The sequence below is a fragment of the Streptomyces sp. NPDC104106 genome (assembly GCF_055584345.1).
The window spans coordinates 416,205-472,813 of the sequence record NZ_JBVJMF010000005.1; the positions used below are offsets into that span (position 1 = coordinate 416,205).

At 72.1% G+C, this 56,609-nt stretch carries 51 protein-coding genes (1 of these 51 only partly in view); 20 read left to right on the top strand and 31 right to left on the bottom strand.

Annotated elements, in window-relative coordinates; translation table 11 throughout:
* From ACZ60X_RS15495 to ACZ60X_RS15535, 9 genes are all read right to left on the bottom strand, one after another.
* Positions 1–965 carry the 5' portion of a sensor histidine kinase gene (locus ACZ60X_RS15495; RefSeq protein ID WP_469598274.1) on the bottom strand. 478 nt of this gene lie to the left of the window's left edge, so the window shows 965 of its 1,443 coding nt (coding positions 1–965); it begins with the start codon at positions 963–965; its stop codon lies beyond the left edge, outside the window.
* A 7-nt stretch (positions 966–972) separates the two neighbouring features.
* A complete protein-coding gene (locus ACZ60X_RS15500; RefSeq protein ID WP_469598441.1) occupies positions 973–1,860 on the bottom strand; it encodes a DUF5936 domain-containing protein in 888 nt (295 codons plus the stop codon).
* A gap of 31 nt (positions 1,861–1,891) precedes the next feature.
* On the bottom strand, positions 1,892–2,836 hold the full coding sequence (locus ACZ60X_RS15505) for a type II secretion system F family protein (RefSeq protein WP_469598276.1): 945 nt from the start codon (positions 2,834–2,836) through the stop codon (positions 1,892–1,894).
* A 10-nt stretch (positions 2,837–2,846) separates the two neighbouring features.
* Positions 2,847–4,184 (bottom strand): CpaF family protein, encoded by a 1,338-nt coding sequence (locus ACZ60X_RS15510; protein WP_469598278.1) that lies wholly within the window; start codon positions 4,182–4,184, stop codon positions 2,847–2,849.
* An 18-nt stretch (positions 4,185–4,202) separates the two neighbouring features.
* Positions 4,203–4,553: a TadE/TadG family type IV pilus assembly protein gene (locus ACZ60X_RS15515; protein ID WP_469598280.1), complete on the bottom strand. Its 351-nt coding sequence runs from the start codon at positions 4,551–4,553 to the stop codon at positions 4,203–4,205.
* Position 4,554: 1 nt separating this feature from the next.
* Positions 4,555–4,884: a pilus assembly protein gene (locus tag ACZ60X_RS15520; protein ID WP_469598443.1), complete on the bottom strand. Its 330-nt coding sequence runs from the start codon at positions 4,882–4,884 to the stop codon at positions 4,555–4,557.
* A gap of 161 nt (positions 4,885–5,045) precedes the next feature.
* On the bottom strand, positions 5,046–6,293 hold the full coding sequence (locus tag ACZ60X_RS15525; protein ID WP_469598282.1) for an AAA family ATPase: 1,248 nt from the start codon (positions 6,291–6,293) through the stop codon (positions 5,046–5,048).
* A gap of 12 nt (positions 6,294–6,305) precedes the next feature.
* Positions 6,306–7,034, bottom strand: coding sequence for a Flp pilus assembly protein CpaB (gene cpaB, locus ACZ60X_RS15530; protein WP_469598284.1), 729 nt, complete (start codon positions 7,032–7,034; stop codon positions 6,306–6,308).
* A gap of 58 nt (positions 7,035–7,092) precedes the next feature.
* Complete coding sequence (locus ACZ60X_RS15535; RefSeq protein ID WP_469598286.1) at positions 7,093–7,953, bottom strand: hypothetical protein; 861 nt, start codon at positions 7,951–7,953, stop codon at positions 7,093–7,095.
* A gap of 293 nt (positions 7,954–8,246) precedes the next feature.
* Here ACZ60X_RS15535 and ACZ60X_RS15540 point away from each other — a divergent pair, with 293 nt between their 5' ends.
* Positions 8,247–10,004: a chitinase gene (locus ACZ60X_RS15540; protein ID WP_469598288.1), complete on the top strand. Its 1,758-nt coding sequence runs from the start codon at positions 8,247–8,249 to the stop codon at positions 10,002–10,004.
* A gap of 119 nt (positions 10,005–10,123) precedes the next feature.
* Here ACZ60X_RS15540 and ACZ60X_RS15545 read toward each other — a convergent pair whose 3' ends face one another.
* Complete coding sequence (locus tag ACZ60X_RS15545; protein WP_469598290.1) at positions 10,124–10,528, bottom strand: ATP-binding protein; 405 nt, start codon at positions 10,526–10,528, stop codon at positions 10,124–10,126.
* A gap of 166 nt (positions 10,529–10,694) precedes the next feature.
* Between ACZ60X_RS15545 and ACZ60X_RS15550 the strand changes: the two genes are divergently transcribed.
* Both ACZ60X_RS15550 and ACZ60X_RS15555 read left to right on the top strand, forming a co-directional pair.
* A complete protein-coding gene (locus ACZ60X_RS15550) occupies positions 10,695–11,546 on the top strand; it encodes a helix-turn-helix domain-containing protein (protein ID WP_469598292.1) in 852 nt (283 codons plus the stop codon).
* A 2-nt stretch (positions 11,547–11,548) separates the two neighbouring features.
* The gene (locus tag ACZ60X_RS15555; RefSeq protein WP_469598294.1) at positions 11,549–11,743 is read left to right on the top strand and encodes a DUF397 domain-containing protein; all 195 of its coding nucleotides are present in this window, start codon (positions 11,549–11,551) and stop codon (positions 11,741–11,743) included.
* Positions 11,744–11,751: 8 nt separating this feature from the next.
* Here the strand turns inward: ACZ60X_RS15555 and ACZ60X_RS15560 are convergent, their stop codons facing one another.
* From ACZ60X_RS15560 to ACZ60X_RS15580, 5 genes are all read right to left on the bottom strand, one after another.
* On the bottom strand, positions 11,752–12,303 hold the full coding sequence (locus ACZ60X_RS15560; protein WP_469598296.1) for a hypothetical protein: 552 nt from the start codon (positions 12,301–12,303) through the stop codon (positions 11,752–11,754).
* A 73-nt stretch (positions 12,304–12,376) separates the two neighbouring features.
* Positions 12,377–13,858 carry a GntP family permease gene (locus ACZ60X_RS15565; RefSeq protein ID WP_469598298.1) on the bottom strand — a complete coding sequence of 494 codons (1,482 nt, stop codon included), beginning with the start codon at positions 13,856–13,858 and terminating at the stop codon, positions 12,377–12,379.
* Between the two features lie 122 nt (positions 13,859–13,980).
* Entirely contained in the window at positions 13,981–14,391 is a 411-nt protein-coding gene (locus tag ACZ60X_RS15570) for a RidA family protein (RefSeq protein ID WP_469598300.1), read from the bottom strand.
* A 12-nt stretch (positions 14,392–14,403) separates the two neighbouring features.
* Entirely contained in the window at positions 14,404–15,159 is a 756-nt protein-coding gene (locus ACZ60X_RS15575) for an IclR family transcriptional regulator (RefSeq protein ID WP_469598302.1), read from the bottom strand.
* On the bottom strand, positions 15,156–16,337 hold the full coding sequence (locus ACZ60X_RS15580; protein ID WP_469598304.1) for a sugar kinase: 1,182 nt from the start codon (positions 16,335–16,337) through the stop codon (positions 15,156–15,158). The genes ACZ60X_RS15575 and ACZ60X_RS15580 overlap by 4 nt, the downstream gene beginning before the upstream one ends.
* A 177-nt stretch (positions 16,338–16,514) precedes the next feature.
* Here ACZ60X_RS15580 and ACZ60X_RS15585 point away from each other — a divergent pair, with 177 nt between their 5' ends.
* Together ACZ60X_RS15585 and ACZ60X_RS15590 are read left to right on the top strand one after the other, a co-directional pair.
* Positions 16,515–17,786 (top strand): alanine racemase, encoded by a 1,272-nt coding sequence (locus ACZ60X_RS15585; RefSeq protein ID WP_469598306.1) that lies wholly within the window; start codon positions 16,515–16,517, stop codon positions 17,784–17,786.
* Between the two features lie 18 nt (positions 17,787–17,804).
* Entirely contained in the window at positions 17,805–19,421 is a 1,617-nt protein-coding gene (locus ACZ60X_RS15590; protein WP_469598308.1) for an N-acyl-D-amino-acid deacylase family protein, read from the top strand.
* A 3-nt stretch (positions 19,422–19,424) separates the two neighbouring features.
* Here the strand turns inward: ACZ60X_RS15590 and ACZ60X_RS15595 are convergent, their stop codons facing one another.
* Positions 19,425–20,273, bottom strand: a complete 849-nt coding sequence (locus ACZ60X_RS15595) for a trypsin-like peptidase domain-containing protein (protein ID WP_469598310.1) — start codon at positions 20,271–20,273, stop codon at positions 19,425–19,427.
* A 212-nt stretch (positions 20,274–20,485) separates the two neighbouring features.
* Entirely contained in the window at positions 20,486–22,264 is a 1,779-nt protein-coding gene (locus ACZ60X_RS15600) for a P-loop NTPase fold protein (RefSeq protein ID WP_469598312.1), read from the bottom strand.
* Between the two features lie 165 nt (positions 22,265–22,429).
* On the opposite strand from ACZ60X_RS15600, the gene ACZ60X_RS15605 reads away from it, so the two are divergent.
* Positions 22,430–23,641: a pyridoxal phosphate-dependent aminotransferase gene (locus tag ACZ60X_RS15605; RefSeq protein WP_469598314.1), complete on the top strand. Its 1,212-nt coding sequence runs from the start codon at positions 22,430–22,432 to the stop codon at positions 23,639–23,641.
* 88 nt (positions 23,642–23,729) lie between these two features.
* Positions 23,730–24,146 carry an SCO4983 family protein gene (locus tag ACZ60X_RS15610; protein ID WP_469598316.1) on the top strand — a complete coding sequence of 139 codons (417 nt, stop codon included), beginning with the start codon at positions 23,730–23,732 and terminating at the stop codon, positions 24,144–24,146.
* A 129-nt stretch (positions 24,147–24,275) separates the two neighbouring features.
* Here the strand turns inward: ACZ60X_RS15610 and ACZ60X_RS15615 are convergent, their stop codons facing one another.
* A complete protein-coding gene (locus tag ACZ60X_RS15615) occupies positions 24,276–24,467 on the bottom strand; it encodes a hypothetical protein (protein WP_469598318.1) in 192 nt (63 codons plus the stop codon).
* A 193-nt stretch (positions 24,468–24,660) separates the two neighbouring features.
* Positions 24,661–26,481, bottom strand: a complete 1,821-nt coding sequence (locus tag ACZ60X_RS15620; RefSeq protein WP_469598320.1) for a phosphoenolpyruvate carboxykinase (GTP) — start codon at positions 26,479–26,481, stop codon at positions 24,661–24,663.
* A 300-nt stretch (positions 26,482–26,781) separates the two neighbouring features.
* Here ACZ60X_RS15620 and trhA point away from each other — a divergent pair, with 300 nt between their 5' ends.
* From trhA to ACZ60X_RS15640, 4 genes are all read left to right on the top strand, one after another.
* Positions 26,782–27,495 carry a PAQR family membrane homeostasis protein TrhA gene (gene trhA, locus ACZ60X_RS15625; protein ID WP_469598322.1) on the top strand — a complete coding sequence of 238 codons (714 nt, stop codon included), beginning with the start codon at positions 26,782–26,784 and terminating at the stop codon, positions 27,493–27,495.
* 159 nt (positions 27,496–27,654) lie between these two features.
* Positions 27,655–28,290 carry a TetR/AcrR family transcriptional regulator gene (locus ACZ60X_RS15630; protein WP_469598324.1) on the top strand — a complete coding sequence of 212 codons (636 nt, stop codon included), beginning with the start codon at positions 27,655–27,657 and terminating at the stop codon, positions 28,288–28,290.
* Positions 28,291–28,323: 33 nt separating this feature from the next.
* The gene (locus ACZ60X_RS15635; RefSeq protein ID WP_469598326.1) at positions 28,324–29,055 is read left to right on the top strand and encodes a Mut7-C RNAse domain-containing protein; all 732 of its coding nucleotides are present in this window, start codon (positions 28,324–28,326) and stop codon (positions 29,053–29,055) included.
* Between the two features lie 48 nt (positions 29,056–29,103).
* Positions 29,104–29,439, top strand: coding sequence for a hypothetical protein (locus tag ACZ60X_RS15640; protein ID WP_469598329.1), 336 nt, complete (start codon positions 29,104–29,106; stop codon positions 29,437–29,439).
* On the opposite strand, the gene ACZ60X_RS15645 is transcribed toward ACZ60X_RS15640, so the two are convergent.
* The 6 genes from ACZ60X_RS15645 to ACZ60X_RS15670 all read right to left on the bottom strand — a co-directional run bounded on the left by ACZ60X_RS15645 (position 29,426) and on the right by ACZ60X_RS15670 (position 38,814).
* Positions 29,426–31,825 (bottom strand): galactose oxidase-like domain-containing protein, encoded by a 2,400-nt coding sequence (locus tag ACZ60X_RS15645; protein WP_469598331.1) that lies wholly within the window; start codon positions 31,823–31,825, stop codon positions 29,426–29,428. The genes ACZ60X_RS15640 and ACZ60X_RS15645 overlap by 14 nt on opposite strands.
* Entirely contained in the window at positions 31,822–32,985 is a 1,164-nt protein-coding gene (locus tag ACZ60X_RS15650; RefSeq protein ID WP_469598333.1) for a glycosyltransferase, read from the bottom strand. Before ACZ60X_RS15650 ends, ACZ60X_RS15645 begins: the two co-directional genes overlap by 4 nt.
* Positions 32,982–34,628 carry an ArnT family glycosyltransferase gene (locus ACZ60X_RS15655; RefSeq protein WP_469598335.1) on the bottom strand — a complete coding sequence of 549 codons (1,647 nt, stop codon included), beginning with the start codon at positions 34,626–34,628 and terminating at the stop codon, positions 32,982–32,984. Before ACZ60X_RS15655 ends, ACZ60X_RS15650 begins: the two co-directional genes overlap by 4 nt.
* The gene (locus ACZ60X_RS15660) at positions 34,625–35,893 is read right to left on the bottom strand and encodes a glycosyltransferase (RefSeq protein WP_469598337.1); all 1,269 of its coding nucleotides are present in this window, start codon (positions 35,891–35,893) and stop codon (positions 34,625–34,627) included. The genes ACZ60X_RS15655 and ACZ60X_RS15660 overlap by 4 nt, the downstream gene beginning before the upstream one ends.
* A 235-nt stretch (positions 35,894–36,128) precedes the next feature.
* Positions 36,129–38,243, bottom strand: coding sequence for a thioredoxin domain-containing protein (locus tag ACZ60X_RS15665; RefSeq protein ID WP_469598339.1), 2,115 nt, complete (start codon positions 38,241–38,243; stop codon positions 36,129–36,131).
* A complete protein-coding gene (locus ACZ60X_RS15670) occupies positions 38,224–38,814 on the bottom strand; it encodes an ArsR/SmtB family transcription factor (RefSeq protein ID WP_469598341.1) in 591 nt (196 codons plus the stop codon). Before ACZ60X_RS15670 ends, ACZ60X_RS15665 begins: the two co-directional genes overlap by 20 nt.
* Positions 38,815–38,945: 131 nt before the next feature.
* On the opposite strand from ACZ60X_RS15670, the gene ACZ60X_RS15675 reads away from it, so the two are divergent.
* Both ACZ60X_RS15675 and ACZ60X_RS15680 read left to right on the top strand, forming a co-directional pair.
* Positions 38,946–39,428: a hypothetical protein gene (locus tag ACZ60X_RS15675; protein ID WP_469598344.1), complete on the top strand. Its 483-nt coding sequence runs from the start codon at positions 38,946–38,948 to the stop codon at positions 39,426–39,428.
* Between the two features lie 76 nt (positions 39,429–39,504).
* A complete protein-coding gene (locus ACZ60X_RS15680; RefSeq protein ID WP_469598346.1) occupies positions 39,505–42,708 on the top strand; it encodes a tetratricopeptide repeat protein in 3,204 nt (1,067 codons plus the stop codon).
* Positions 42,709–42,715: 7 nt separating this feature from the next.
* Here the strand turns inward: ACZ60X_RS15680 and ACZ60X_RS15685 are convergent, their stop codons facing one another.
* The gene (locus tag ACZ60X_RS15685; RefSeq protein WP_469598348.1) at positions 42,716–42,955 is read right to left on the bottom strand and encodes a hypothetical protein; all 240 of its coding nucleotides are present in this window, start codon (positions 42,953–42,955) and stop codon (positions 42,716–42,718) included.
* A complete protein-coding gene (gene mca / locus ACZ60X_RS15690; RefSeq protein WP_469598350.1) occupies positions 42,948–43,829 on the bottom strand; it encodes a mycothiol conjugate amidase Mca in 882 nt (293 codons plus the stop codon). The genes ACZ60X_RS15685 and mca overlap by 8 nt, the downstream gene beginning before the upstream one ends.
* A gap of 103 nt (positions 43,830–43,932) precedes the next feature.
* Between mca and ACZ60X_RS15695 the strand changes: the two genes are divergently transcribed.
* On the top strand, positions 43,933–44,331 hold the full coding sequence (locus tag ACZ60X_RS15695) for a DUF4307 domain-containing protein (RefSeq protein WP_469598353.1): 399 nt from the start codon (positions 43,933–43,935) through the stop codon (positions 44,329–44,331).
* Positions 44,332–44,501: 170 nt separating this feature from the next.
* A complete protein-coding gene (gene greA, locus ACZ60X_RS15700) occupies positions 44,502–45,002 on the top strand; it encodes a transcription elongation factor GreA (protein ID WP_469598355.1) in 501 nt (166 codons plus the stop codon).
* Positions 45,003–45,138: 136 nt separating this feature from the next.
* On the opposite strand, the gene ilvA is transcribed toward greA, so the two are convergent.
* Complete coding sequence (gene ilvA / locus ACZ60X_RS15705; RefSeq protein ID WP_469598357.1) at positions 45,139–46,368, bottom strand: threonine ammonia-lyase; 1,230 nt, start codon at positions 46,366–46,368, stop codon at positions 45,139–45,141.
* Positions 46,369–46,529: 161 nt separating this feature from the next.
* Here ilvA and ACZ60X_RS15710 point away from each other — a divergent pair, with 161 nt between their 5' ends.
* The 3 genes from ACZ60X_RS15710 (at position 46,530) to ACZ60X_RS15720 (ending at position 48,202) form a co-directional block, all read left to right on the top strand.
* Positions 46,530–47,033, top strand: a complete 504-nt coding sequence (locus ACZ60X_RS15710) for a MarR family winged helix-turn-helix transcriptional regulator (RefSeq protein ID WP_469598445.1) — start codon at positions 46,530–46,532, stop codon at positions 47,031–47,033.
* Between the two features lie 286 nt (positions 47,034–47,319).
* Positions 47,320–47,823, top strand: a complete 504-nt coding sequence (locus ACZ60X_RS15715; RefSeq protein WP_469598359.1) for a sigma factor-like helix-turn-helix DNA-binding protein — start codon at positions 47,320–47,322, stop codon at positions 47,821–47,823.
* 130 nt (positions 47,824–47,953) lie between these two features.
* Positions 47,954–48,202, top strand: a complete 249-nt coding sequence (locus tag ACZ60X_RS15720; RefSeq protein WP_469598361.1) for a hypothetical protein — start codon at positions 47,954–47,956, stop codon at positions 48,200–48,202.
* A 25-nt stretch (positions 48,203–48,227) separates the two neighbouring features.
* Here ACZ60X_RS15720 and ACZ60X_RS15725 read toward each other — a convergent pair whose 3' ends face one another.
* Positions 48,228–49,382: a cystathionine gamma-synthase gene (locus ACZ60X_RS15725; protein ID WP_469598363.1), complete on the bottom strand. Its 1,155-nt coding sequence runs from the start codon at positions 49,380–49,382 to the stop codon at positions 48,228–48,230.
* Between the two features lie 223 nt (positions 49,383–49,605).
* Between ACZ60X_RS15725 and ACZ60X_RS15730 the strand changes: the two genes are divergently transcribed.
* A complete protein-coding gene (locus ACZ60X_RS15730) occupies positions 49,606–50,724 on the top strand; it encodes a hypothetical protein (protein ID WP_469598365.1) in 1,119 nt (372 codons plus the stop codon).
* A gap of 319 nt (positions 50,725–51,043) precedes the next feature.
* Here the strand turns inward: ACZ60X_RS15730 and ACZ60X_RS15735 are convergent, their stop codons facing one another.
* Positions 51,044–52,087 (bottom strand): NAD(P)-dependent alcohol dehydrogenase, encoded by a 1,044-nt coding sequence (locus tag ACZ60X_RS15735; RefSeq protein ID WP_469598367.1) that lies wholly within the window; start codon positions 52,085–52,087, stop codon positions 51,044–51,046.
* 168 nt (positions 52,088–52,255) lie between these two features.
* Between ACZ60X_RS15735 and ACZ60X_RS15740 the strand changes: the two genes are divergently transcribed.
* Positions 52,256–53,194, top strand: a complete 939-nt coding sequence (locus ACZ60X_RS15740; RefSeq protein WP_469598369.1) for an MmyB family transcriptional regulator — start codon at positions 52,256–52,258, stop codon at positions 53,192–53,194.
* Between the two features lies 1 nt (position 53,195).
* Here ACZ60X_RS15740 and ACZ60X_RS15745 read toward each other — a convergent pair whose 3' ends face one another.
* Positions 53,196–56,429 carry a S8 family serine peptidase gene (locus ACZ60X_RS15745; RefSeq protein ID WP_469598447.1) on the bottom strand — a complete coding sequence of 1,078 codons (3,234 nt, stop codon included), beginning with the start codon at positions 56,427–56,429 and terminating at the stop codon, positions 53,196–53,198.
* Positions 56,430–56,609: the final 180 nt, after the last annotated feature.

Sequence of the window (56,609 nt, forward strand, 5' to 3'; positions counted from 1 at the left end):
CGTAGGTCCCTCAGGAGTTCCCTCGACTCCGTCGCCGCCCTGCGGGCCGAGCGGGAGACGAGGCCGGCCTGGGAGCGGATGCGGGCCGGGTCGGGGGAGTCGGCCGAGGCGGTGGCGGCGAGGCCGTCCGCCGCCAGGGCCACGCCGTACAGGGTCTTGGCCACGGAGTCGTGCATCTCGCGTGCCAGCCGGGCCCGTTCCGCGCTCACCGCCTCGGCCGCCGCGAGGCGGGTCTGGGTCTCGGTCAGGGCCTGGGTCGCGGCGCCGAAGCGGAGCATCAGGCCCCGCAGCGTCGAGCCCATGGCGCCGGAGATGACGCAGAGGCCCGGCAGGAGCAGGGCCTCGGCGACGGGGGCGTGCCGGTCGGCCTTCAGGGTGGCGTGGACCAGCAGCAGGATCAGGGACTGCAGGGAGGCGAAGCAGGCCGCGCCCCGCCAGCTGTAGACCAGTCCGGCCAGCAGCGGGGTGCAGACGCTGACGTAGGCGAGCGTGGTGTCCGGCCCGGCCGAGACGAGCAGGAGGGAGCCGATCAGGGTGTCGGCGGCGAGGAGGCTGGGGTGGCCGAGGAGGAGGGGTCCGAAGCGTTCCCAGTCGCGGAAGAGGACGTAGGACGCCATGAAGGTGACGACCACGGCCCCGCCGACCAGGCGCACGCCCAGCCCGGGGGCCGCGTGGAGCAGGGCCGCCGGTGCCGCCAGGGCGATCATCGCCAGCCGGAATCCGAAGACCTGCCGGCACATCGCCTGGAGCGCGCCGACCTGGATCCGTACGGAGGGCTGGGAGGGGGTGGAGGGCGCGGCGGGGACGGTGAGTTCGCCGGGTTCGTCGGCGGCGGACGCTTCCACTGTGCTGTCGGCCCGCCGTCCTGCACGGCGTGCGACACGGCCCCTGACGCCGCCGCCGACCCCCTTCAGCCACACGCCGACAGACCCCCCGCTCCGCCCCGTCACCCCGGCCACCGTCACTTCCGCCTCACTTCCCCGTGAGCGAGCCGAAGTCGACCCCGGAGCCCAGGATCAGGCCCGCGCCGAGCAGGAGCATCGTGGCCGGGACCATGAACGTGGTGATCATCAAGGTGGCCTTGGGCACCGCGCGGGCGGCCTTGCGGCGGGCGTTCTGGGCGTCGGTGCGGCGCATGTCCTTCGCCAGGGAGACGAGCGTGTCGACGATCGGGGCACCCAGTTCCTCCCCCTGCTGCAGTGCCGTCACGAACATCGCCACCTGCTCGGAGTCGTTGCGCCGCCGCAGCTCGGCGAAGGCCTGGCGGCGGCTCATGCCGAGGTCCATCTGGCGCAGGGTGATGCGCAGTTCGTCGGCCCAGGGGCCCTCGTAGTGCGAGGCCACCCGGTCCAGCGCCTGCCGGAAGCCGAGCCCGGCGCTGACCACGACCGCGAGCACGTCGAGGAAGTCCGGCAGGGTGCGCTCGATGACGTCCTTGCGGACCCGGATCGCCGACCAGATCCCGACCTCCGTCCAGAACGCGCCGAACGCCAGCAGCAGCACGGCCACGAACCACTGGCCGCGCAGCAGGAAGACCAGGAAACCGACGGCGCCGAGCGCGCCGTAGACCGCGCGGCGGGCCGCGTAGCGGTCGATGGTCAGGCCGCCGGGGTTGCCCGCGAGGTCGATCCTGCGCCGGTACCTGGCGACCAGGCGCGGGCCCATCAGGCGCAGCACGGCGGGGGCGTAGCGCATGCCCATGCGGTCGATGACCGAGCCGACCGCGCCGGTGCGGGTCGCGCCGACCTCCAGGGCGACGGCGAGGTCGCCGGGGAGCTCGACGTCCGCGCGGTACATGCGGACGCCGGTGAAGGCGCCCCAGACACCGAGGCCCATCAGCAGGGCGAGCAGGATTCCCACCATCGGAGCCACCATCGGGCTGTCGCCCCTCTCAGACGTCGATCCGGCTCAGCCGCCGGATGAGGACGAAGCCGACGGCGTACAGCCCGAACGCGACGATCACGCAGATCTGCCCGGCCGGCGAGCCGGTCATCCGGTCCAGCGCGCCGCTCTTGACGCCGTTCATCAGGAACAGCGCGCCGACGCCGAGCACGGGGACGGCGTACGAGGTCATGGTCACCTGGGAGAGCTGGGTGCGGATCTCGCGCCGGGTCTCCTTGCGTTCCTCCAGGGTCTCGGTGAGGTTCCGCAGGGCGGAGACGACCTGGCCGCCGGCCCGGTTCGACAGGACCAGGGTCGTGACGAGGACGACCAGTTCGCGGGAGGGGAGCCGGTCGGCCAGTTCGCCGAGGGCCTCGTCCAGGGAGTGGCCGATCGCCAACTGGTCGGAGACCTTGCCCAGCTCCTCGCCGGCCGGGGCCTCCAGCTCCTCGGCCGCCATGCCGATCGCGGTGCGCAGGGCGAGGCCGGCCTGGGTGGCGTTGGCCAGGATGCGGGCCAGCTCGGGAAGTTGGCCGATGAACCGCTCGATGCGCTTGCGGCGCTGCCAGTTCAGGAACTGCACGGCCGCCCAGATGCCGCAGAGCCCGGCGAGCGGCCCGAAGAAGGGGGCGAGGGCGGCCTGGCCGATCAGCCAGAGCGCGGCGACCGTGACGAGCATGGCGACGAAGAACTCGCCCGGGGTGACGTCCAGCCCGGTGGCGGCCAGCCGCCTCTCCAGCCAGCGGCCGAAGCGGGTACGGCGCAGTCGCCGGTCGAGGTCGCGGAAGCGGCGCCGGCGGCCGTACGCCGGTGCCGGGCCGGTGTGCGTGAGCCGGTCCACGAGGGCGGCGCGCTGGGCCCGGCCCGAGGCGTAGGCGTGCAGCCCGGCCACCGCGAGGACGCAGGCCAGCAGCGTCACACCGGTGGTGAGCTGGACGAGGGTGTTCAGTTCCATGGTCCGGGTCCTACCTGGCTTCTCGGGTGGCGAGCTGGTCCGTCGTACGGGCGACGCCGAAGGCCTGCGGGACGGGCTGGCTCGCCATGTAGAGGCGGTCGGCGGTGCGGCGCGGGAGCGGGAAGTACGCGAAGGTGCCGTGGACCTGGCCGTCCGGGGTCATCGGCCGGGCCTCGAACCGGGCCACGGTCGCCAGCCGGTACGGCTCTCCGCCGTGGCTGTCGAGCAGGGCGATCTCGGTGATGCGGCGGGCGCCGTCGGCGAACCGGGTGAGCTGGACGATGACGTCGACGGCGCTGTTGATCTGGTCGTGCAGGGCGATGAAGGGGACTTCGACGTCGGACATGGAGGCGAGGGTCTGCAGCCGGGTCAGGGCGTCCTCCGCGCTGTTGGCGTGGACGGTGGCGAGCGAGCCGTCGTGGCCCGTCGACATCGCCTGGAGCATGTCGAGGGACTCGCCGCCGCGCACCTCGCCGACCACGATCCGGTCGGGCCGCATGCGCAGCGAGTTGCGCACGAGGTCGCGGATGGTGACCTGGCCCTGGCCCTCGACGTTCGGCGGGCGGGACTCCAGGCGGACCACGTGCGACTGCTGGAGCTGGAGTTCGGCGGAGTCCTCGATGGTGATGATGCGCTCGTGCGGCGGGATCAGCCCGGACAGGGCGTTGAGCAGGGTCGTCTTCCCGGTGCCCGTCGCCCCCGAGACGATGATGTTGAACTTGGCCTGCACCAGGCCCGCCAGCAGGTACACCATGTGCTCGTCCAACGAGCCGAAGGAGATCAGCTCCTGGAGGGTGAAGGAGCGCGGGAAGCGGCGGATGGTGAGGGTCGGGCCGGTCAGGGACAGCGGCGGGATGATCACGTTGACGCGCTCGCCGGAGGGAAGGCGGGCGTCGACCATCGGGTTCGACTCGTCCACCCGGCGGTTGACCGTCGACACGATCCGCTCGATGGTCTGCATGAGCTGGTCGGCGGAGACGAAACGCAACGGCAGCTGCTCGACCCGGCCGCCGCGCTCCACGAAGATCGCGTCCGGGCCGTTCACCATGATCTCGGTGATCGACGCGTCCTCCAGCAGCGGTTCCAGGATGCCGAGGCCCAGCGCCTCGTCCACGACCCGGCGGATCAGCTGTGAGCGCTCGACGGTCGACAGCACCGGCCCCTCGCGGCTGATGATGTGCCCGAGCACCCGTTCCAGCCGCGCCCGGCGCTCGGCGGCGGCGAGCGAACTCATCTCCGCGAGGTCGATCTCCTCCAGGAGTTTGGCCCGGTAGGAGGCGACCAGATGCCCGTCCTCGCCCCGGCTGGCGTGCTCCTCCGGGGTGCTGATGCGTGCCCGCAGACTCATGGATGCGCTTCTTTCGGCTCAGTGGTCGAGGGGCATGGTGGCGGTCTTGGTGGCGTCGCCGAAGTCCCAGACGATCTTCGGGATGCGGACGGTGGCCGTGACGGTCACGGTGTCGCCGCCGCCCCCGGTCGCACAGCTCACCGTGATCCCGCTGCTCACGGCTCCGGCACAGGCCTGCTGGGCGTCCTGCCGGAGCGAAGCGGCGCGCGCTCCGGCCCGGGCCGCCGTACCGGCCTGTTCGGCGGCGTAGGCGACGGCGCCGATCTGGATGCCGGCCAGCCCGACGATCAGCAGGACCGGGACGAACCCCAGGTACTCGATGGCCACTTGGCCCCTGTCCCTGTCACGACGTGCGCGCCGGTACGGCATCTCAGTGCTTCACCTCCTCCACGGCCCCGGCGTGCCCGTGCACGGTGAGGGGGAAGTCGACGGAGCCGGGGAAGAGGACGGGGACCTTGACGCCCACGTCCACGGTCACATAGCCGCTCTGGTCACACCCGCTCACGCTGGCACCCCCTCGCCACGCCCCCGACAGATGCCGCAACGCGGCCTGCCGGCACACCCCGTACCGCTCCCCCCGGGGCGCCGCCGTCCCCGCCCGCACGCCCTCGTCCGCAGCATTCCCCGCGAGCGTGAGGGCGTACCCCACGAGCACGGCCTGCCACATGAGCACCAGCGTCAGGATGATCAGCGGCATCATCCCGAGAAACTCGACGCTCACCTGCCCCCGATCGCGCCCCGTGCCCACCCCCTGAACCGGCCCTCGCCCCTTCCCCTGCTCCCGGCCCAGCACGCGTCCCCGACCCCGGACCGGGCCCCAGCCGCAACCCCAGCCCTCTCCCGCCCTCCTCATCGCCCCGCTCACTCCTTCCGCCGCCGGAAGCCGACCGTGCCCCGGCCGCCTCCGCGATGGGCGCCCTCGGTGCTCGCCCTGGCCAGACCGAGTTCACCGGCGAGCGTCCACAGCGCCTGCTTCACGGTGCTCCTGCTGTCCAGCTCATGGAGCCGGCCCGCGTCCACGACGGCCTGGAGTTCCTTGAAGTGGGCGGGGACGGCGGTCCGGGCGAGCGCCGTGCCGGTGATGCGCTGGACGAGCGCGGGCTGGATCTCGGCGCTGCGCGTGTGCCGGTTGACGACGGCCGTCGTCTCCTCGGCCTTGCGGATCTGCAGCCGGTCCCACATGCGCACGGTGCGCTTCGCGGCGCGTACGGCGATGACGTCCGGGGTGGTGACCAGCAGGGCGGTGTCGGCCATCTCCACGGCGGCGGCCCCGGCGCCGCCGAGCTGCGCCCCGCAGTCGACGACGACCACCTCGTAGCGGGAGCGCAGGGCGCGCACGATCTGCCGGGCGGCGCGGTCGCCGACCTCCTCGCCGCGCTCGCCCTCGGCCGGGGCCAGGAGCAGCGCGAGACCGGTGTCGTGGCGGAAGACGGCGTCGGCGAGGACGCGCGGGGAGATGTCGGTGATGGCGGCGAGGTCGGCGACGGACCGGCGGAACTGGATGTCCAGGTAGGACGCGACGTCGCCGGCCTGGAGGTCCAGGTCGACCAGCGCGGTGGGCCGGCCGGAGGCCTGCGCCGCGAGGGCCAGTTGAACGGCGGTCAGCGTCGCCCCCACGCCCCCCTTGGCGCCGCTGACCGTGACGACCGTACCGCCGACCCCGCCGCCTGCGCCGAGGACGTCGGAGGTGCCGTGCCCGAGATGCCGCCGTACGCCCGCGGACCACTGGGCGACGGCCTGGACGCGGCCGGCGAGTTCCTCGTACGACAGCGGGAGCGCGACCAGGCCGCGGGCTCCGGAGTCCATGGCGGCGGCGAACAGTCCGGGGCCCGCGTCGGCGGTGACGAGGATGACGCCGACGGCGGGGAAGCGGAGCGCGACCTCGCGGATCAGGTCGAGGGCCGGGACGGGGCCGATCCGCTCGTGTACGACGACCACTTCCGGGAGTTCGTCGAGGGACTCGGCGGCGAGCCGGGCCAGCCCGTCGACGAGCTGGGTGGAGTCGGCGACGGGCGGCTGCGGTTCGGCGTCGGGTAGCTGGCTGAGCAGTGTGACGAGGGAGCGGACGGCGTCCGGGTCCGCGCCGGCCGGGAGGATCCTGGTGGGCATGCGGGCCGCCTCTCACTTGTCCGTCGCGAGTTCGTAGGTGCGGTCCTTGTCCGGGACGCTGGTCTCGCTGCCGGGCGCCACCAGCGCGAGCCGGACGCGCTGGGCGAAGGACTCGGCGTAGGTGATGCGCTGGGCGTCGAGGGTGGACAGCGCGAAGGTGATGGGGACGGCCTCGCTGAGCTGGTTCTGTCCCTGGCTCTGACTCTGGCCCTGGTTCTTGGTGGAGTCGTCGAGGGCGGTGATCCGGCCGACGTCGAGGACGCGGGCGTTGGTGACGATGATCTTCGACTGGTCGGGATCGCCGTTGTTCTTCCCGGCGAAGGTGGCGTAGACGTTGACCCGGGCTCCCGGAGTGATCTTCCCGGCGACCCCGGTCGCCGCGTCGATCATGATGGCGACCTCCTGCTGACCGGGCTGGAGGGCGGGCTGGTCGACGACCATGTCGCTCTGCAGCAGGGAGCCGGCGCGCAGGGTGGTGACGGCGATCTTGCCCTGGATCTGCCGCAGATCGGTGACGGCGTTGTCGGACAGCCACCGCTTGGGCATCCTGATCTTCTCGAACTGGCCGCTGTCCAGGGCGGTGTACGGCTTCACGTCGGACCGGACCCGGTAGGCGCTGACCTCGGGGCCGACCTTCGAATTGACGTCGTGGACGACGGAGATCACGCCGGCGAACGCGCCGAGAGCGCACAGGACCGACAGGATCAGCAGTATCACGCCGCGGCGCTGACGGGAGTTCATGAACCGTGCAACCTCATTGGGGGAATCGGTCGAGCGGGACGGGGACGTACGGGTCGGGTCAGGCGCGCGTGCGCTGTTCCAGTGCGCGGGGTGCGGCGGGTTCGGGAGCGGGCGGGGTGGCGGAGCAGAAGACACAGCGGTCGCCGATGACGTCCAGGCCGCACCAGTGGCAGCTGGTCTGCCGTACGGACGTGACCAGTTGGTACAGAACCGACAGATCGGCGAGATAGCCGCAGAACTCGATCACGCGGCCGGTGCCCCACCAGGCCGCCGACTCGGCGGGCAGCGGGACCTCGCGCAGGCCGTGCACGCTCCACTGCCCGCCGAGCCCGGCGACCCAGTCGCTCTGCAACTGGCCCTTGGCGACGGCCATCCAGGTGCTGAACTCGGGCCCCTTCAGGACGGCACCCGGCGCGACCTTGACGAGCTGCGGCTCCGGATGGGCGAGCACGGCGAACTGGCTGCCCGGCATCCACGACCTGGCGTGCGCCGTGAGGCCGACCGGCACCCGCTCCAGCCGCGCGACCGAGCCCACGACCGCCCCGGCATGGAGGTAGTGGGTGAGCAGCCGGCCGGCGGAGGCGAGGACCCCGGGGCTGAGATCGCAGGAGGCGAGCTGGCGCAGCTGCCGGGCGAGCACGGCGATGCCGAGGGGCGGCAGCTCGGGCCGGAAGAAGGCGACGCGGTCGCTCTCCAGGAGCGAGCGCAGGGTGTGGAGCCGCCGCATGACGGGCTCGGGCGTGGCGGTGGAGCAGACGACCACGAGGTACCCGTACTGCTCGATCAGGGTGTGGAGTTCCAGGACCGCCCGCTCCAGCGGCTGCTGGTCGAGGCCACCCAGCACGACGGCGGGCACGGTCCGTTCGTCCTGAGCCGGCAGCGCCATGTCGGCACTGGTCACGGCGATGGCAGTTGGCACGCGCAGCTCCCCGCTCTTCACACCCGCCGGCCGTCCGGGGTCACTCCCGTGGGCCGGGACGACTTCACTGCGTGACTACCTGAGCACTGTATCCACGGCCGTATGACCGGAGAACAGCGTTTGTGAAGCTCGCGTGGAACTCCTTGGGTGCGAGTACCACGCAAGTCCCGTCAAAACCGGACAGGTTGAACGATGGCGCGCAGGCGAATTTGGTCTGGACCTCTTGACACCCCAATTGGTCTGGACCAACTTGTACGACACTCCCTCGCCAACTCCCTTCCCCGGAGGACCCAGTGGACCGCGTGAACCGCGCGCACCGCGCACCAGACACAGGCATACCCAGATCCGGCGGACGGCGCGCGTCGCTGGCGTGGTCGACGGCCACGGCCCTGGCCCTCTCGGTCGCGGGCCTCACGGCGGCCGCCTCCCCCGCGTCCGCGGCGGACGTGAACAACGTCCAGAACGCGGGCTTCGAGTCCGGCCTGAGCGGCTGGACCTGCACGGCGGGCAGCGGCACGACGGTCTCGTCCCCGGCGCACAGCGGCGCCTCGGCACTGAAGGCGACCCCGGCCGGCCAGGACGACGCCCAGTGCACCCAGTCGGTCGCCGTCCGGCCGAACTCGACGTACACGCTGAGCGCGTGGGTCCAGGGCGGCTACGCCTACCTGGGCGTGACGGGCACGGGCACGACGGACGTCTCGACGTGGACCCCGGACACGACGGCCTGGAAACAGCTGTCGACGACGTTCACGACGGGCACGTCAACGACGTCGGTCACGCTGTACACGCACGGGTGGTACGGCCAGGCGGCGTACTACGCGGACGACGTCTCGGTCTACGGCCCCGACGGCGGGGGCGGCGGAACCCCGACGCCGACCGTCCCCGCGGCCCCGACGGGCCTGACGGTCTCGGGTACGACCTCCTCGTCGGCCTCGCTCTCCTGGTCCCCGGTGTCGGGCGCGACGGGCTACGACGTCTACCAGAACGGCACGAAGGCGACGGCGGTGACGGGGACGTCGGCGACGCTGACGGGCCTGTCGGCCTCGACCTCCTACTCCTTCCAGGTGACGGCGACGAACGCGGCCGGCGAGTCGCCGAGGTCGGCGGCCGTGACGGCCACGACCACGTCCTCCGGCACGGGCGGGGGCGGCGGCACCGGAGGAGGCCTGCCCCAGCACGCGGTGACGGGCTACTGGCAGAACTTCGACAACGGCGCGACGGTCCAGAAGCTGTCGGACGTCCCGTCGTCGTACGACATCATCGCGGTGGCCTTCGCGGACGCGACGACGACACCGGGCGCCGTCACCTTCAACCTGGACTCGGCGGCCCTCGGCGGCTACACGAGCAACCAGTTCAAGGCGGACATCAAGGCGAAGCAGGCGGCCGGGAAGAAGGTCGTCATCTCGATCGGCGGCCAGAACGGCACGGTGTCGGTGACCGACTCGGCCTCGGCGGCGAACTTCGCGAACTCCGTCTACTCCCTGATGCAGACGTACGGCTTCGACGGCGTCGACATCGACCTGGAGAACGGCCTCGACGCGACGTACATGACGCAGGCACTGCGGTCCCTGTCGGCGAAGGCCGGCTCCTCCCTCGTCATCACGATGGCTCCGCAGACGATCGACATGCAGTCGACGTCGGCGTCCTACTTCCAGACGGCCCTGAACATCAAGGACATCCTCACCGTCGTCAACACGCAGTACTACAACAGCGGTTCCATGCTGGGCTGCGACGGCAAGGTCTACAGCCAGGGCACGGTCGACTTCCTCACGGCCCTCGCCTGCATCCAGCTCCAGGGCGGCCTCTCCCCCTCCCAGGTGGGCCTCGGCCTCCCGGCCTCCCCCAGCGCGGCGGGCAGCGGCTACGTGTCACCGACGGTGGTGAACAACGCCCTGGACTGCCTGGCCTCCGGCACCAACTGCGGCACCTTCAAGCCGTCCACGACCTACCCCGGCCTGCGGGGCGCGATGACCTGGTCCACGAACTGGGACGCCTCGGCAGGCAACGCGTGGTCGAACGCGGTGGGGGCGCATGTGCACGGGCTGCCGTAGCCGGTTCCGTCGTTGACCGGCGGCGCCCGGGGCTGTGGCAGGCCCGGGCGCCGTCAGCCGCTCGGGCCATCGGGTCTTCGTGAAGACCCGGCGCAGCGCCTCATGCGACGGGCCCAGCCTCACGCCGCCCCCAGCTCGCACCACACGTACTTCCCCCGGTCCCCGAACCGCGCCGACGGCTGCCAGCCCCACACCTGCGCGCACGCCGAGACCAGGCCCAGGCCCCTGCCGTCCTCCGCTTCCATGACCTGCTCCCGTGGCCGAGGCGGCTCGAGCGGGGCGGGGTCGGTGTCCCAGGCGCCGATCCACACCGCGCCCTCCGGGGTGCGGCGGACCCGCAGCGCCGCCGGGCCCTTGGTGTGCCGCACGGCGTTGGACACCAGTTCCGTCGCCAGGAGTTCCGCGGTGTCGAGCAGGCCGATCAGGCCGTGCAGGGTCAGGATCAGGCGCAGGGTGCGGCGGCACACCGTGACGGCTCTCGGGTCGTTGGCGATGTAGAGCGTGTAGTCCCAGGTTTCGGGCATGCGGCATCGACTCCGTGGCGGTGAGGGGTTTTTGCGCAGGGTGGCAACGCCGCGTACGCGGTGCACTTCCGCTGCGTGTGCGGTACGTCACCGACGGTAGACCTTAGAATTAAGGGTGAGCAAGCCGATCCCAAGATCTGACCCCCAACGAGTCAAGGAGCAGCCGATGGGGACCAAACGCGAACCCACAGCGCGGCAGATGCGGCTGGCCGTCGAACTGCGGCGGCTTCGCGAGGCGGCCGGCCTCAGTTCGCGTGAGGCGGCCGCGATGCTGGGGGTCAACTCGGTCCAGATCAGCCAGATCGAGTCCGGCACCTCTGGGGTGAGTGAGCAGCGGTTGCGCCGCATGGCCGCCAACTACGCCTGCGCAGACGTTGAGTTGATCGAGGCGTTGGTCGCCGTCGCCACCGACCGGACCCAAGGCTGGTGGGAGAAGTACCGAGGTCATCTGCCCACGCCCTTCCTGGACCTGCCCGACCTGGAGCACCACGCCGCCTACCGGTGGGACGTCGAATTCCTGCACATCCCGGGCCTCCTTCAGACGCCTGAGTATGCTCGCCGCCTCTTCTCCTACGTGAACCCCGAGTTCCCAGGCAGTGATGTGGACGTGTGGGTGGAGCACCGGATGCAGCGCAGGGCCGTCATCGAGCGTCCGGATCCGGTCCCCTACGAAGCGGTGATCCATGAGGCGGCACTGCGCATCCGGGTCGGTGACCGGCTCACCGCACGCGGTCAGCTCAACCGTCTTCTGGAGTTGTCCCAGGCCGACCACGTCACCGTGCGAGTCATCCCGTTCGATCTGGACGACTTCGGTGGAGCCGGAAGCGCCATGGTGTACGCGGGCGGCCCCGTTCCCAGGCTGGACACCGTCGTCCGCGACGGCCCGAACGGCCCCGTCTACATCGATGCCGAGGCTCAACTCAGCCGCTACCGAACGCTCTTCCGTAGGGTGGAGGCGGTGTCACTCGACCCCCGCGGTTCGCGTGACTTCATACACCGGCTGGCGAAGGAGCTGTGAGCATGCTGACCCCCGACATCTGGCGGAAGTCCTCCTTCTCCGGTGGTGGCCAAGGCGACGCCTGCGTCGAAGTCGCCGACCGGCGCACCCACATAGCCGTCCGCGACTCCAAAGCCCCCGCCCGCGCGACCCTCACCTTCCCCGGGACCGCCTTCGCCCCCTTCATCGATGCGCTGAAGAGGTCCGGCAGGTTGTGAGAGCCGGGCTACTCGCCTTCCCCGCTCTCCTCGCCGTCCTCGAAGTACGCGTCCAGCACCGCGTCGAGCTGCTCGTCCCACTCCTTGAAGCGGGACCTCGACGCGGCCTCGATCTCGATCGGGTACCAGCGGCGGTCGGGGGTGTGGACGGTGACCGTGTAGCGCTTGCCGAAGCGGGGGTACTCGGTCTCCACCGCCGCGATCTCGTCCCAGCGGAACTCGCAGGACTCCTCGTCCAGGCGCAGGCGCACGCCCTTGCGGTCGGCCACGATCCTGGCGCGGCGGTCAAAGGCCTCGAAGACCGGACCGCCGTCCGGGCCGTCGGCGTCCGCCGCTTCGGGTTCCTCCGTCGTCGCCGACGCCGACGCCGTCGGCTCCGCCGGCTCGGCCGCCGTCTCGGTGTCCTCCGGATCCGGCCCGGTGGCCGTCGACGTGTCCGTCCTGGCCGGAGCCGTGAGCCCCGGGATGAAGGCCGGGTCGAAACCGGCGCCCGGCAGGGGCTCGGTCTTCAACGGCTCGGCCTTCGACGGCTTGCTGCTCGCTCCTGTGCGCTGCTCCACGGCGGCAGTATGGACGACATACCTGTGCCGGAACCAGTCAGACCGCTCATCCCACGGTCAACTCCCGTCACCTTCACACGAACACGCTCACCACCGCCGCCACCGCGAAACCGGCCACCGACAGCACCGACTCCAGGACCGTCCAGGTCCGCAGGGTGTCGCGTTCGCTGATGCCGAAGTACTTCGCCACCATCCAGAAGCCGCCGTCGTTGACGTGCGACGCGAAGATCGAGCCCGCCGAGATCGCCATGATGACCAGGGCCACGAAGGGCTGGGAGTGGTCGCCCCCGGACAGGAGGGGGGCGACGATGCCCGCCGTCGTCACGATCGCCACCGTCGCCGAGCCCTGTGCCACCCGCAGGACCAGGGAGATCAGATAGGCGAGCACGATCACCGGCAGGCCCACGCCGTGGAACGTGTCCGACAGGGCCTGGGCCACCCCGCTCGCCTTCAGCACCGCGCCGAAGATCCCGCCCGCGCCCACGACCAACAGGATGTTGCCGACCGGCTTCAGCGACGACGTGGACACCGCCTCGAGGGACGTGCGGGACCAGCCGCGCCGGATGCCCAGCAGGTAGTAGGCCATGAGCAGGGCGAGCGTCAGGGCCACGAAGGGGCTGCCGAGGAACTGGAGCACCGAGCGGGTGGGCGAGGGGTCGAGGGCGATCGAGGAGAAGGTCGAGGCGAGGATCAGGACCAGTGGGGTGCCGATGATCGTCAGGACGGTGGCCAGCCGGACCGGCGCCTCCCGCGGCGCCACGCCCTGCGCGCGCTGTTCCTCGACCACCGCCCGCTTCGCCTCCTGCGCCGCCTCGACCATGTCCTGCGGTACGGGCACGAAGATCCGCCGGCCGGCCCAGGCGGAGTACGCCCACGCGGCCAGTACGGCGGGCAGGCCGCAGACGATGCCCATGAGGATGACCCAGCCGAGCTGGACGTGGAGGAGGCCGGCCGCCGCGACCGGGCCCGGGTGCGGGGGCAGGAAGGCGTGGGTCATCGACAGGCCCGCCAGCAGCGGGAGGCAGTACAGGAGGATCGACTTGCCGCCGGACTTGGCCGCCGCGTAGACGAGGGGGGCCAGGACGAAGATGCCGACGTCGAAGAAGACCGGGATGCCGAAGATCAGGCCCGTCAGGCCCATGGCCAGCGGGGCTCGTTCCGCGCCGAAGAGCGACAACAGCCGCCCGGCCAGCGCTTCGGCCCCTCCGCTCACCTCCAGGATCGCGCCCAGCATCGTGCCGAGGCCGATGATGATCGCCACGTGGCCGAGGATGCCGCCCATGCCCGACTCGATGGTGGAGACGGCGCTGGAACTCTGGACGGTGCCGAAGAGTTCGGTGACCGAGAGGCCGGCCAGCAGGCCCACGGCGATCGAGACGGCGAGGAGGGCCACGAAGGGCTGGAGCCTGACCTTGATGATCAGGAAGAGGAGCAGGGCTATGCCGATCGCGGCGATCGTGAGGAGCCCGGAGGTGCCGTGCAGCAGGAGGAGCAGGCCTCCGGTGTGCGGTGGCGGCGGTGCGGTGGCGGCGGATGCGGCGAGGGAGTAGGACATTCGGGGGTCCTCTTCGTGAAAGCCGTACGTGCATGGCGCTTCGGGGCAGGGGGGAGCGCGGCACGGCGGCCCGGGGGTGCGGGGCGCCGTGCCGTGCGGGACGTGCGGGCGGGAGGAGGACGTCAGCTCAGTACGGCGAGCGCGTCGATCTCGATGAGGAGGCCGGCCGGGAGACCGACGTAGACGGTCGTACGGGCGGCGGGCGGCTGGGTGAGGCCCTGCTCCCCGAAGTAGGCGTTGTAGATCTCGTTCATCTCCGCGAAGTGGGCCGTGTCCGTGAGGTAGACGCGGATCATCATCACGTCGTCCCAGCCGGCGCCGCCCTCTTCGAGGATCGCCTTGACGTTGGCGAGGGTCTGGAGGGTCTGCTCGCGCAGGGTGGGGCCGGCCGGCGTCGGGGGCTTGCCGTCCTCGGCGGGCAGGAAGCCGACCTGTCCGGCGACCTGGAGGATGTTGCCCTTCCGCACGCCGTGCGAGAACTTCGCGGGCGGGGTGGTGTGGGTCTTCGGGGTGAGCGCGATCTTCTCGGCCATGCGGGCGGGTCCTTACTGTCGGACAGGCGTTCTTCCGGAGTACTCGCCGCTGATCGCATCCGCGGTACGGCGGATCTGCGGGAGCAGGGTGAGGAGTTCCTCGGCGGTGACGACCACGTTCGGCGCGGAGACCGACATCGCGGCGACCACGCGGCCGTCGGCGCCGCGGATGGGGGCGGCGACACAGTTGATGGACTCCTCGTGACCACCGAGGTCGGTGGCCCAGCCCTGTTCGCGCACCTGCTCCAACTCCCTGAGGAAAGCCTGGGCGTTGGGGGTGGAACGGGCCGTGTACAGGGGGTAGTCGAGCCGGTCCGCGAGGGCGCGGCGCTCGGGTTCGGGCAGGTCGGCGAGGAGGAGCTTCGCCACGGCCGCGACCGTGATGGCGACGGGCTTGCCGATCCGGGAGTACATGCGGACCGGGTAGCGGCTCTCCACCTTGTCGATGTAGAGGACCTCGTTCTCCTCGTGGACGGCGAGGTGGACGGTGTGTCCGCAGGCCTCGTTGAGGCGTACGAGGTGGGGGTGGGCGATCTCGCGGACGTCGAGGTTCTCCATCGCCTCCTGCGCGAGGGCGAAGAGGCGGGCGCCGAGGCGGTAGCGCTGGTCGGACTGGCGGTAGACCAGACCGTGCTCGTGCAGGGTGCGCAGGAGGCGCAGTGCCGTGGACTTGTGGACTCCCAGGCGGTCGGCGACCTGCCCGAGGTCGGCGGGGCCCTCGGCGAGCAGCGGCAGGATGCTCAGGGCGCGGTCGACGGTCTGACTCATGGGGTGTTCGTCTCCTCCTCGGCCGCCTCGGCCTGCGTCCAGCCGGGGCCGAGTCGAAGTCTCCCCCATGCGGCGGCGTCGAGGGCGGTCAGCCGGTCGGCGTGGTCCCGGGCGGGGGGTGGGGCCAGGTCGCCGGGGGTGGCGAGGGCCGCGGCGGCGAAGAGGTGGCCGTGACGCAGGCGGTCCCGGACGGGGAGGCCGCGGAGGGTCGCGGAGAGGAACCCGGCGGCGAAGGCGTCACCGGCGCCGACGTGGGCGACGACGTCCACCTCGGGTGCCGGCACGAAGGTCGCCGTGCCGTCGGCGTCGGCGTCGGCGTCGGCGTCGGCGTCGGCGTCGGCGACAGTGCCATCGGCGTACGCGAGACCGTCGCCGTACGCGACAGCGCCGTCGGCGTGCGCGAGAGCGCCACCGGCGACACCGTGGGCAACAGCGGCACCGGGGGCGTCGCCCGCCCCCGCCGGGCGGCAGAAGGCCGTCGCTCCCCCCTTCCCCTGCTTGACGACGACGATCGCCGGCTCGGGCAGGGACGCCAGGATGGAGCGTCCGCCGTGCAGTCCCCAGGCGTCGCGCGCCTCGTCGTCGCCGACGAAGACGATGTCGGCCCGGCGTGCCAGTTCCAGCAGGACGCGGGGGCCGTCTGGGCCGAGCCCCGCGTGACGCCACAGGGCGGGACGGTAGTTGACGTCGAAGGAGACCAGCGGGCGGCCGGGGCGGGGTGCCGTCAGTGCGCGCACCAGGTCCAGGCACTCGCCGGAGAGCGCGGCCGTGATGCCCGACAGGTGCAGCACCCGGCCCGTCAGCGCCGCCGCCAGGTCCACGTTGTCCACGGCCATCGCGGAGGCCGCGGAGCCGGTCCGGTAGTACGCCACCTCGTGGGTGTCGGTGGCGCGGTCGGCGGCGGTGCGGAAGTAGACGCCCGTGGGCCGGGCCGCGTCGGTGCGTACGGCGCTCGTGTCGACGCCGTATCCGGCGATCCGCTCCACCAGGTGCTGCCCGAACCCGTCCGCCCCCACCCGGCTCACCCACCGCGCGCTGTGCCCGGCGGCGGCCAGCACGCAGGCCACGTTGGACTCGGCGCCGCCGATCGCGCGGTCGAAGGAGGGCACGTCCGCGAGGCGCCCGGGGCGGCTGGGCAGGAAGGTGACCATGGACTCGCCCAGTGTCACGACGTCCACACGGGCGTGCGGAACGGTCCCGGCACCAGGGGCGTCGTAAGCAGCGTCGTCGATGATGGCTCCTGTCGATACCCGGGTGGCGGCTCCGTTGACCCGGTGTCGGCGAGATGCTAGACACCAGTTAGCACTGCATGCAATGGCCGTTGCACATGCTGCAATGGCCAGGAGAGGGGCTCCATGCGCACCGAAGCGCTCGCCCGGCTGGCCGAGGAACGTGTCGACCACCGCTTCAAGGGCCTTCCGCCCGACGCCGACGGGCTGACCGTCGGGGAGCTGGCCGCCCAGCGCCGCAACCTCTTCCGCGCGGCCGACGGCTTCGGCACGCCGGTCCTCGCCCTGTCCGCCGAGCGCCTGGAGCACAACCTGGCGCTCATGGAGACGTACACCGCGCGGCACGGTCTCGCCTTCGCCCCGCACGGCAAGACGTCCATGGCCCCGCAGCTCTTCCACCGCCAGCTCGAGCACGGCGCCTGGGGCATCACGCTGGCGGTGCCCCACCAGGTGCGCGTGGCCCGCGCGTTCGGGGTGCCGCGGATCTTCCTCGCCAACGAGCTGGTGGACGCCTCCGCCCTGAGGTGGATCGCGGCCGAGCTGGCGGCCGACCCCGGCTTCCGGTTCGTCGCCTACGTCGACTCCGTGCACGGTGTCGAGCTGATGGACACCGCGCTGGCAGGCTCCGCCCGGCCCGTCGACGTGGTGGTGGAGCTTGGCGCGGGCGAGGGCGCGCGGACCGGGGTGCGCACCGCGGCGGACGCCCGCGCCGTCGCCGAGGCGGTGGTCCGGACGCGGACGCTGCGGCTCGTGGGCGTGGCGGGCTACGAGGCCCAGGTGCCCGGCGCCGACCCGGATCTGGTGCGGGGCTGGCTGCACCGGCTGGTCGCGCTCGCCGTGGAGTTCGACAAGGCGGGGTGGTTCGCCGGCGCCGACGAGATCGTGGTGAGCGCCGGCGGCAGCGAGTGGTTCGACGCGGTCGCGGACGTCTTCGCCGCCGTACCCGAACTCTCCCTGTCCGTACTGAAGTTGCTCCGCTCCGGTGCCTACGTCTCGCACGACGACGTGCACTACAGCAGGCTCACCCCGTTCAACCGGGTCCCCGAGGAGGGCGCGCTGGAGCCCGCCTTCCGGCTGTGGGCGCAGGTCGTCTCCCGGCCGTCGCCCGAGCAGGCGTTCCTCAACGCGGGCAAGCGCGACGCGGCCTACGACCTCGACCTTCCGGTGGCGCAGGCGGTACGCCGCAACGGTTCCGAGCGTCCGGCGACCGGCATCGAGGTGAGCGCCCTGTCCGACCAGCACCTGTGGCTGCGCACGCGGCCCGGCGCGGACGTCGAGGTCGGCGACTGGGTCGGGCTCGGGCTGTCCCACCCGTGCACGTCGTTCGACAAGTGGCAGCTGATCCCGGTGGCCGAGGCGGACGGGACGGTCGTCGACTACATCCGCACCTTCTTCTAGGACATCGGGAGGCCTGGCATGGAGGACCTGGTCATCCGGGACGCCGACGTCGTGGACGGCAGCGGCGAACCGTCGTACCGGGCCGACGTGGTGGTCGACGGCGGCCGGATCGTCTCGATCGTCAAGGAGGCCGCCCAGGCGGGCTGCCAGCGCCCGCGCGCCATGCGGGAACTGGACGCGGAGGGCCTGGTCCTCTCCCCCGGCTTCATCGACATGCACGCCCACTCCGACCTCGCCCTGCTGCGCGACCCCGACCACAGCGCCAAGGCGGCGCAGGGGGTCACCCTCGAAGTCCTCGGCCAGGACGGGCTGTCGTACGCGCCGGTGGACGACCGCACACTGGAGCGGGTGCGGCGGTCGATCACCGGGTGGAACGGGTACGGCGACGACATCGACGGCGGCTTCGACTGGCGGTCGGTCGGCGAGTACCTGGACCGGCTGGACCGGGGGATCGCCGTGAACGCGGCCTACCTCGTCCCCCAGGGCACGGTCCGCGCGCTCGTCGTCGGCTGGGAGGACCGTGAGGCCACACCCGGGGAGCTGGACCGCATGCGGCGGTTGGTGGCCGAGGGGCTGGAGCAGGGCGCCGTCGGGATGTCCTCGGGGCTGACGTACACGCCCGGCATGTACGCCCCGGACGCCGAGCTGACCGAGCTGTGCCGGGTGGTGGCGTCCTACGGCGGCTACTACTGCCCGCACCACCGCTCCTACGGCGCCGGCGCGCTTCAGGCCTACGCGGAGATGGTGGAGCTGGCCCGGCAGGCGGACTGCCCGCTGCACCTGGCCCACGCCACCATGAACTTCGGCGTGAACGAGGGCCGGGCGTCCGAGCTGCTGGCCCTGCTCGACCGGGCCGCGGGCGCCGGCGCGGACATCACGCTGGACACCTATCCGTACACCCCCGGCTCCACCACGCTCGTCGCGCTGCTGCCGAGCTGGGCGGGCGCGGGCGGCCCGGAGGGGATCCTGGCCCGGCTCGGCGACCCCGCCACGGCCGAGCGCATCCGCCACGACCTGGAGGTGGCCGGCTCGGACGGCTGCCACGGGGTGCCGGTGGAGTGGGAGACGATCGAGGTCTGCGGCGTCGCCGATCCCGCGCTCGGCGCGTACGTGGGCCGTACGGTCCGGGAGGCGGCGGAGCTGCGCGGCGAGTCCCCGTGGGACACCGCCCGGCACCTGCTGCTCGCGGACCGGCTCGGTACGACGATCCTCCAGCACGTCGGGCACGAGGAGAACGTCCGCGCGATCATGCGGCACCGCGCGCACACCGGCGGCTCGGACGGCATCCTGCGGGGCGCCAAGCCGCACCCGCGGGCGTACGGCACGTTCCCGCGCTACCTCGGCCACTACGTGCGGGAGTTGGGGGTGCTGGGCCTGGAGGAGTGCGTCGCGCACCTGACCTCGCGGCCCGCGGCCCGGCTGAGGCTGCCGGACCGCGGGCTGGTGCGCGAGGGCTACCGGGCCGACCTGGTGCTGTTCGACCCGCGGACGGTGGCGCCGGGCGCCACCTTCGCCGAGCCCCGCAGGCTGCCCACGGGGATCCCGTACGTCCTGGTGGACGGCCGGTTCGTCATCGAGGACGGCAAGCGGACGGACGTGCTCGCGGGCCGCTCCGTCCGCCGTGCGCCCCGGTGACCGTCACGGCTTGGGCAGCGTGCAGCCGGAGGCGCTGAGGTCCAGCTTGTTGCCGGTGGTGAAGCAGGCGGGGATGAGGTACGTCTCCTCGGCGTAGTTGATGCCCTGGCGGACGGTGACGTTGCCGTTCTCGTCGACCTCGCAGGGGTTGTTCTCGGTGCAGCGCTCGCCGTTCTCGTTGCCGGTGTTGTTGACGGCCACGACCTTGCCGGTGGCGGTGTCGATCACCGGGGAGCCGGAGGTGCCGCCGATGGTGTCGCAGGCGGAGGTGTAGCGGACGGAGTCCTTCCAGGTCCAGTCGCCCTCCTGGAGCCGGTACACGAAGCCGTCGACGGCGCAGCTGTAGGTCCGCTTCCAGTAGCCGGAGACGACCTTGATGGCCGTGCCGGCGGTGGGGTGGGTGTCCTGCACGGTGAGCGGGCTGATGCCGTAGCTCTTCTTGATCGCCGCGTAGGTGGTCGTGGTGCGGTAGATCGTGATGTCCGTGTCCGTCATGGTCGAGTACACGACCTGGTTGGCGCGCAGGGTGGCGACCTTGGTTCCGGCGGAGTTCAGCAGGCCGAAGGAGCGACTGGAGGACTGGCCGGTGATGACCTCGCCGGGGCCGGGGAAGCCGGTCTCCAGGCAGTGGCCGTTGGTGAGGACGAGCGCCGGGTCGGTGTCGGCGGAGCCGGGAAAGCGGATGACCGAGCCGGAGCAGTTGCTGAGCGAGACGGTGCCGGCGAAGTCCACCGTCACGGCCGCCGCCTTGGCGGTGTGCGGTCGCGCCGCGTGCGGAGCGGCCACGGCGGGCGTCGCGCCCAGCGCGGCCAGGGCCACGGAGGAGAGAACGGCAAGGAGAGGCTTGTTCATGTGGGGGTCCCCTCGTACGACGCGGGCGACCGGAGATCTTCCGGCCGCCTCACGCTTGTCATGCGCATTCTCAAGGTGAGAGCCGGGTGAGAACAAGAAGGCGTCCCGGGCGATAGGGGTTTCCCTGTGCGCCGGGGTCGCGGCGGCGCCGGACGCGGCGACGGACCACGCGCCGGCCATCCGCCGGGACGGCTGTCGCGGCAGGCGGACGGTCAGTCGCTCCGGCGGGCGGCCAGCGCCTCGCGCAGCAGGGAGTCGGCCAGCTGGGTCAGCTCCGCGCTGGAGGCGGTGATCCGCGCGTCGAGGCGGTTGCACTGCTCCAGGCCGTGCGGAGTGACCCGGCTGGTGTAGAAGACGGCGGGCCCGGCGTAGCGCCCGGTGTCGCGCCAGCGCCGCAGCGCGGTGAAGCCCGCGCCGCCGTCCCAGCCGCGCCCCACGTCGGAGAGCAGCAGGTCGATCCGCGTGCCGGCCAGGATCCGCTCGGCCTCCCGGGCGTCGGTGGCGCGCCACACCCGCGCCCCGCGCGCCTCCAGGTGCCCCGCCTCGAAGGTGTTGTTCTCCGGGTGGTCGTCCACCCAGAGCACCTCGGCGCCCGCGTACGGGGTCGCGTGCGCGGGGCGCCCCTCGTCGCCACCCGGGCGCCGGTCCGCGCCGGCATCCAGCACCGCGACCGGCGCGACCCCGTCCCGGAGCCGGGCCACCAGTTGAGCGGCGCCCTCCAGACTCATCAGCTCCTGAAGGAGCGTCACGAAGTTCTGGTCCCGCTCCAGTGCCGGGAAGTCGGTGGGGAGGTACTCCTCCAGCCGGGCCAGCACCGCCGGCCACTCCTCGGGCCGGTCCCGCTGCGGCGGCTCCAGACCGTGCTCGGAGAGGGAGGCGACGGCGACCCGCCAGTCCTCCGGCCGGGGCGGCACCGAGGGTCTGCCGAGCACCTTCCGTGCCGTGCGGTAGTCCAGGAACTCCCGGGCCGCGTACGGGTGGTTCAGGTCGCCGGCGAGGAGGGTGCGGTAGAAGTCGGCGTACAGGTGCTGCAGCAGCAGCACCCTGATCACCGCCTCCGGTGCGAAGCTCGACCACACCGGATTGAGCCCGTACTCCAGCCCGAAGCCGTTGATGAGCCGCTTGATCCGGCGCGGATTGCGGGCGCAGCGGTCGGCGATCAGCCTGACCAGGTCGTCGTCCAGCAGTTCCCGCAGGCCCGAGCGGACCGCGCACCGGCGGACGTAGGCGGCGACGTCGTCCGGGCCCGGCACCGGCAGCCGGTAGCTGGTCTGGAAGATCTTCTCCATGAACGCCGCCCCGGCCGGGGACAGGTCCCGCAGCAGGCCCGACGGGCCGAGCGCCGAGCGGTCGCAGCCGATCACGAAGGCGAGGCCCGGCACGTCGAGGTAGACCTTGACCGCCTCGCACACCGCGAGCACCGACTCCTGCGAGCAGCGGTCCAGGTCGTCGACGAAGACGACGAGCAGCCGCCGGGGGCCTCGTCCGGCCGACTCGGCCCATTCCGCGGCCAGTTCGCGCAGCGTGTCCCGCATCGCGTTGCGGGACGTGGCGTCGAGGGACAGCTGCTGCCACAGCCGGTCGACCAGCCCGGCCACGCCGAGCGGGGCCGCCGCCGCCGTGGCCACCGCGCGGACCGCCGCGACCAGGGCGCGCCGCTCGGTCAGCCGGTTCAGGGCGCGGCGCAGCACCCGCCGGTCGAACCGCATGAGAACGGACTTGATCAGCCCTTCGAGCGCATCGGCCCCGCTCGCGGTCCAGGCGTTGTACCAGACGGTCGCCACGCCGTCGCGCTGCCGCAGCTCCGCCTCGATCAGGCGCATCAGGCTGCTCTTGCCCATCCCCCATCCGGCGTCGACGGCCAGGGTGAAGGGGGTGGCGGCGCGCGAGTCGTAGAGCAGCCGGGCCAGCTCCCGCGCGGCCCGGCCGGTACCCAGCAGATCGGCGTCCGGCTCGGTCACCGGCTCGTCGTTCAGCAGCGAGAACTCCATGCCCGCCCTCCCCTCGGCGCGCCCACGCTACCCGCGCGCCGCCCCGCGATTCCCGCGCTCCGCGGGAGTCCCGCGGCGGCCGGCGGCGAAATCATGACAAACCTCCCGTCTCGCGTGGCGGAAAACACGACCCACGAGGCGTTACCGGGTCGTAAGCTCACGGACATGCAGGTGATCCAGTCGACCAAGCTCGCCAACGTCTGTTACGAGATCCGGGGCCCGGTGCTCGAGGAGGCGATGCGGCTGGAGGCGGCCGGTCACCGCATCCTCAAGCTGAACACCGGCAACCCGGCAGCCTTCGGCTTCGAGTGCCCGCCGGAGATCCTGGAGGACATCCTCCGCAACGTCTCCACGGCCCACGGCTACGGCGACGCCAAAGGGCTGCTGGCCGCCCGGCGCGCGGTCGTCATGCACAACCAGACCCTCGGCATCGAGACGGACGTCGAGCACGTCTTCATCGGCAACGGCGTCTCCGAGCTGATCGTCATGGCGATGCAGGGGCTGCTCGACGACGGCGACGAGGTGCTCGTACCGGCCCCGGACTACCCGCTGTGGACGGCTGCCGTCTCCCTCTCCGGCGGTACGGCCGTGCACTACCGCTGCGACGAGCAGTCGGACTGGATGCCCGACCTCGCGGACGTCGAGCGCAAGGTCACCGACCGCACCAAGGCCCTCGTCATCATCAACCCGAACAACCCCACGGGCGCGGTGTACGACGAGGCGACGCTGAAGGGCCTGACCGACATCGCCCGCCGGCACAACCTGCTGGTCTGCTCCGACGAGATCTACGACAAGATCCTCTACGACGGCGCCACGCACACCCCGACCGCGAAGGTCGCCCCCGACCTGCTCACCCTCACCTTCAACGGCATGTCGAAGGCGTACCGGGTGGCCGGTTACCGGGTGGGCTGGATGTCGATCTCCGGGCCGCGGGCGCACGCCGACTCCTACCTCGAGGGCCTGACGATCCTGGCGAACATGCGCCTGTGCGCCAACATGCCGGGACAGCACGGCGTGGTCGCGGCACTCAGCGGACGCCAGTCGATCAACGACCTGGTGCTGCCGGGCGGGCGGCTGAAGGAGCAGGTGGACACCGCCTACGAGCTGCTGACGCAGATTCCGGGCGTGAGCTGCGTACGGCCGAAGGGCGCGCTGTACCTCTTCCCGCGTCTCGACCCCCAGGTCTTCAAGATCAAGGACGACCGGCGGATGGTCCTGGACCTGCTGCGCAAGGAGAAGATCATGGTCGTCCAGGGGACCGGCTTCAACTGGCCCGAGCCCGATCACTTCCGGGTGGTGACCCTGCCGTCGGTCGGTGACCTCCGGGACGCGATCACCCGGATCGGGCGCTTTCTGGACGGCTACGGCCAGCCGTAGCCGACGGGTTTCGTTACGTGATCCGACTCAACTTTAGACGAAATCTAAGCTAGGATGGCTTCCTGTCCCGCACAGGAGGCCATCCCCCATGTACGAACCGATCCGCACCAAGTCGGTCCACAGCACGATGGCCGGCGCCGCCTCCGACTTTCCCCACCGCTCGCGCGAGGAGGAGCTGGACATCCAGCTCGCCGGGCACCTCGCCGCGCTGCTCGCGGTCACCGACGCACTGCGCGCGCTGACCCCGTCGGCGGACCTGGACGCCGCCGCGGAACGCCTCGCCGGCGGGGTGAGCCGGCTCCGCGGCGGGGCGCCGCTGCGGGCCACGCCGGCCTCGGCGGGTGACCCCGCCGCCCTGCACGCGCGCGCCCACGCCCTCGCGGGCCGGGCGCTCGTCGTCGCCGCGTCGCGCGCCGACACGGCGGCCGCGATCCTCGCGGCCGAACGCATGGACGCGCACGCCGCCGCCCTGGCCGGGCCGAAGGAGCTGAGCGGCGCGCACTGACCCCTTTCGGGGTCCCCCGATCGGCCCCGGTCCGCGCGCACCCGCAGCGACGCGCGGACCGGGCGCCAACCACCGCGTGCGCTCGCTCGCGCCGCGGTGGGCAGCCCGCCGCTCGTACTCGTACGAACCTCATACGAAGAGGAGGAACAGCACCAGGATCAGCGCCGCCAGCAGGACGTACAGCAGCCACAGGTGCCGTTGGCCGAGGGCGCTGGCACCGGTGTGGCGGTACTCGCCCGGCCGGCCGCCGCGGGGGCGGTCCTCCGGCATCACCGGATGCTCCGGACGGTCCTTCGAGTAGAACGGATCACCGCTCGCCATGGCTCACACCCCTCCTTCCGGTGGGACGGCGGCCGGGTACCCCGGCCGACCTTCACCACACAAGTAGCCGGGGGTGCCACGCACGGGTACCCCGCACGCCGTTGTGCGGGGCACCCGGGGTCGTTCCACGGCCGGCCGGGACGATCGCTGGTCAGGGCACGGCGACCGGCCGTGGAGTCTTGTGGCGGGCCGTTCAGCCCAGGCGCTGCACCAGCGCGTGGTACTGGTCCCACAGCTCCTTCGGGGTGTGGTCACCGAAGGTGTTCAGGTGCTCGGGGACCAGGGCGGCCTCCTCGCGCCAGACGTCCTTGTCGACCGAGAGCAGGAAGTCCAGGTCGGAGTCGGACAGTTCCAGGCCGTTCGTGTCCAGGGCGCCCCTGGCCGGCAGCACTCCGATCGGGGTCTCGACGCCCTCGGCCTTGCCGTCGAGGCGCTCCACGATCCACTTCAGGACGCGGGAGTTCTCGCCGAAGCCGGGCCAGACGAAGGTGCCCTCGTCGTTCTTGCGGAACCAGTTGACGTAGTAGATCTTCGGCAGCCTGGACTGGTCCTTGCCCTTGGCCACGTCGATCCAGTGGGCCATGTAGTCGCCCATGTTGTAGCCGCAGAACGGCAGCATCGCGAACGGGTCGCGGCGCAGCTCGCCGACCTTCCCCTCGGCGGCGGCGGTCTTCTCGGAGGCCACGTTGGCGCCGAGGAAGACGCCGTGGTTCCAGTCGAAGGACTCCGTCACCAGCGGCACCGCGGAGGCGCGGCGGCCGCCGAAGAGGATCGCCGAGATCGGCACGCCCCGCGGGTCCTCCCACTCGGGCGCGATGATCGGGCACTGCGAGGCGGGGACGGTGAAGCGGGCGTTGGGGTGCGCGGCGGGCTCGGCGGACCGGGGCGTCCAGTCCCGGCCCTTCCAGTCGGTCAGGTGGGCCGGCGCCTCCTCGGTCATGCCCTCCCACCACACGTCGCCGTCGTCGGTGAGCGCGACGTTGGTGAAGACCGCGTTGCCCCACAGGGTCTTCATCGCGTTGGCGTTGGTGTGCTCGCCGGTGCCGGGCGCGACGCCGAAGAAACCCGCCTCGGGGTTGATGGCGTACAGGCGGCCGTCCTCGCCGAAGCGCATCCAGGCGATGTCGTCGCCGATGGTCTCCACGGTCCAGCCGGAGATCGTGGGCTCCAGCATGGCGAGGTTGGTCTTGCCGCAGGCGCTCGGGAAGGCGGCGGCGACGTACTTGGACTCGCCCTGCGGCGGGGTGAGCTTGAGGATCAGCATGTGCTCGGCCAGCCAGCCCTCGTCACGCGCCATGACGGAGGCGATCCGCAGCGCGTAGCACTTCTTGCCGAGCAGGGCGTTGCCGCCGTAGCCGGAGCCGTAGGACCAGATCTCGCGGTCCTCGGGGAAGTGGGAGATGTACTTGGTGGAGTTGCAGGGCCAGGGGACGTCCTCCTGGCCCGGCTCCAGCGGGGCGCCGAGGGTGTGCACGGCCTTCACGAAGAAGCCCTCGTCGCCGAGTTCGTCGAGGACGGCCCGGCCCATGCGCGTCATCGTGCGCATGGAGACGGCGACGTAGGCGGAGTCGGTGATCTCCACGCCGATCGCGGACAGCGGCGAGCCCAGCGGGCCCATGCAGAACGGGACGACGTACATGGTGCGTCCGCGCATCGAGCCGCGGAACAGGCCCTTCTCGCCGGTGAAGATCTCCCGCATCTCGGCGGGGGCCTTCCAGTGGTTGGTGGGGCCGGCGTCCTCCTCCTTCTCGGAGCAGATGAAGGTCCGGTCCTCGACGCGCGCGACGTCGGTGGGGTCGGAGGCGGCGTAGTAGGAGTGCGGGCGCTTGATCGGGTCGAGCTTCTTGAACGTCCCCTTCGCGACCAGCTCTTCGGCGAGCCGCTCGTACTCGGCCTCGGAGCCGTCACACCAGACCACGCTGTCCGGCTGCGTCAGTTCGGCGATCTCGTTGACCCACGAGATCAGTTCCTGGTGCTGGGTGGGAACGGTGGGAGCCGAGTTGTCGCGCGCCACGGTTGCTCCTAAGTGAGGGATTTTGTCCTTGTTGCCCCGTGGGGGCTGCGACCCGGACGCTTCGCCGCTCGATCAGGAGCGCGCTCATCCGGTGCCGACCGCACTCATTTGATCATCCGCCCCGAGTGCGCATCTGTCCAGAGGGGGTCACAGGTGAGCGAAGTGAGGAAGACCACGATATCCAGGACTGTTTGCGTTCCCTTTGCGTACAGGTTTGGGTCACCTGAAGGTCTTTTTGCGCGTAATGGACCAAGGCCCGCACTCACAGACGACTTACGGTTCCGTCGGTACCATGCGCGCATGACTGCGTCCGTCCCCGACGCGCCCACGGACACGCCGGCCGACGGCCGTGTCTCCGCAGCGCTCTCCTTGCCGCAACAGGTCAAGCCGAAGCTCCGCGGCTGGCTGCATCTCGGCATGTTCCCGGCCGTACTCATCGCGGGCCTCGTCCTCACCGCACTCGCCGACTCGACCAGAGGCCGCATAGCCTGCGGCATCTACGCCCTGACCGCCTGCCTGCTGTTCGGCGTCAGCGCGCTGTACCACCGGGGCAACTGGAGCCCGCGGATGGACGGCGTCCTGCGCCGCCTCGACCACGCCAACATCTTCCTGATCATCGCGGGCACCTACACCCCGCTGACCCTGCTGCTCCTGCCGGGCGCGAAGGGGCAGTGGCTGCTGTGGGGGATATGGGCCGCCGCCACGGCCGGCATCGTCTTCCGCGTCTTCTGGGTCGGCGCGCCGCGCTGGCTCTACACGCCCTGCTACATCGCGATGGGCTGGGCGGCCGTCTTCTTCCTGCCCGACTTCCTGCGCACCGGCGGCATCGCCGTCCTGGTCCTGGTCGTCGTCGGCGGCCTCCTCTACAGCGCGGGCGGCGTGATCTACGGCATCAAGCGGCCGAACCCGTCACCGCGCTGGTTCGGCTTCCACGAGGTCTTCCACTCCCTCACGCTGGCCGCGTTCGTCGTGCACTACGTCGGCATCTCGCTGGTGGCGTACCAGCACGCGTAAGCCCCCCACCCCGACACCTCAGGGCCACGGCACCCCGCCGTGGCCCTTCTTCGCCTCCCAGCGGGGACACACTCCCTCTACTTTGAGAGTTACTCTCAATTCATGGTTACCGTCACAGATGCCTCCGGCGACCGCGGACGATGCCTGACAATGAACCGTATGACGGCCGCACGTACCCCCCTCGGCTCCCCCGCCGACCGCCCCCAGCTGGGCCTGCGCGAACGCAAGAAGATCAAGACGCGGGAGGCGATCCGCACCGCGACGTACGCGCTGATCCGGGAGCAGGGCTACGACGCCACGACGATCGAGCAGATCGCCGAGCGCGCCGAGGTGTCGCCGTCGACCGTCTTCCGCTACTTCCCGACCAAGGAGGACATCGTCCTCACGGACGAGTACGACCCGCTGATGGCCGAGGAGTTGCGCGCCCGGCCGGCCGGCGAGTCGTGGATGGACTCGGTACGGCACGTGATGCGCAAGGCCATCGCCGCGAACATGGCCGAGGACCCCGATGCGGTGCGCCTGCGCACGCACCTCGCGGTGCAGGTCCCGGCCGTGCGCTCGCGGATGGTCGAGAGCATGTCGCAGACGGCCCTGCTGCTCCGCCAGACACTCGCCGAGCGCTCCGGCCTGGACCCCGAGAGCCTGGAGGCCCGCGTCTGCGCCATGTCCCTCATCGGGGGCATGATGGAGGTCTCGATGTACTGGGCGGAGAACGGCTTCGAGGACGACCTGCGCGACCTGATGAGCCGCGCCCTGGACGTGCTGGAGCACGGCCTGCCCGGCGAAAACCGCTGAGGTCGCGGCGGCCCGCCGTGGGATGCTGACGAGGTGAACGCAGCCGAGATCCACGTCGAAGTCGCCCCCGCGCTCCACCTGTTCGTGCCGGCCGCCCGGCGGGCCGGGGCCACGCCGCTGGCCACCGACGGCGTCTCGACCCTCGGCCATGTCATCGAGTCCCTCGGCGTCCCGCTGACCGAGGTCGGCACGCTCGTCGTGGACGGCCGCGAGGTGCCGGTGTCGCACGTCCCGCGGGCCGGCGAGCGGGTGAGCGTCCGCCCGGTCCCCCGCCCCCAGCGGGTCCCCGGCGCCCCGCTCCGCTTCCTCCTCGACGTCCACCTCGGCACCCTGGCCCGCCGCCTGCGCCTCCTCGGCGTCGACGCGGCCTACGAGTCGACGGACATCGGCGACCCGGCCCTCGCCCGCCGCTCGGCGGCCGAGAAGCGGGTGATGCTCAGCCGCGACCGGGGCCTGCTGCGCCGCCGCGAACTGTGGGCCGGCGCCTTCGTCTACAGCACCCGCCCCGAGGACCAACTCCACGACATCCTCGACCGCTTCGCCCCCGACCTGCGCCCCTGGACCCGCTGCACGGCCTGCAACGGCCTGCTGCGGCAGGCCACCAAGGAAGAACTGGCCGACCGGCTCCAGCACGGCACCCGCCGCTCGTACGACGTCTTCGCCCAGTGCACCTCCTGCGGCCGCGCCTACTGGAAGGGCGCCCACCACGACCAGCTGGAAGCGGTCGTGGAACGGGCGTTGAGCATGCGTACGCAGGAAGACTGAGTACGGGAGCCGATCCACGGGGCCGGTCCCGAGCGGTGGGATGAGGGCATGGAGACCACCATCGAACCGCTCGACCCCCGGCAGAAGGACTACTTCATCACCGTGTGGGCCGTCGTCGGGCTCTTCTCGCTCGTGCCGATCGTCATCCTGTCCTGGATCGTCGTGTGGTCCGGTGAACGCGGCACCATGTGCCTGGAGTACGGCGAGCAGTGCTCGTCGGTCCCCGGGTACGCCCTCTACGACGCCTTCGGGCTGGCTCTCCTCATGGGGGCGGTGGCGTTGGTGTGGCCCCGGGCCCGGTGGCAGGGCGGCCGGGCCGGGGCCGTGTGGGTGCAGTGGGGCGCTCAGCTCACCCTCGGCGCGTTGATCCTCAGCGGCGCCTGACGTCCCCCTTGCCGCACGCCACCCCGTCCCGGTCCGGGTCGAGCCCCAGGGGGTCGTCGCCGCCGTTGACCTTCAGCCGGCCGTAGTTGTTCTGCTTCAGCCAGGCACACCGGGCGGCGGTCGTCTTCCTGACCTCCGGAGGGAAGACCGTCGGCACGCAGACGTTGACCGAGCCGTAGTGCCGGTCGCAGCCCGAGAGCGTCGGGCTGACCGGCTGGGCCGTGCGCTTGCGGCCGGGGCCGGACACCTTGCCGGACAGGGAGTCCGCGAAGGAGTGGATGTGCGGGGACGCGGCCGTCAGGGCCGCGGGGCCGGTCAGGTGGACCCACTGCGCCACCGAGGGGACGCCGTTGGCGTCGACCGCGAAGAGCATGTACCAGCCGGGCGGGGCGACGTTCGGGTTGTTCGTGACGTTCAGGTCGACGTTGTCGCCGTCCACCGACAGCGGCAGGTCCACGAAGCGCTGGTTCGGGTCGGAGGAGTGGGTGACCGCCGCCGGGCGGATCAGCTCCGCCTTGGCGATGGGGCGGTCCACCGTGATCCGCTGGGTGTCGCCGTACTTCCACTCCTGGCTGATCACCGAGGTGATCGTCGGGCGGGGGCCCTTGAAGAGGTACGGCGGGCTGTAGACGGACACGTTGTGGTTCCAGCTGCCGTTGCCCGGGTTGTCGCCGGTGGCCATCACCCGGCCGTCGGGCAGCAGGAACGCCGAGGAGTGGTAGCCCCGGGACTGCGGGTCCGCGGTGACCTGCTGGAAGGTGCCCGCGGCCGGGTCGTAGAGCGAGGACTCGTACACCGGGTTGGCCCGGTTGTGCAGGGCGCCGCCCGTCTCCAGCACCTTGCCGTCGGGCAGCAGCACGGCCGAGACGTACATCTTGCCCTGGCCGCCCGTTTCCGGCACCGGACCGTTGCCGAGGTCGACCGTGCCCTGCGGCAGCGGGGGCCCGGCGACGTACGACGGGTTGGGCTGCTTGAGGTCGATCACGTCGGTGAGGCGGTTCGCGTCCGGGTTGGAGTCGATGTTGCCGCCGCCGATCGTGAGCACCTTCTGGTCCTGCGCCGGGGGCAGCAGCACGGACGCCGACTGGTCCCGCTGGTCCTTGTTCTGCAGCCCCGGGACCTGCGTGATCGTGTTCGCGCCGTAGTCGTAGATCGCCGAGCCGGTGCCGGGGATGTTGTTGCCGAAGACATGGCTGCCCGTGTAGAAGAGGCGGCCGTCCTGCATGAGGATCATCGCCGGGTACAGGCCCCAGTACGACCAGGTCTGGTTCACCTGCGAGGTGGGCAGCCACTGGTTCTGCGCGGCCGAGAACCGCTCCGCGGTCACCGACCCGGTGGAGTCCTCGCGCAGCCCGCCGAACGTGATGACGTCACCGTTGCCCAGCTCGGTCGCCGACGGGTACCAGTGGCCGTCGTTGAGGTCGTTGGTCTTGGTGTACGTCTCGGTCTTCGGGTCGAAGACGTAGGAGTCCCGGAACCCCTCGTAGCCGTGCGAGCCGTCCGCCGCCGGGTACGCCTTGTTGCCGCTCAGGACGAGGACCCGTCCGTCCTGCAACTGCACGTGCCCCGCGCAGAACATGTCCTTCGGCGTGGGGATGACCTTGTAGGTGCCGTCGGCGGGGTTGTACACGGCGCTCGTGAACGTGCCCGCGTTGAACGCGTCCTGGCTGTTGCCGGAGCCCGCGATCAGCAGCACCTTTCCGTTGCTGAGGACGACGGAGTGCATCGAACGGACCGGGTTCTGCGTCGGCAGGACCGCCCAGCTGCCGTTCGCGCACTGGTCGGTGGTACCGGTGCACTGGGCGGGCGGGACGACGTCCGGGACCTGGTCCATGGTGTAGTCGTCGGTGGTCGCCGAGCCGGTGCCGTAGACGGAGACGCCCCAGGTGATGCGGTCGGTGCCGGGCGGGACCTCGGGGGTGCGGACCGTGGCCTGCGTCCACGCCGACGCCATGTCCAGGGTCTTGACGTCGGTCCAGTACTGCCAGCCGGCCGTCGTGTCGTGCCGGAAGAGGGTGACGTTCGCGTCCGGGGTCGTGGTCTTGTACCAGACGCCGAGGTCGTACTGCTTGCCGGCGGTCACGACCGGCGCGCAGTCGGTGGACTCGGTGAACATCGCCTTGCGGTCGCCGGAGACCCGGCGGGTCAGCGTCACCTTCATGGCCGCCGATCCCGAGTGGGCGTCCGAGGTGGTCTCGAAGGTGAAGTCGTTGTCGCCCCAGCCGGACTTCTCCCAGCAGTACGGCATGCCGTTTGTGCCGGCCGCCTCGAAGCCGGGGTTCTTGATCAGGTTGGCGGCCTCGGCCGGCTGGGGTGCGGTCAGGAGCAGACCGGCGGTCAGGGCGCCCACCCCGGCCAGCGCGGTCCGTCTGCGGTACTTGTTCAAGCGGCTCTCCTCAGAGTCTTGCGTCGCGGGAGATAGACGAGCGCCTCGGTCCCTGCGAAGCGCACGACGAAGGTCAGGACCAGCGCGAGCGCGGTCGCGCTCAGGGCGCCCATGCCGAACCGGTCCACGAGCAGCGCGATCAGCGGGATGCGCAGGACCAGGTCGGCGTTGGCGAGCAGGGCGAACCGGCCGAGCCGGTCCCACCAGCGGCGGTGCGCGCGCCGGTCGCGGAACAGCAGTTGCTCGATGAGCAGGAAGTTCCAGGCGACGCCGAGCTGGTTGGCGAGGACCTCGGCGAGGACGTAGTGGGTGCCGAGCGCGGTGAGCGCCCGCAGTCCGGCGAGGTTCGGCACGAAGCCGCTCGCGCCGATCAGCCCGAAGCCGATCAGGCGGGCGACCGGGGACGCGGCGCGCAGTCCGGCCAGGTGGCGCAGGAAGCGCAGGCCTTCCCGCGCCGTCGACTTCGACTCGCCCGCGTACCGGTCCCGGAAGACGAACGGCACCTCGGCGACCTGCCGGGGCCGGCTGCGCACGGCCAGCTCCAGCAGGATCTTGTAGCCGAGCGGCTTCAGTTCCCCGGCCGTGACCGCGCTGCGCCGGATGGCGAAGAAGCCGCTCATCGGGTCGCTGATGCCGCGCAGCCGGCGCGGGAAGAGGCCCTTGGCGAGCCAGGTCGCGCCGCGCGAGACGGCGACCCGGTAGCCCCCGGCGAGCCCGGCCCGGCTGCCGCCCGGGACGTACCGGGAGGCGACGACCAGTCCGGCGTTCACGCGCTCCCCGGTGCTGATCAACTCCGGTACCAGGGCCGGGGGATGCTGGCAGTCGCCGTCCATGACGACGATCCACTCCGAGCCCGCCGCCCTCAGCCCCTCGACGACCGCCCCGCCGAGCCCGCCGGCGGGTTCCTCGCGGTGCAGCACCGCCACCGGGTACGGGCAGTCCTCGGCGGCCTCGCGGATGACCTCGGGGGTGTCGTCGGTGGAGTCGTCCACGAAGAGGACCTCGCAGGGCATCCGGGCGGGCACCGACTCGGTGATCTGGTGCAGCAGCCGCCGGATGTTCGCGGACTCGTTGAAGGTCGGGACGACGATCGTGACGGCGCCGGGCTCCGGGATCTCCGCGGCGGCCAGGCCGGGGACGGGGGCGGTGTACTCGCTCATCGGGCGCCCCCGGTGGCCCGCACCTGCCGGATCTCCACGCGGCCGTCCCCGGTGCCGAAGGCGGCGACCGGCACGGAGTGTTGCAGGGCGGCCCTGACGTTGGGCAGGTCCTTGGCGTCGCGCCGCACGGTCGGGGACGCCACGACGTAGTCGATGTCCCGCCAGCCGTGCGGCATGGTCCTGGTGACGGCCGGGTCGAGGTCGGCCTTGTAGAACCAGATCGCGCCGAGTCCCGGCCGGTATCCGGCGTGCACGAGGTCCAGCCAGAGGGCGTCGTCGACGAGGACCCGGGTGTCCTCCGGGTCGGCGACCTTCGTGCCGAGCCAGTGGGCGGCCTGCCGGTAGGGCTTGTTGGCGTCGGCGGTGACGGCGGTGCGGTCGCCGTCGTACCAGCGGGGTACGACGTAGGCGCCCGCGGCGAGGGCGAGGACGGCGGCGAGCGCGTACCGGCCGCCGGTGACGTACCGCCTCTCGCCCTCGGCCCGCCCGCGCCGCAGCACCGCGTGCGCGACGGAGGCGGTGCCGCCGGCCAGCACGAGGGCGAGGAAGGGCAGGGCGCCGATGACGTACATGGCGGGCAGGTAGCCGTTCGGGCGCAGGGCGACGAGGGCGAGGACGGCGACGGTCAGGGACGGTCCGGCCAGTGCGCGGGCGGTGACGGACCAGCGCCAGGTCAACAGCAGGAGCAGGGCGCCGGCGAGTCCGCCGAGGGGCAGGACGCGGTCGTAGTACAGCCAGGAGTGCAGGACCGCGTACGAGCCGGAGCCCGGATCGAGCAGGAAGCCGGAGCCGGGCCGGGACATCTGGTAGGTGATGCCGTCCCACAGGGACACGTGTCCGGCGCCGGGCAGCAGCTCGCCCTTCAGCAGGGCGAAGAGCGGGTAGGACAGGCCGATCAGGGCGCAGGCGGTGACGGCACCGGTGAGGGCGAACTTGCGGGTGTCGCGGTGGCTGTGCCGCCACATGGTGACGAACAGGGCGGGCAGGACGACGAGCATCGTCTCCTTGGTGAGCACGCCCGCGGCGGCGGCGAGCCCGGCGCCGAAGTGGTGCCAGAGGTGGCGGCTGGGTGAGGCGGCGAGGCAGAACGCCAGCAGCAGCCACATCACGGCGATGTTGTCGAGGAAGATCTCCCGGCTGAGGACGACCGCGAGCGGGGACAGCCCGGCGAGGGCCATGCCGAGTCCGGCGGCCCAGCGCGGCAGGGAGAGCCGGCGGCCCAGGACGTAGACGAGGACCGCGCTGACCGCGCTGATGCCGAGCATCAGGACCCGCATGGTGGCGACGGTCATCGAGCCGGGGCTGAGCGCCGAGGGGAGCCAGCCGAGCAGGGCTATCTGGATCCAGCCGAGCGGCGGGTGGTCGTACCAGTAGGTGTAGTGGGCCAGTCCCCGGCCCTGCTGGACGGCCCAGGCCTGGGCGAGATAGGTGCCCTCGTCGTCGCTGAGCGCCGGGTAGTCGGCGATGTTCCAGCCCTGCACGACGAGGATCGCCGTGAGCAGGGCGCCGCAGAGCAGCAGGTCGGGGCGGGAGGAGCGGAGTCGTACCGGAGGCACGGCCTGGCCGGCCGGGTGGCCCGCGGGCACAGGCGGGCCCTGCGCGGGGACCGGGGCTGCGGTCACCGCGGGAAGGGTGGAGGTCACGCGGTAACGTCCTCTCGGATCGGCTCGGCCGCGGTGAGGTGCGCGCCGACGTGCGAGGTCAGCTCCCAGTCGTTGCGGCCGCGTTGCTCGCGCCAGACGGCGCGGATCGCGGCTCCGGCGAGGAGGACCTGGTAGAAGGGGCCGCCCACGATGAGTTTCGCGTAGTGGCCGAGGCGGACCCTGAGGCCGTACTGGACGCCGAAGTCGTGCAGGCCGACCACCTCGAAGACGAAGGTGACGACGGCGGTGACCAGCGGCAGGAAGGTGAGGAAGGCGACGCCGACGGGCACGTCGAGGAAGAGCGCGACGGCCGCGTTGAGCGGGATGATCACGCCGGAGAAGGCCTGCATGAACGGCGTCATGAGGGTGTACCGGGCGAGCAGCCGTTGGCCGAGTCCGGGCAGGTCGCGCCAGTCCTTCTTCCGGTACACCTGAAGGAAGCCCTGGTTCCAGCGGGTGCGCTGCTTGAGCAGCGACATGAGGGAGCCCGGGGTCTCCTCCCTGGTGACCATGTCGGAGTCGTAGGCGACGACGACCTTCTTGCCGACGGACGACAGCCGCACGCCCAGGTCGCAGTCCTCGGCGAGGCAGTTCGGGTCCCAGCCGTCCGCTTCCCGCAGGACGTCGGTCCGCACGAAGACGGTGTTGCCGCCGAGCGGGATGAACCCCTTCTGCGCGTGCAGGTGCAGCCGGGAGCGGAACCAGAAGAAGTACTCCAGGCAGTTGCGCAGGCTGTACCAGCTGGAGTGGAAGTTGATGAGCTGCACGCCGCCCTGGACGACGTCCGCGCCGGTGGTGCGGAAGGCGTGGTCGACGTGGGCGAGCAGTTCGGGATGGACCTGGTCCTCGGCGTCGAAGACCCCGACGACGTCGCCGCGGCAGTGCGGCAGCGCCGTGTTCATGGCCTTGGGCTTGTTCTTCTTCTCGTGGGTGTCGACGACGACCCGCACGCGCGCGTCACGGGCGGCGGCCCGCTCGGCGACGGCCGTGGTCTCGGGGTCGTCGTGCCCGACGATCACGATGATCTCGAAGTCGGCGTGCGTGGACTGCAGCAGCCGCTGGATGGTGTGGTCGAGCACGGCCTGCTCGTGCCGGGCGGGCAACAGCAGTGAGAACGACACGTGTTCGTCGCCGTCCGGTCTGCCGAAGCGGGTGGAGGCGAGCACCTCGGGCGTGCGCCACGCGTGCATCTGCCACCACAAGGTGAAGGCCGCCATCCAGAAAAGGGCAAGCGAAACGGCGGCGATGAAGACAGACGTCAGCAAAAGATCCCCCCAGATCCCCCTGAAACCCCCTGTGCGCACGACGGTCGGTCATCGCCGGGTCACCCGTCGTGTCGTTGTGGAGAGCGTAGGGGGGATCTGTGAAGCGCGGGAGCTCTTCAGATAAATAGCTCGTTTCGGAACGGGGGTACGGGAAGCGTAGGTAAGCGGTATCTAACCGAACACCCGCTCACATACGGACACTTCGCCGGGTCGGCCGTTCCCGGGTTTCAGCTGGTCAACGCGGGTTCAGCGCCGCCCGCAACCGCTCCGGATCGGTCGTCGGGGCCTCGCAGGCGAAATGACGGCAGACGTAAGCGGCAGGTTGACCGGCCACCAGCGGACGGCCGGAAAGCAACGGGAACTCGTCGCTCTCGGGGGTGCCGACGGCGACCACGGCGCCGGGGGCCGTGCCCAGAAGTGCGCTGCGGTGCAGGGCGGTCGTCCGCTCGTCGGCCGGTGCGGCGCCGACGACGGCGATCTCCCTCGGTCCGTCGAGCAGGGCCTCGGCGACGGCGAGCCCCCAGCCGATGAACCGCGGCACGCGCGGCCCGAGCGTGGTGACGACGCCCAACGCCCGCTCGGCGGCGGTGCGGTGGGCCGCGGAACCGGTGTGCGCGGCATAGCTGAGCAGCGCGCCCGCCGCGGCGGTCCAGCCGGAGGGGGTGGCGTTGTCGGTGGGGTCCTGCGGGCGGCGGATGAGCCGCTCGGCGTCGGCGGCGGTGTCGTAGAGCGCGCCGGTCTCCGGGTCGGTGAAGCGGGCGAGGACATGGTCGAGGAGCAGCCCGGCGAAGTCGAGCCAGACGCCCTCGCCGGTGACGGCGGCGAGGGCGAGGAAGCCCTCGGCGACGTCGCCGTAGTCCTCCAGGACGCCCGCGTTGGGGCCGACCCGGCCGTCCTTGCTGGTCCGGGCGAGCCGGGCGTGCTCGTCGAGGTGCACGCGCACGAGGAGGTCGGCGGCGCCGACGGCGGCCTCGACCAGGTCGGGCCGGCCGAAGTAGGCGCCGGTCTCGGCGAGCGCGGCGATCGCGAGCCCGTTCCAGGCGGCGACCACCTTGTCGTCCCGTCCGGGCGCGGGGCGTTCGGCACGGGCGGCGAGCAGCCGCCGCCTGACCGAGTCGACCTTCCCGGCGTCGAAGACGGCGTTGTCCTGGGGCAGTTGGAGGACGGACTGCCCGTGCTCGAACGTACCCTCGTCGGTCACGCCGAAGTACCGGGCGGCCAGATCCCCGTCGGCGTCCCCGAGGACGGCGCGCAGCCGCTCGGGCGTCCAGACGTAGTACGCCCCCTCGACGTGCCGCCCGCTACCGCCCTCCCGCCGCCCACCACCACCCTCCGGAAGACGCTCCCCCGGACTCCGTCCGGGGGGACCCCCATCGCGCGGCACCTCCTCTTCGCTGTCGGCGTCGAGTGCCGAGGCGAACCCGCCCTCGGCGGTGCGCAGTTCACGGACGAGGAAGTCGGCGGTCTCCAGGGCGACGCGCCGGGCGAGGCCGGATCCCGTGGCCCGCCACAGGTGGGCGTACACGCGGCACAGCAGCGCGTTGTCGTAGAGCATCTTCTCGAAGTGCGGCACGACCCAGTCGCGGTCGACGGAGTACCGGGCGAACCCGCCGCCGAGCTGGTCGTAGATGCCGCCGCGGGCCATGCGCTCGCAGGTGTCCCGGGCCATCTGGAGCGCGCCCTCGGAGCCGGTGCGCGCGTGGTGGCGCAGCAGGAACTCCAGGGCCATGGACGGCGGGAACTTCGGCGCCCCGCCGAATCCGCCGCGCTGCGGGTCGTACTCGCGGGTGAGGCCGAGGAGTGCCTGGGCCAGTTCCTCCTCGCCGGGCACCCGGTCGCCCTGGTGGCTGATCTCCCGCTGGGCGAGGTCGCGCACGATCTTCCCGGCGACCTCGCCGACCTCCTCGCGCCGGGTGTCCCAGGCCTGCCGGACGCCTTCCAGCACCTGCCGGAAGGAGGGCATGCCGTGCCGGGGGGCGGGCGGGAAGTAGGTGCCGAAGTAGAAGGGCTCGGCGTCCGGGGTGAGGAAGACGGTCATGGGCCAGCCGCCCTGGCCGGTGGCGGCCTGGACGGCCTCCATGTAGACGGCGTCGACGTCGGGGCGCTCCTCGCGGTCGACCTTGACGCTGACGAAGTGCTCGTTGAGGTAGTCGGCGGTGGCCCGGTCCTCGAAGGACTCGTGGGCCATGACGTGGCACCAGTGGCAGCTGGAGTACCCCACGCTCAGCAGCACGGGTTTGCCCGTGGCGCGGGCCTCGTCGAAGGCCTCGGCCGACCAGGGCCACCAGTCGACGGGGTTGCCGGCGTGCTGGAGGAGATACGGGGAGGTCTCATGCGCCAGTCGGTTCACCGTTCCACTCTCCCACGGGCTCGGGCACCGCGTAGAAACGCATCATCACCGGGCGTGCCCCTTCGGGGGCTTCCTCGCGCGCGTGCCCGTAGCGTTCGAGCAGCGCGTGGTACTCGCGCATGAACGCGAGCAGTTCCTCCCTGGTGAGCCAGGTGCCGTGGCGCTGGATCTGGGCCCAGCCCCCGGGGCCGCGGTACTCCTGGTGGGCGCGCCGGTACAGGGCGGAGTCCAACTCGATCTTCAGGTGGGCCAGCTCGGCGGCGGCCGCGTACTCCTCGGGGGCCATGGCGGCCGGGTCGGGCGTGGTGTGGCTGAAGGGCAGCGACCGCCACCAGCGCTCGCGCCCGCCGGACTTCTCCGGGATCTCCTCGATGAGCTTCTGCTCGGCGAGCTTGCGCAGGTGGTAGCTGGTGGTCCCGGAGCTCTCGCCGAGTTCGCGGGCGAGGACGGTGGAGTTCGCCTCGCCGTGCCGGCCGAGGTATTCGAGGATCCGGCGGCGCAGGGGATTGCCGAGGGACTTGTAGAGGGCGGTGCGCTCCAGGCTGGTCATCTCCGGCAGGCCGTCGGTCATGCCGCCACCGTAACCCTGAGAACCCTGAGCCGACCCTGAAGTCTGCCGGCATTTCTTTGCAGAGATTTCTCTGCGGTCTACGGTGGAGGCGGTCGGAAGGGTGCGGCGAGAGGACGAGGGGGTGCGGGGACATGCACGGGAAATGGCCATTGGTCCTGCTGGCCGCGGCGGCGGTCCTGCTGGTGCCGTGGATGGCCGTGCTGGCGGTGACCCTGCCGGGCAGCGCGCGGGTGGACAACTGGCCGCTGGCCTGGATCGGCCTCGACCTCCTCATGGCCGCGGGGTGCGCGACCACGGCCCTGCTCGGCCTGCGCGGCGACCCACGGGCCCGCCTCACCGCGTCGGCGACGGCGTCGATGGCGGTGCTGGACGCCTGGTTCGACGTCACGACGGCGGGCACCGGCGCCCCGCTGGCCGAGGCGCTGCTGTGCGCGCTGGCGGAGGCGGCCCTGGCGGGGGCCTGCGTCCGCCTCGCCGTGGGCGGCAGACGCCGCCGCGGGCGCGGTGCCGACGGGCCCGGCGGACGGCGGACGGCACCGGCCGTACCGCCCGGCGAAATCGCAAGGCCCGCCGCCCGCCCCGCCGTTGACACGAAACCCTCACCGGTCCGCTGATCGCCGCACCCTCGCCATCTCGTCCCCCGCCAAGGACACTCGTAGCCAAGGACATCGCCGCCGGAGGGGACAGGGCATGCGGGACAACCATCGGGCGGAGGCCGAGCGGCTGCTGGTGCGGGCCGTGGAGGAGGAGGTACGCCGCTCGGGCGGGCGGGTCGACGGACAGGTGCTGCTGACGCGGGCGCGCGGCGCGCTGGACGCGATGGCGGGCGCGGCCGGTGAGGAGTACGAGGCCTACACCCGCGCGCTGGACGAGACCGAGGCCGGCCGGCTGACCTTCGGGCAGCGCTATGCCCGCGAGGGTGCCGGAACGGCCTTGCTGGTGGCGGCCGTCGCCGCGGTCGCCGCCGCGGTCGCCGACCTGTCCCTGGGCACCGGCACCGCCACGGCCGTCGGCGCCGGTGTGACCGCCGGTGTGGTGGGCGCCGCCGCGTCCGTGGTGAAGGCGGCCGGCTCCCATCTGCCGGCCGCCCATCACCGTGCCGGTGCGGCCGGCCAGCCCGGCGGGCCGGAGCAGTTGCGGCTGCAGTGGCTGACCGCGCTGGAGGTGCGGGGCATCCGCCCGTTCCTCGACCAGCAGCGGATGCTCAGCGCCTCCACGGGCCCGAAGAAGACCACGAGCCCCACGCTGCGCGGCGCCGACAAGAGCGCGGCGGCCCGCAGGCGCACCGTGCTGGAGCAGTCGTTCGGCCAACTCCCCGATCGCGAGAGCCTGTTCGCCGGGCGCCGGGCGGAGCTGGCGCGGATCCGGCAGTGGGCCCAGGCGGCCCGGGCGGCCACGGAGACCCGGCCCACGGTGGTCGTCCTGCACGGCGAGCCCGGCTCCGGCCGGACCACGCTCGCGGTGCGCGCGGCGCACGACCTGCGGGACCACTTCCGTGGCGCGGTGGTCGTGGACCTGCGCGGCGACAGCCGGGAGCAGGCGCCGCTGCCCACCCGGGACGCCCTGCTGCACCTGCTCAACCGGCTCGGCGCGCCCCGTGAGCAGCTGCTGTTCCGCGAGCGCTCCTCCGCCGACCAGCAGCTCAAGCGGCTCGCCGAGCTGTACCACCGGCATCTGACCGGCCTGCCGGTGACGATCGTGCTGGACGACGCCTCGGACCCCGAGCAGGTGCGGGCCCTGGTGCCCGAGCGCTCCGACAGCCTGGTCCTCGTCACCGCCCGCACCGCCCTCGACCTGCCCGCGGACCTTCCGGCCTGGGTGCACCACCTGCCGGTCCAGGCGCTGGACGCGGCGGGCGCCGAGGAACTGCTGGGCGCTGCGGCCGAGGACACGGCGGGACCGTACGACGCCGAGTCCGCCGACCGCATCCGCGAGCTGTGCGGCGGGCTGCCGCTCCCGCTGCGGATCGCGGGCTCCGCGCTCGGCCCCCGCTCCCCCCGGCAGCTGGCGGCGGATCTGGGCGCGTACGGGCCGGTGGCACCCGTCGAGCGCGCCCTGTGGCTGCGCTACACCGACCAGCCCGAGCCCGCGCGCCGACTGCTGAGAAGGCTCGCGCTCGCCGGGCGCGCCTCGCTCGGCGCCGCGGCGGCGGCCGCGCTGCTCGCGACGGACGAGGCCGAGGCCACCCGCCATCTGGCCGCCCTCGCCCGGGCCGGCCTCCTCGACCACGTCCGCGGCGACCGCTACCGGCTGCACGACCTGGTGCGCGCCTTCGCCCAGGCCCGGCTGCTGGACGAGGAGGACCCGGCCGAGCGCGCGGCGGCGCAGGAACGACTGATCGTGAACTACGCCGAGCTGGCCGACTCCGTGCTGCGCCTGGTCGACGGGAACATGTCGACGCGCTCGCACCAGTTCGGCCAGCACGGCTTCACCTCGCTCGACGAGGCGCTGCGCTGGCTGGACGACGAGTCCAGCTTCATCACCGCGGCCCTGCGCCAGGCGGAAGGCGTGAACCAGGCGGCGGTGCTCAACCTGCTGGGCGCGCTGTGCGACTACTGCCTGCTGCGCGGCGACCTGTACCGGCTCGGCGAGATCAACGAGCTGGCACAGGCCGTGGACGAGGGGCTGCTGATGCGCTCGGTGCAGTGGCGCACCGGCATCGCGGCCCGGCAACTGGGCGAGCTGGACAAGGCGCGCACGACGCTCGCCGCGGTGGTGGACCTGTACCGGGAGGCACACCACGACGCCGGAGCGGCCCGCGCCCTGTGTTCCCTGGGCATCACCCTGCACCACCAGGGCCAGCTCACCGAGGCCGCCGCCAAGCTCCAGGAGGCCCTGGACCTGCAGGCGGCGCCGGAGCTGGCGACCGACCGGGCCTGGACGATGCACGCCCTGGCGGCCGTCCAGCGCGATAGGGGCCGGCTGTCCGAGGCCCTGGAACTGCTCACCCGCTCCCTGGTCCTGCACGGCGAGGGCGGCTCGGTGCACGGCGAGGCGTGGGCACACTTCCAGCTCGGCCAGCTGGCCCTGCGCCTGGGCGACGTACCGCGCGCGGAGTCCGAGCTGCACCACGCCCTGGAGCGGTACGGGCAGACGCGCGACGCCCGCGGCGAGGCCTGGGCGCTGACCCAGCTGGCCCGGGCCCGCCTCGTCGCCGGGGACCCCGCACCCGCCCTCGACGGCCTGCGGCAGGCCGGCGCCCGGCACCGGGAGAACGAGGACGCGCGCGGCGAGGCGTGGACGCTGTACTACCTCGGGCAGGCACTGGAGGAGTCCGGCGACCTGGACCAGGCGGTGCGCGACCTGGAGCGGTCCCGCACGATGTTCTCCCGGATACGCGACGTCTACGGCCTGGCCTGCGCCCGGCACCACTCGGCCCGGGTCACCCGCGACCAGCGCGCCGCGCAGACCGGCTCCCTGCGCAACTCCGGCTTCGCCCGCCAGCTCCTCGTGGACGCCCGCGCCGACTTCCAGCGCATCGGCGTCGCCCACGGCGAAGCCTGGACCTGCCTGGAGCTGGCCGTGGTCGACGCGGGCAACGCGCGCACGCAGGCGGCACTGGCCCTGTGCGACGAGGCACGGGACCTGTTCGTCTCCTACGGCGACCGGCGCGGGGAGGACTGGGCCCGCTTCCTGCGCTGCACCCTGCTGCCCTACGCCGCGCCGGGCGGCCTGGAGGTGGGCACCGCGGTCGCCCAGGAGGAAGTGGCCCAGCTGACCCGCGCCGCCCATCCGCTGCGCGACGAGAAGCTGACCGACGGCCTCACGGCGTACGCCGTGCTGCTGGAGCGGGGCGTCACCCTGGAAGCGGGCTGGCAGGCCTGGCGCCTGCGCATGACTCCGGACCGCCACGCCCGGGAGGTGATGGGCGTGGCGGTGCCGTCGGGCCGCTGAGCCCGGGTCAGCCCTGCTGTGCCGCGGAGTCCGCCTTCTGCTTCGCCTCCGGGTCCGGAGCCTCCTTGAAGTCGACCTTCCCCATGTGCTTGCTCATCGACTTCATCAGGCCCCACACGGCCAGGGCCATCACCGCGAAGACGATGAAGCCGAGGACACCGGGGGTGACCTTGTTCTGGTCAAGATCCTTGGCCAGGGGGACGAGGTGCGTCACTGCCAGGCTCACGCTTGCGCTCATGTCAGGCATTGTCCCGGATGCCCGCGAAGAGGTCGTCCTCGGGGAGGGAGGTATCGACCAGAGACTTCGCCAGCTCGTACTCCTCCGTCGGCCAGACCTCCTTCTGGAGGTCCATCGGCACCTTGAACCAGCCGCCGTCCGGGTCGATCTGCGTGGCGTGCGCGATCAGCGCCTTGTCCCGGATCTCGAAGAAGTCCGCGCACGGAATGTGCGTGGTCAGCGTGCGCTCGGCGCGCTCGAACTCCTTCCAGCGCTTGAGCCAGTCCCCGTACGGCGACTCCAGGCCGCGCTCCAGCATCGCGTTGTGCAGCGCCTCGGTGCGCGGGCGGTTGAAGCCCTGGTTGTAGTAGAGCTTCTGCGCCTGCCAGGCGGGGCCGAACTCCGCTTCGGGGTACTTCTCGGCGTCCGCCGCGCCCTCGAACGCCACCATGGAGATCTTGTGGGTCATGATGTGGTCGGGGTGCGGGTAGCCGCCGTTCTCGTCGTAGGTGGTGATCACCTGGGGGCGGAAGGCACGGATCTTGCGGACCAGCTCACCGGCCGCCTTGTCCACGTCCTCCAGGGCGAAGCAGCCCTCGGGCAGCGGGGGCAGCGGGTCGCCCTCGGGCAGTCCCGAGTCGACGAAGCCGAGCCACTCCTGCTTGACGCCGAGGATCTCGCGGGCCTCGTCCATCTCCCTCTTGCGCACCTCGTGGATGTGCTCCTCGATGTACGCGTCGCCCTGGAGCCTGGGATTGAGGATGGACCCGCGCTCTCCGCCGGTGCAGGTCACCACCAGCACCTCCACCCCCTCGGACACGTACTTCGCCATCGTGGCCGCGCCCTTGCTGGACTCGTCGTCGGGGTGCGCGTGTACGGCCATCAGTCGCAGCTGGTCAGTCAAGACTCAATCCTCGGTTAAGTCGGCGCCCCGCGGCATGGGGTGCAGTCGGCGGCTTCTATAGTGACCGAATCGGGGGGCGAATAATTCCGCGGAGAGGACGATCATGAGTACGGCGAGCACGCGGCTGCCCGAGGGCCGCTACGGCCGTTCCTCGGACGAGCGTGCCGACGGCAGGCTCCGCACCGCCGCGATCGTGCTGGGCGCCCTGCTGCTGGCCGTCGTCGGCTACTTCGCCTACCACTACGTCGTCGAGACGAAGATCAGCGCCCAGGTGATCACCTTCGAGGCCTCGGACAGCGCGGTCAGGGTGCATCTGGAGGTCCGCAAGGACTCCGGCGCCGACGGCTACTGCACGCTGCGCTCCCAGGCGGCGGACGGCTCCGAGGTGGGCCGGGCGGACTTCCGCTTCAGCGGGAAGGCCACACGGATCGACCAGGTCGTCACGCTCCGTACCACGGCGAAGGGCACCACGGCCGAGCTTCTCGGCTGCCACACGGGTTGATCCATCACCGGAACGGGTACCCGCCCACCTGCGTGGATGTGATTCTGATGGCTTATGTCCTCCCCCTTTGGCCACTGAATTGTTAGGCTCGTGGTTTCGCCCACCCAAGAGGGAACATTCTTCTGGGTAGGGCGATGCTTTGTATTCCCAGTACCGACGAGGAGCACCCTGTGACCCAGACCAGTGAGAGCGTCACCTGGCTGACCCAGGAGGCGTACGACAAGCTCCGGGCCGAGCTTGAGTACCTTTCTGGTCCTGCGCGCACGGAGATCGCCGCCAAGATCGCGGCCGCGCGCGAGGAGGGCGACCTGCGCGAGAACGGCGGGTACCACGCGGCCAAGGAGGAGCAGGGCAAGCAGGAGCTGCGTGTGCGGCAGCTGACCCAGCTTCTCGAGAACGCCAAGGTGGGCGAGGCTCCGGCCTCCGCCGACGGTGCCGTCGCGCCGGGCATGGTCGTCACGATCGCCTTCGACGGTGACGAGGACGACACGCTCGAGTTCCTGCTCGCCTCCCGTGAGTACGCGAGCGACGACATCGAGACCTACTCCCCGCAGTCCCCGCTCGGCGCCGGCGTCATCGGCCACAAGGTCGGCGAGGACGCGGAGTACGAGCTGCCGAACGGCAAGAAGGCCTCGGTGCGGATCCTGAAGGCCGAGCCGTACTCGGGCTGACCCGCCAGGCCTTCCCGGTCATCGGGCCCCCGGCCGTCCGCCGCGTCGCGCGGACGGCCGGGGGCTTCGCCGTACCCGGGGGCGGAGCGCCGGCGCCGTCGGGCGGCGGGGCGAGCGGTACGTGCAAGCCGGCGGCTCAGTCGATGACCGTGTAACCCGCGTCCCGCAGGGCGTGGCCGACCTCCGCGCAGTGCACCGGGCCCTTGGTCTCGAGGTGCAGCTCCACCTCCGCCTCGGTGAGCCCGAGCCGCGGATCGGTGCGTACGTGGCTCACGTCGAGGACGTTCGCGTCGGCCGACGACAGCACGCCGAGCAGCGTGGCGAGCGCGCCGGGGCGGTCCGTCAGCCGCAGCCGGACGGCCAGGTAGCGCCCCTGCGCGGCCATGCCGTGCCGCAGTACGCGCTGCAACAGCACCGGGTCGACGTTCCCGCCGGAGAGCACCGCGACCACCGGGCCCTCGAAGGCGTCCGGCGCGGCCAGCAGCGCCGCCACGGGGCTCGCCCCGGCCGGTTCCACGACCAGCTTGGCCCGCTCCAGGCACAGCAGCAGCGCGGCCGACAGCCGGCCCTCGCTGACCGTGCGCACCTCGTCGACCAGGTCCTTGACGATCCCGAACGGCACCACCCCGGGCCGTCCCACCTTGATGCCGTCGGCCATCGTCGCCGGGTTCTGCACCGACACCGGGTGCCCGGCGGACAGCGAGGGGGGATAGGCCGCCGCGCCCTCCGCCTGCACGCCGACGATCCTGACGTCCGGGCGGATCGCCTTCACCGCCACCGCGATGCCGGCCGCGAGCCCGCCGCCGCCGACGCCCACGACGATCGTGCGCACCTCCGGGCACTGCTCCAGGATCTCCAGGCCGACCGTGCCCTGACCGGCGATGACGTCCGGGTGGTCGAAGGGGTGGATGAGCACCGCGCCCGTCGCGGCCGCGTACTCCTCGGCGGCGGCCAGCGTCTCGTCCACCACCTGGCCGTGCAGGCGCACCTCCGCGCCGTAGTCGCGGGTCGCGCTGATCTTCGGCAGCGGCGCGCCCTTCGGCATGAACACCGTGGCGTGCACGCCCAGCAGCGAGGACGCCAGTGCCACGCCCTGCGCGTGGTTGCCGGCGCTCGCCGCGACCACCCCGGCCGCCCGCTCCTCCGGCAGCAGCCCGGCGATCCGTACGTAGGCGCCGCGCAGCTTGAACGAGCCGGTCCGCTGGAGGTTCTCGCACTTGAGGTGCACCGGCGCGCCGACCAGCTGGGACAGGTGGCGGCTGCCCTCCATCGCGGTCACCCGTGCCACACCCGAGAGCATCTTCTGGGCGCCGCGCACGTCGTCGAGGGTGACGGAACGCAAGGAGTCAGCCGTGCCGTAGCTCATGACTCCAGCATCGCAGTTCACGGACGTACGCGGCGGGTGTGACCAAGCTCCGAGACCGGTTTGCTCCGGGCCGGTACGGTCCGCGCCCGGGCCGCGTACCCTGTCCCCCAACCAGCAGCCCTTCATGAAGCGAGCCTCCGGCCATGCCCACAACACCTGAAATGTCGATGGACATGACGACCGTCGGTGACACCGGCCTCCTCGACACCCTCCAGCACGAGGTGGCGGTGTTCGCGCGCCGTGCCGAACAGACGCGGCTCGGGGGTGTCGGGCACGTGCGCAACTCCATGGACCGCGCGGCGTACCTGCTGCTCAACCGCCTCGACCGGGAAGGTCCGATGGGCGTGAAGGCGCTGGCCGCGAGCATGGGCATCGACTCCTCCACGGTCACCCGGCAGGTGGCCCCGCTGGTCGACACCGGGCTCGTCAAGCGCACCTCGCACCCCGAGGACGGGCGGGCCGTGGTGCTGCAGCTGTCCCCGCGCGGGGCGGCCCGGCTGGAGGAGGTGCGCGGCTCCAGGCGTCAGCTGATGGCCGAGCTGACCGAGGACTGGGAGCCGCAGGAGCGCGAGCAGTTCTGCTCGCTGCTCACCCGCTTCAACCGCGCCCTGTCCGCCCGCATGGCACCGGGCACCGCGCCGGCGGAACAGCAGCCGGCCTCCTGACCACGCGGGCGCCAGCCGATCGCGGACGCGCGGGTGGCGTGCGGGTGGCTGCCACCCCGGCCGCCCGCGTGTGGGCTGCCCGCGGAGGGCCGGCGTACAGGGTGCCTTGCATGATCCGCGTGGGTCGCCCGGGCGTGGCCGGTGTGCCGGGGCCGGCGCCGTGCCGGCCGGTGGGTTCCGGCCTCTTGACCCGGGGGCGCGGCTGCCCTCATATGAGACCGGGTCCTGCGTCGTACGCGGTTCACCTGTCCCGTACCGGACAGGGCCCCCGGCAGGGGGAGGCACGGTGCGTGAGCGGCAGATGGCCCGAAATGCCCGCCGGGCCCGGGAGTTCGAGGCGTTCGTCGCGGGCGCCGCGGGGCGCCTGCTGCACGCCGCCACGCTGCTCACCGCGGAGGCGCCGGACGCCAACCCGCGCGCGCGGCGCCTGCTGACGCACGCGCTCGCCCACACCTACGCGCGCTGGGAACGGCTGCGCGGCGAGGATCCGTACGACTGCGCCCGCCGACACCTCGCCGACCGCTTCGCGCGCGCGACCTGGCGCCGGTACGCCGTCCTCGGGCGCGCCCGGCCCGATCCGCGCAGCCCGCTCGCCGACCTCGACCCGCGGGAACGGCTGATCCTGGTGCTGCGGCTCTACGAGGGCGTCGCCGAGCAGCAGACGGCGGCCCTGCTGGGGCTGCCGACCGAGCGCGTGCACACCATCTGCGACCGCGCGACCGCCACCGTGCTGCACCCGGCCCGTCCGGTACCCCCACGCGCGGTGGGCACGAAGGCGGCGCCGTCGTGAGGCAGCGCTGTCGTCATGAGGAGTGCGCTGCCGTGACGAGCCGTGCACGCGCGCGTGTGGAGGGCGTGGAGGACGCGATGAGCCCTGCGCGACGCGGTACGCGCGGCACCACGCGCGCGGGGAGGGCATCGTGAACCGGGCCGAACGGGAGGCCGCCGTACGGCGGATCATGGAGCGGGCCCCGGCACCGGTGCCGCCGGACCTGTGCGCGCAGGCGGTGCGGCGCGGCGAGCGCCTGCTGCGGCGAGCACAGCAGGTCCGACGGGTGCTGTGGCTGCTGGCGTGGGCCGCGGCCGTCGCGTTCGGCGTGTGGGCGGCCCGCGTGCACCCGTGGACGCAGCCGCCCTCCCAGACGACCCCGCCGCTCACCGGCTGGTGAGCGGCGGGTGCGGGTGGGGGGTGGCTCAGCTCAGGGCCTGCTGGAGGTCCTGGAGCAGGTCGTCGACGTTCTCGATGCCGACCGACAGGCGCACCAGGTCGGCGGGGACCTCCAGCGCGGAGCCCGCCGCGGAGGCGTGCGTCATCCGGCCGGGGTGCTCGATCAGGGACTCCACACCGCCGAGCGACTCGCCGAGGGTGAACACCTTCGCGCGGTTGCAGACCTCGACGGCGGCCTCCTCGCCGCCCTCGACGCGGAAGGACACCATGCCGCCGAACGCCCGCATCTGCTTGGCGGCGACCTCGTGGCCGGGGTGGTCGGGCAGGCCGGGGTAGAGCACGTGCGTCACGCGCGCGTGCCGGGTCAGCATGTCGGCGATCTTCGTGGCGTTCTCGCTGTGCCGGTCCATGCGCACCGCGAGGGTCTTGGTGCCGCGCAGCACCAGCCAGGAGTCGAAGGGGCCGGCGACGGCGCCCATCGCGTTCTGGTGGTAGGCCAGTTCCTCGCCGAGCGCCTGGTCGGACACGATCAGCGCGCCGCCGACCACGTCCGAGTGCCCGCCCATGTACTTGGTCAGGGAGTGCACGACGACGTCCGCGCCGAGCGACAGCGGCTGCTGGAGGTAGGGCGTGGCGAAGGTGTTGTCGACGACGAGCCTCGCGCCCGCGTCGTGGGCGACCTGGGCGACGGCGGCGATGTCGGTGATGCCGAGCAGCGGGTTGGAGGGGGTCTCCACCCAGACGGCCTTGGTCTTCGCGGTGAGCGCGGCGCGGACGGCGGCCGGGTCGCTGGTGTCGGCGACGGACCATTCCACGCCCCAGCGGGTGGCGACCTTGGCGAAGAGGCGGAAGGTGCCGCCGTAGGCGTCGTTGGGGATGACGACGTGGTCGCCGGGGGTCAGCAGCGTGCGCAGCAGGGTGTCCTCGGCCGCGAGACCGGAGGCGAACGCGAGGCCGCGACGGCCCCCCTCCAGCGCGGCGAGGTTCTCCTCCAGGGCGGTACGGGTGGGGTTGGCGCTGCGGCTGTACTCGTAACCGCCGCGCAGCCCGCCGACGCCGTCCTGCTTGTAGGTCGACACCTGGTAGATGGGCGGGACGACCGCGCCGGTGAGGGGATCCGCGGTGTTGCCGGCGTGGATCGCGAGGGTCTCGAAGTGCTGACTGATGTGCCTGTCGCTCATGAGCACCGAGCGTAATGCGCCTGACCGGATGCCGTCGCCCGCCGGGCGGGAGGAGCACGGCGGGGTGTGCGGAACGAAGGGATTTCCCTGTGCCGACGAGGCGGCCTCCCCCCCTCGGCCGTGCCGCCGCACGAGGGGCTGCCTGTCATGCCCTGGACGGGAGTTGTCCACAGCCTCGCGGCGGGGTTGGCCTTTTGTCGGCGGCGTCTGGTTCGCTTGAGGCATGGCGATTCTCTGGCTGCTGATGGCGCTGCTCATGCTGAGCTTCGTCCTGCTCCCGTTCCTGCGGCGCAGGCGCGGGGTGATCGAGCAGGTCCCCCCGGGACACCCTGACGCCGCCGACCCGGCGGACTACGGCTTCGTGCGCCAGGAAGAGCTGGACGTGCGCATGCCGGGCCCGGACCAGGACCTGCTGGACGTGCTGGAGCTGGTGCAGCGCACGCAGGACTATCGCGCGGCCGCGCAGCTGCTGGCCGGCACCGAGAAGGAGGGCGAGCAGCGCTGGCAGCGCGTGCAGGCCTTCGCGGGCGCCGCCGCGCTGGAGCTGCAGCAGCGGCCCGGAGGGGTGCACGAGACGCCGGGCGGCCAGTGGCTGCGGGTGTGGCGGGCCGAGCAACCCAAGGACGCCGGCGGTGCCGCGGTGCACGCCGAGTTCCTGGTGCAGCAGGCGTGGCGTACGTCGTCACCGGGCACGGACGACTTCCGGATCATCATGGAGGAGGCGCGGGAGACGTGCGGGCAGGCGGCGCTGCTGGCACCCGGCGACCCCGTGCCGTACATCATCGAGCTGTCCATCGCGCGTGGACTGGCCTATCCCCAGGCGGAGTTCGAGCAGCTCTGGCTGAAGATCCTCGATCGCACTCCGCATCACATGGGCGCACACCTGGCGGCGCTGCACTACTGGTGCGAGAAGTGGCACGGTTCCCGCGAGCTGGCGTACTCCTTCACCGAGGCCGCCGCCGCCCGCGCCCCGCGGGGCTCGCTGCTCGCCGCGCTGCCGCTCTTCGCGGTCTTCGAGCACCTCCCCGAGGTCAACCTGGTGGCGGGCTTCTACCGCAGCGAGGTCGTCACGAAGGCGATGCACGGCGCCCTGCACGCGGTGCACGCGGCCCGCCCCGACGACCCGATGCTCGCGCACGTCCGCCATCTGCTGATCTTCTTCCTGGTCCGCGCCGAGCGCTGGGCGGAGGCCATGCAGCAGCTGATACACGTCGACGGGCACGTCGGCGCCCTGCCCTGGACCCTGTCCGCGGACCCGGCCGCCGAGTTCGCCGTCTACCGCGCGCTGGCGGTAGCCGGTTACGAGGCCAACGGCGGCAGCCCGGCGAGCCTGCCGCGCTGAGCGGCCGACGTGTGGTCGACCAGGGCGACGACGCAGCCTCGGCCGGCCAGGTCCTCGGCGAATCTGGTGATCTCCGTGCGGGGCATGGCAAAGCCGGGCGACAGCAGGAGCAGCGGGTGTCTGCCGTGCAGCGGGGTGGCATCGGTGTGCGACCGGAAGTGCCGCGCTCGCGGGCGTGGGCGCCGGGGCCCGGGAGGGGTTCGGGGCGCTGGAACAGGTCCGCGCGGCGGTCGAGGCGCGTCCGGGGGCGGTTCGCAGGTTCCGGGTCCGCTGAGGGGCCCCGGCGGCACCTTCCGCCGGGGCCCCTCGCTCACGCGGCTCAGATCGTGGCCGTGTCGATCACGAAGCGGTAGCGGACGTCGCTCGACAGCACCCGCTCGTACGCCTCGTTGATCTCCTGCGCGCCGATCAGCTCGATCTCGGCGCCGATGCCGTGCTCGGCGCAGAAGTCCAGCATCTCCTGGGTCTCGGGGATGCCGCCGATGCTGGAGCTGCTCAGGCTGCGGCGGCCGCCGGACAGGGTCTGCAGGACGATCTGGACCGGCTCCTCCGGCAGGCCCACGTTGACCAGGCTGCCGTCGGTGCGCAGCAGGGAGAAGTAGGCGGCGAAGTCGAGCGGGGCCGAGACCGTGTTCAGGATCAGGTCGAACGTGCCGGCCAGTTCCTCGAAGGTCTTCGGGTCGCTGGTGGCGTGGTAGTGGTCGGCGCCGAGCTTCAGGCCGTCGTCCTTCTTGCGCAGGGACTGCGACAGGACGGTGACCTCCGCGCCGAGCGCGTGCGCGAGCTTCACGGCCACGTGCCCGAGACCGCCGAGGCCGACGACGGCGACCTTCTTGCCGGGGCCGGCGTTCCAGTGGCGCAGCGGCGAGTAGGTGGTGATGCCGGCGCAGAGCAGCGGGGCGGCCACGTCCAGGGCGAGACCGTCGGGGATACGGACGACGAAGTTCTCGTCCACGACGATCTTCTGCGCGTAACCGCCGTACGTCGGCTGCCCGTCCTTGCCGGTGCCGTTGTACGTCCAGGTCGGGCCGCCGCCCGAGCAGTACTGCTGCAGGCCGGCCTTGCAGTTGTCGCACTCGCGGCAGGAGTCGACCATGCAGCCGACGCCCACCCGGTCGCCGACGGCGAACCTCGTCACGCCGGCGCCCACCTCGCTGACGACGCCCGCGATCTCGTGGCCGGGCACCATCGGGAAGGTGCCGGGCCGCCAGCCGTCGCGGACCTGGTGGATGTCGGAGTGGCAGATACCGGCGAACTTGATGTCGATCAGGACGTCGAACTCGCCGACCGCGCGCCGCTCGATGGTCGTCCGCTCCAGCGGGGCCTTCGCGGCGGGCGCGGCGTACGCAGCAACAGTGGTCATGCCAGGGTTCTCCTAGAGGGTGTCTCGCGCCCGGCCGCCTTCGGCCGGGCACCGTCCCAGAGTGCCCCATCCGCCGCCGTCCACCCAGGTCACGGTCCTGCGTACGACCGGTGTGCGTACTACTGGCGGGGTCAGGATGACGTGCGTACCACCAGGAATACTGGAGGCATGGAGCACAGCGACGCACAGGGCGGGTACGGCGGGCAGGCGCAGGACACGGCCGCGGCCGGTCCGGGGCACGCCCTGGACCGGCGCGCCGAGCTGAGCGAGTTCCTGCGCAGCAGGCGGGCCCGGCTGAAGCCGGAGGACGTGGGACTGCCGGATTTCGGCCGGCACCGCCGGGTGCCGGGGCTGCGCCGCGAGGAGCTGGCGCAGCTGGCCGGGGTGTCGGTGGCGTACTACACGCGGCTGGAGCAGGGCAACGGCCGGAACGTCTCGGCGGAGGTGCTGGACGCGATCGCCCGCGCCCTGCGGCTGTCGGACGCCGAGCACGCCCACCTCACCCATCTGGCGAAGCCGGCGGCGCTCAAGAAGAAGCCGGCGGCGCGCCAGCAGCAGGTGCGGCCGGCGCTGCGGCAGCTGCTGGACACGATGGAGGGCGTGCCGGCGTACATCGCCGGGCGGCGCTCGGAGATCCTCGCGTGGAACCGGATGGCGGCGGCGCTCTTCGGCGACTGGGCGGAGCTGGCGCCGCACGAGCGGAACTGGGCGCGGCTGGTCTTCCTGCGGCCCGAGTACCGCGAGTTGTTCGTGGACTGGCAGCAGAAGGCGATCGACATCGTGTGCTCGCTGCGCATGGACGCCGGCTGCCACCCCGACGACCCGCGGCTGTCGGCGCTGGTGGGCGAACTCTCGGTCAAGAGCGAGGAGTTCCGGCGGCTGTGGGCCACCCACGACGTCAAGGAGAAGAGCCACGGCGTCAAGCAGCTGCACCATCCGCTGGTCGGGGACCTGGCCCTGAACTTCGAGTCCTTCCGGCTGGCGGACGGCTCCGAGCAGTCCCTGATCACCTACCACGCCGAGCCGGGCTCCGTCTCCGCCGACTCCCTGCGGCTGCTGGCCAGCTGGGGCACGGACGCGACGCGCCCGGCCCCGTCCGTGCCGTGACTCAACTGCCCCCGTACGCGTCCCAGACGGTGATGTCCGAGGTGTTGCCCTGTCTGTCGGCGATCCTGGCGCGCAGGGAGAGGAACCTGCCCTTCGCGGGATTCCTCAGGGTGATCCTCCCGGCGCGGACGTCGACCTTCGTGAAGGTCCTGCCGTCGTAGGAGACGTAGACCGTCAGGGACTTCAGGTTCCGGCCCGCGGCCGCGCCCTCGACGGTGACCGGGAAGGTGACCGTCCGGCCGGCGGGGACGCTGCTGTCCAGGCCGGTCCGGACGCCGTAGCGCAGGGCGGAGGCCGGCAGTTCGGCGAAGTCGCCGGACGGCTCGCGGGAGCGGAAGGTCCAGGTCGCGTCGATCCGGGAGGAGGCGCGCGCGACCCGCGCCGAGCGCGCGACCGAGGTGGTCAGCCGGTAGGCGGCGTCACCGGCCGGCACCGTGAAGGCCTTCTCGCCGAGCAGCGGGTCGTCGTTGGAGCCGACCACGGTGCCGTCGCGGTACAGGGTCGTCTTCACCGAGGTGAAGTCGGAGTACCCGGCGTGTCTGCCGGAGTCGGCGAACAGCGGCAGCGAGCCGTAGATCTTGTCGCCGTCGCGGAACAGCCCCAGGCCGGCTCCGACGTGCGGGGCGAAGACGGCGGTGTTGACGGTCTTGGTGTAGGTGCGGCCGGCCTTGAACGTGAACTCGCCGATCTGGTAGTCCGTGTCGGGGACCGCGCCCGGTCCGGCGCCGTCGTTCTGGGTGAAGTGCAGCTGCCAGTTCACCCCGCCCGTGGCGGACAGGTGCAGGGTCCGGGTGCCGGGCAGCTTCTGCTGGAAGCTGATGGAGGTGGCGCCGTCCGCGCCGGGCAGCCAGCCGACGGCGCTGAGCGAGCCGGTCTTGCCGCTCGCGGCGGCACCGAGCCGGGCCTTGACGGTGGCCAGCTCGCCCGCCGTGAAGTGCTTGGTGTAGCCCGTGGCGAGCTGACTGACCGGGGCGCCGGTCGTGATGTCGTACTCCTCGCTCGCGCCCTTGGTCCAGTGGCCGTCCCACTGCTGGTACAGCGACCCGGCGGGCAGCGGCGGGCCCAGGTGGGCGCTGCGGAAGTTCCGGTACGAGTCCAGGAAGGCGCCGTAGCCGTACTGGCCGCTGCCGAGCGTGACGGCGTACCCGGGGTAGGCGAACCGTGACGTGACGCCCTTGGCCGGGACGGTGATGTCGACCGGCTTCGTGGTGCGCGCGTCGAGGGTGATCGTCTGCTTCCTGGTGACGGTCAGCCTGGGCTGGGCGATCCAGTCGGTGCCCCCGGTGCCGTCCTTGTCCCGGTAGACGTAGGAGTTGAGGATGTAGGTGCCCTTGGGCACGCGCACCCTCACCGTGCCGGACGGGTCGTACGGGCTCTGCTGCGTGCCCTCCGCGAGACCGGCGACGCCGTCGAGGCCCGCGCTGTAGTACTTCGCGGGCTTGCCGTCGCGTCCGATGACCTTCAGCGTGACGTCGTACGACTCCACCTCGCGCGTGACCGCCGCGGCCGTGCGTACGCTCTGGCCGTCGCCGGTCGCGGTCACGTACGCGGAGTAGGCGCCGTCGACGGCGCCGCCCGGCCGGGTGTCGGCGGTGAGGCCGACGGAGGCCGTGCCGTGTGCCGGGACCGTCACGCGTGAGGCGCCGAGCGTGAAGAGGCCCGCCGGGGCGGGCTTGCCGCGGGGGTCGGTGGCGGTGCTGCTCAGGGTGAGGGTGACGGGCTGGTCGCCGAGGTTGCGGTACGTCACCTTCCTGGTGACCGGCCTGTCGTCGGTGTGCGGCCACTGCTGGACGCCGAAGTTCACCGAGACGGGGTCGGCGATGACCGTCTGGGCGATGGCCCTGTCGACGGCGACACGGCCGGCGCCCTGCTGGAACGGCGTGTAGGCGCCGCCCTTGGCGGAGCCGGTCAGCGCGCTCTTCAGCTCGGCGTAGCCCCAGTCGGGGTGCTCCTGCTTCAGGATCGCGGCGGCGCCCGCGACATGCGGGGTGGCCATCGAGGTGCCGGACAGGGACAGGTAGCCCTCGGGCTTCTCGCCGACCTCGTGGCCGAGGACGCTGTCCCGCGCCGCGGCGGCGGTGATGTCCACGCCGGGCGCGGTCACGTCCGGTTTGATCGCGCCGTCGCCGGCGCGCGGGCCGGTGGCGGAGAAGTCGGCGAGCCGGTCCTTGTCGTCGACGGCGCCGACGGTGAGCGCGGCGTCCGCGCTGCCCGGTGAGCCGAGCGAGTGGGGACCGTCGTTGCCCGCGGCGACCGCGAACAGGATGCCCCTGGTCCCGGACAGTTTGTTCACCTCGGCTTCGAGGGGGTCAACGCCGGGGCTGTCGTAGCCGCCGAGGCTGAGGTTGACGACCTGGGCGCCCTGGGCGGCTGCCCACTCCATGCCGGCGAGGATGCCGGAGTCCTCACCGGAGCCGGTGTCGTCCAGGACCTTGCCGTTGAGGATCTCGGCGTCCGGTGCGACGCCCTTGTACCTGCCGCCGGACTCGGCGCCGGTGCCCGCGACGATGGAGGCGACGTGGGTGCCGTGCCCGAAGTGGTCGTCGGCGTCCTTGGCGCCGGTGAAGTTCCTGGACGCGATCACCTGGCCCGTCAGGTCCTCGACACCGGTGTCGACGCCGGTGTCGAGGACGGCGACCTTCACGCCCTTGCCGGTGTAGCCGGTGCGCCACGCGGCGGGGGCGCCGATCTGCGGCACGGACCGGTCCAGGGAGGCCTTGCGGACGCCGTCGAGCCAGACGTGCGCGATGCCGGGGGCCGCGCTGTCGCCGCTGGTGACGGCGTGCCACAGCGCCGTGGTGTCGCCTACCGGGGTCTGTACGGCGTCGGCGTCGAGCGCGGTCAGGCTGCGCCGCAGCCGCCCCGCGTCACGGACGTCCGCCTTCGCGGTCGCGGCGCCGTCGCGGTAGCCGACGATGACCTTCAGGCCGTTCTTCTGGGCCTTGCGGGTGGCGGCCTTGTTCAGCTCGGTGATGTCGAACAGCCGCTGGTCCAGCGTGCCGGAGGCCAGCAGCCGGGCCGCGTCGGCGGGGACGACGAGCGTGTGACCGCCGGTCCTGCGGACCTGGAACGGTATGTGCTCGCGGCCCTCGGCCCGCTCCAGCCCGACGATCCGGCCCTTGGCGTCCAGGGTGACCCGGTCCCCGGTGATGAGGGCGACCCGGGTCGTCGCGGTGAGCGCGGTGGCGGCGGTCGGCGGACGCTGGGTGGGGCGCGCCGGCGCCGGGCTGGTCATACCCGTGGCGAGGGCGACGACCGCCGCCGCGGCCGCACCGGCCGCGGCGGCGCTTTTCACCTGTCTGCGCAAGTTCTCCCCCTGGAGACGTCAGTGCCGGGTGAATTCCCCGTCCACCCGGGCCGGGGGCGGTCGTGCACGCATGGGTCACCCCCCGGATCACGCAGTATGCCGGGGGGT

Coding starts and splice junctions, on each gene's coding strand:
- ACZ60X_RS15505 (WP_469598276.1), bottom strand. CDS start 2,836: ATGGAACTGAACACCCTCGTCCAGCTCACCACCGGTGTGACGCTGCTG.
- ACZ60X_RS15510 (WP_469598278.1), bottom strand. CDS start 4,184: ATGAGTCTGCGGGCACGCATCAGCACCCCGGAGGAGCACGCCAGCCGG.
- ACZ60X_RS15515 (WP_469598280.1), bottom strand. CDS start 4,553: ATGCCGTACCGGCGCGCACGTCGTGACAGGGACAGGGGCCAAGTGGCC.
- ACZ60X_RS15520 (WP_469598443.1), bottom strand. CDS start 4,884: ATGATGCCGCTGATCATCCTGACGCTGGTGCTCATGTGGCAGGCCGTG.
- ACZ60X_RS15525 (WP_469598282.1), bottom strand. CDS start 6,293: ATGCCCACCAGGATCCTCCCGGCCGGCGCGGACCCGGACGCCGTCCGC.
- cpaB (WP_469598284.1), bottom strand. CDS start 7,034: ATGAACTCCCGTCAGCGCCGCGGCGTGATACTGCTGATCCTGTCGGTC.
- ACZ60X_RS15545 (WP_469598290.1), bottom strand. CDS start 10,528: ATGCCCGAAACCTGGGACTACACGCTCTACATCGCCAACGACCCGAGA.
- ACZ60X_RS15550 (WP_469598292.1), top strand. CDS start 10,695: ATGGGGACCAAACGCGAACCCACAGCGCGGCAGATGCGGCTGGCCGTC.
- ACZ60X_RS15555 (WP_469598294.1), top strand. CDS start 11,549: ATGCTGACCCCCGACATCTGGCGGAAGTCCTCCTTCTCCGGTGGTGGC.
- ACZ60X_RS15565 (WP_469598298.1), bottom strand. CDS start 13,858: ATGTCCTACTCCCTCGCCGCATCCGCCGCCACCGCACCGCCGCCACCG.
- ACZ60X_RS15570 (WP_469598300.1), bottom strand. CDS start 14,391: ATGGCCGAGAAGATCGCGCTCACCCCGAAGACCCACACCACCCCGCCC.
- ACZ60X_RS15575 (WP_469598302.1), bottom strand. CDS start 15,159: ATGAGTCAGACCGTCGACCGCGCCCTGAGCATCCTGCCGCTGCTCGCC.
- ACZ60X_RS15585 (WP_469598306.1), top strand. CDS start 16,515: ATGCGCACCGAAGCGCTCGCCCGGCTGGCCGAGGAACGTGTCGACCAC.
- ACZ60X_RS15590 (WP_469598308.1), top strand. CDS start 17,805: ATGGAGGACCTGGTCATCCGGGACGCCGACGTCGTGGACGGCAGCGGC.
- ACZ60X_RS15595 (WP_469598310.1), bottom strand. CDS start 20,273: ATGAACAAGCCTCTCCTTGCCGTTCTCTCCTCCGTGGCCCTGGCCGCG.
- ACZ60X_RS15600 (WP_469598312.1), bottom strand. CDS start 22,264: ATGGAGTTCTCGCTGCTGAACGACGAGCCGGTGACCGAGCCGGACGCC.
- ACZ60X_RS15605 (WP_469598314.1), top strand. CDS start 22,430: ATGCAGGTGATCCAGTCGACCAAGCTCGCCAACGTCTGTTACGAGATC.
- ACZ60X_RS15610 (WP_469598316.1), top strand. CDS start 23,730: ATGTACGAACCGATCCGCACCAAGTCGGTCCACAGCACGATGGCCGGC.
- ACZ60X_RS15615 (WP_469598318.1), bottom strand. CDS start 24,467: ATGGCGAGCGGTGATCCGTTCTACTCGAAGGACCGTCCGGAGCATCCG.
- trhA (WP_469598322.1), top strand. CDS start 26,782: ATGACTGCGTCCGTCCCCGACGCGCCCACGGACACGCCGGCCGACGGC.
- ACZ60X_RS15630 (WP_469598324.1), top strand. CDS start 27,655: ATGACGGCCGCACGTACCCCCCTCGGCTCCCCCGCCGACCGCCCCCAG.
- ACZ60X_RS15640 (WP_469598329.1), top strand. CDS start 29,104: ATGGAGACCACCATCGAACCGCTCGACCCCCGGCAGAAGGACTACTTC.
- ACZ60X_RS15650 (WP_469598333.1), bottom strand. CDS start 32,985: ATGAGCGAGTACACCGCCCCCGTCCCCGGCCTGGCCGCCGCGGAGATC.
- ACZ60X_RS15670 (WP_469598341.1), bottom strand. CDS start 38,814: ATGACCGACGGCCTGCCGGAGATGACCAGCCTGGAGCGCACCGCCCTC.
- ACZ60X_RS15675 (WP_469598344.1), top strand. CDS start 38,946: ATGCACGGGAAATGGCCATTGGTCCTGCTGGCCGCGGCGGCGGTCCTG.
- ACZ60X_RS15680 (WP_469598346.1), top strand. CDS start 39,505: ATGCGGGACAACCATCGGGCGGAGGCCGAGCGGCTGCTGGTGCGGGCC.
- ACZ60X_RS15685 (WP_469598348.1), bottom strand. CDS start 42,955: ATGCCTGACATGAGCGCAAGCGTGAGCCTGGCAGTGACGCACCTCGTC.
- ACZ60X_RS15695 (WP_469598353.1), top strand. CDS start 43,933: ATGAGTACGGCGAGCACGCGGCTGCCCGAGGGCCGCTACGGCCGTTCC.
- ilvA (WP_469598357.1), bottom strand. CDS start 46,368: ATGAGCTACGGCACGGCTGACTCCTTGCGTTCCGTCACCCTCGACGAC.
- ACZ60X_RS15710 (WP_469598445.1), top strand. CDS start 46,530: ATGTCGATGGACATGACGACCGTCGGTGACACCGGCCTCCTCGACACC.
- ACZ60X_RS15725 (WP_469598363.1), bottom strand. CDS start 49,382: ATGAGCGACAGGCACATCAGTCAGCACTTCGAGACCCTCGCGATCCAC.
- ACZ60X_RS15730 (WP_469598365.1), top strand. CDS start 49,606: ATGGCGATTCTCTGGCTGCTGATGGCGCTGCTCATGCTGAGCTTCGTC.
- ACZ60X_RS15735 (WP_469598367.1), bottom strand. CDS start 52,087: ATGACCACTGTTGCTGCGTACGCCGCGCCCGCCGCGAAGGCCCCGCTG.
- ACZ60X_RS15740 (WP_469598369.1), top strand. CDS start 52,256: ATGGAGCACAGCGACGCACAGGGCGGGTACGGCGGGCAGGCGCAGGAC.
- ACZ60X_RS15745 (WP_469598447.1), bottom strand. CDS start 56,429: ATGACCAGCCCGGCGCCGGCGCGCCCCACCCAGCGTCCGCCGACCGCC.